The following is a 57,671-nucleotide window of genomic DNA, read 5'->3' on the forward strand; positions in this document are numbered from 1 at the left end:
GGCTGATCGTGGGTATGATGCCGCTTGGTTCAGGGACGGGCTGGAGGAAAAGGGGATCAGACCTTGCATTCCAGGCCGGAGATCCCGCACGACGCCCGTGAACTACGACAAACGCAAATACCGGCACCGCAATCGTATCGAGATCATGTTCGGCCGGCTCAAGGACTGCAGGCGCATCGCCACACGCTACAACAGATGCCCGACCGTCTTCTTCTCAGCCATCTGTCTCGCCGCTACCGTCTGTTCTGGCTATGAGTCCTGAGCCTAGCCTGCGGGGTGGCACCATGTGTTTCAGGGATCAGTCCTGACAAGCATCAAATAGCCGTATGCCAGGCCTAACCCGGCTGGGCGGCAGACCCTGCCAGAAGTCCCCCGTCGATATTGAATTCCGAACCGGTCACGTAGCATGCCTCGTCCGAGGCCAGCATCACGCAGAGCGACGCGACCTCATCGACCGTGCCGAAGCGCTTGAGCGGTGTATCCGCCACGAGAGCTGCCATGCGGGTTTCACGGTCGGGACCGTCGCCCAGCATGGCTTCCCACATTGGGGTGAGAATGGCGGCGGGGTGGATGGAATTGCACCGTATGGCCCAGTTTCTCTGGGCGGCGTAAAGAGCCACGGTCTTGGTATGATTGCGTATGGCTGCCTTCGAGGAGGCATAGGCCGCCGCTCCCGGTATGCCGACCAACCCTGAGCGGGAGGAGATATTGATGATCGATCCTGTCCCTCTCAGTCCCATACGGCGCAGGGCATAGCGACAGCCGAGAAACGTACCATCCAGATTTGTCTGATGAACGGCGCGCCAGTCAGCAAGGCTGGCATGTTCCGGGTCATGGGGGACAATGTCATTTTCAAACCCCGTAATCCCCGCATTATTCACCACGATGTCCGGGATCGCCCCCGATTTTTCATCCGCTGCCTCGAGCGCGAGCCACTCAGCCTCGTTGCGGACATCGAGCGGGACAAACCGGCAGGAAAGGATATCGGCCGCAGCTTGCCCTGTTTCATGGTCAAGATCGGACAAGAGCACCCTGCATCCTTCACGGATGAAGTGTCGTGCAATGGCAAGGCCGATACCCCGTGCCGCGCCCGTGATGAGAGCCGTTTTTCCGATTAGCCGGGTCATTTTACTGGTTCTTCTTTCCCAAGACGGTGATTCTGATCGTAGTCTCGCTTCGCGCCGATGGGCAGGGGGGAGAAACAGGATCGTGACAGCGCCAGAGAAAGGCACATTTTCAGTTGGTCTGGTTCGGGGTCTGCCTCGTGCAGATTTCAGCGAATGCCATGAGCGTATGATCGCGTCCGGGCCCCAGCGCTGTCTCGACGCCGTCGAACGCTTCCGCACCGAGGACGATGCTTTCATCCGAACCTGCCTGACCCTGCGCGATTTGCCTGGACGTCTGACAGGGGGGAAGAACGCTCACCGTTTTGGTATGGAGAGCTTCACTCCTCTCGGCCGTATCGACAATCACTGGGTAGGTTACGGCCTTGTCGGGCGTTTCTGGCAGGCCGGGTATGGGCTGGCATCGACTGAGCGCACGGCCAAGGCATTTTGGGAGGCCGATGGCAGGGCCTGCCGTCTGCTTCTGACGTTTGCGACACAGCCTGCGTCGGATGGGGTTACGCGGCTCGTGACCAGGACAGAAATCTCCTGTCCTGATCCGCGGGACCGGCGCAAGATGACGCTTTACTGGCTGCTGATACGGCCTGTCAGCGGCATAATAAGACGCCGCATCCTGCGCGCAGTGGAAATGGAATGCATGAGAGCGGATATTCAGAAGGCCTCATAGGCGACGTTAGCGGAAATAAAGTAAGTATAAAGTATCCTTGCGGTAGATTGACGATAAATTACCTGATCAGTGTCTCTGGACGGGGTAATGGGTCGTCGGGGTTCAGGGACGGTTAGTTAAATCACGTCTATATCTCTGACAGGTTTTGCCCATATAATAAGTTTATTCGAAAAATAAATAATTTATGCATCCCTATGCAATCGGTGCAACCCCTTGCGTTGTTGCGCAACATTTCTATATCAGGCCGCGTTGTGCGCCTGAGCTCCGTTTCATGAGGAATCGGCGCCAAGTCCAGAGCAAGTATTCGCAACTATCGCAGAGGTAAGATCTTGGCTATCAGCCGTTCAGCCTATCGCACGACCGTCACCAATGGATCGACCCGCTATGTGGGCGCTGGCCAGACTGCGACCGGTGATGTGGTCTATGGGCTCAATGGCGGTACGGATCATCCGGCCGTGGATCTGGCTTCGGGCGGCGTCATCTCGGCGGCGACGGCACTTTCGGGCGGAGTGATCGCCGCAGCGGCCAATGGGACGACCTATGGCGGGACGGCGTATGAGAGCGGATCCTTTGCCGCCCTGAACCAGGGTGTGGTCGTGAGCGCTACCGTGACCTCGCGCGCCGGGATCGCTGTGGGCAATTTGTCCGGCTATCAGGGTGATCCGGCGCGTGCAATCGCGCCCCATGTCATGAATGGCGGTCAGGCGATCGTCGGGGGTGGTTTTACGGTCAAGGGGCAGAGCTTTTCCGGATCGGGCGTGATCTCGGGCGGAACATTCGACGTGGGTTCGACAGAGCAGCTCGCCAGTGGCGGTACGGATAGCGGGAGCATCATCGGCGGTACACAGATCGTCTCGGCGGGGGGCGTCGCGTTGCGGAGCATCTTCAGCGCAGGCGTGCAGTTGATCTCCGGGGGGCTCGCCTCGAATTCCGTCGTCTCGGCTGGCGGCACTGTCGTCGCGGCGCGGGGCGGTACCGCGCTGACGGTCAGCGTTGGCGCCGGAGGCACGGCCCAGGCACTGGCAGGCGGGGTGATTGTCAATCAGGTCGTGATGGCCAATGCCGTGGCCATTACGGGGTCTGGCGGCGTCGTCAGCGGTGCCACAATCTCTTCCGGTGGGTCCGAGCAGGTGCAGTCTGGCGGCGTCGTCAGCGGTGCCACAATCTCTTCCGGTGGGTCCGAGCAGGTGCAGTCTGGCGGTGTCGTCAGTGGGGCAACGATCCTGTCGGGAGGAAGTCAAACCGTTCAGGGGGGAGGCAGCGTGCAGAATGCTGTCATCTCCGCTGGGGGGTCGATGATTGTTGCTTCCGGTGCGACGATCACCAATCTCGCTATCATTGGCGCCACAAGCTCTTCCGGCCCTGCCGGAACGCTTATCGTAACGCCGGGCGCGGTGCTGAACAATGTGAGCGTCGGCTGGCGCGGTCGTATCGATATCGAGGGACTCTCCTACAAGCCGGGCGGGCGGATCACCGTCAGCAATGGCATCCTGACCGTGACCCATACGGATGGAACAACCTGGTCAACGCCACTGACAGGCAGCTACAAGGCAGGCGATTTCCATCTTGAGGCCGATAGCGACGGCAGCACCAACCTGATTTATGACAGGTGCTTCCTTGCCGGGACGATGATCCGCACACCCTGTGGTGAAAAAGCGGTCGAAACGTTGCAGCCCGGTGACGAGCTCTGCGTCATGGGCGAGGATGGACCGGTCATTCGCAAAATCACCTGGGTCGGTTCCGCCGAGATCGTGGTCGATCCCTCGCGCAGCGATGATAGAGCGGGCTACCCTGTGCGGTTCCGGGCCAATGCGCTCGGGGCGGGGCTGCCCGATCGTGATCTGTTCATCACTCCTGAGCACTGCATCCATATTGGTGGCCGCCTCGTACCAGCACGCATGCTCGTGAATGGCGGCAGCATTGCCTATGATCGCAGCCAGTCGCGCTTCATGATCTATCATCTGCGCACCCAGGATCATGCGATCCTCTGGTCGAACAACATGGAAACCGAAACGCTGTTCGACACGCAGCGTCTGTCAGACGTGGACTTTGCCAGTGGCACTGCGATGGCTGAAACCTCGTGCGCCATGTCACGCGCTGCACCGCTCTGTGTCGAGCGTGCTTTCGTGGAGCCTCTCCACCGGATGCTGGCAGAGCAGGGGGGGGCGGTCGGTTCCGACCGACTCTCACCACCTGAGGAGCTGATACCCGATGGCGAAACCGATCTGCATCTGGTGGCTCCCGATGGGCAAATCATTCATCCGTCCCGTCGGACAGCGGATATGATGATCTTCCAGGTTCCGCCCCTGCTCGAAGAGGTGCGGCTCAGATCGCGCGCCGCCAGTCCCTCGCAGATTGAGGGGCCGTTCATCGATGATCGTCGCGATCTCGGTGTGCTGGTGGGCGACATCCATCTCTGGGACAGCGCCGCGACCCGTCGTATCGACGCACATCTGCAGGATGTCGCGCTTGAGGGCTGGCACGGTCTGGAAGACGGCTCCGTTCGCTGGACGGGGGGCAATGCCCTCCTGCCGCTTGGCGCGCGTGAGGGGGGGAATTATGCTGTTCTTGGCATTCGCCTCAGGGCAGCCGGCCCGCGTCGAAGCGCTGCCTGAGGCGCTGCCCGCGTGGCTGGCGGGCGAGGCGCGCAACTCGCTCCGTCGCTGATGCCCTGCCACGCTAGCGGAAAAGCTGCTCCTGACGATGCACGTCCCGGCGCAGGTCCCGGCCTGCTCTGAGTGCTGTGCCGCGCCGGATGTGGCGCGCCTGGGTCAACTGTAGAAGGTCCTGGGGGGGGGAGAGAGCGAGCTGGCGCCTGAGGATATGTGCCGTGACATAGGCGTCGGGACCGGCCCGATGGGCCGGGGAGGCCAGCTTTCTGTCGAGATCCAGGGCCAGCCAGTAACGCAAGATCTGATTCGTATGGCGCGGCGCTTCCGGCCAGAGCTTCTGACCGATACGCAGGGTGCAAAGCCAGGGAAGGCCACCAGTGATCTCGTCAGTCAGAAAATGGCGTTCGAAGGCGATGTGATGGGCGGCGAGCATGTCGGGGAGCGGAGCCCGTCTTACTTCTGCTTGCAGGATTTCAGGGTCTGCATGAGGCATGTCAGGACTGAAATCCTCGTCCATAAGATGATGTACCGCCTGGGTCTCGGGCGAGAGCGTCGCTCTGGGGCGGAAGAGCCGGGTATGGATGGGCTCGACGCGCCATTGATCATCCTGCAGGACCAGATCGACCGACCCGAATTCGATAACTTCGGAAGCAGCGGGGTGCGCGCCTGTCGTTTCGAGATCAATAACACGTAGACGCATGGAATCACTCAACTCTTTCTTCTGCTACAGAACCTGGCTTCATTTGAGACTGCTCACAGTGAATACCCCAAAGGTGAGGTAATATTTGTAATCGCCAGATGAGCAGGTGAACCAATCGGTGTGCGGCACGTTTCAGAACCATACGGAACACGCCTGGAGTCATGCCTCATTCTTTCATGACGTTGCCAGATTGAGGCCATGTTCCTTTGTTGTTTTGCAGGAAAGGAGAAGGTCATGAGCAATAATTCGACTTCCCCCCGGAGTGAAATCCTCACCGAGAACGAGGCCGCAAAGGTGTCGCCGCCCCCCCCTCGTGACGTGAAGACAGACCACCACGGTGAATTCCGCGTTCATGTCCAGCTTCTCGGCCAGGAATGGTCCCAGAAGCATTGATAATGGCCTCCCTGGCGGTCATGCCAGGAGAGAGCGCTATCACGTGGACATCAGCGCGAAACGCCCAGATCTGAGATCGTATGATCGGCGCGGTGCCACCAATACTCGCTGGGTGCTTTTGGCATGAGCGGCAAGCAGGCGTCAGGACCATCGCGCAGAATCACCGTGTTGGTGGGCGTCTCCTGCAATGTCAGGCTGGTGCAGCGTAACATGTCGCCATCCGCGATCAGAAAAGCCTCCAATTTGGCGTAGAGCAGCGCGGCCAACAGTTCGGTGGTGGGATCGCCCGGTGTGACGACCAGACGGTCGAGCCGATGAGGCTCATGATCGCGAAACCAGTCAAGAAGCGGGTCCGCAGCAGAAATCTGAAATGCGTGATCGAGGCGGGTATCCACGAATGCGTGCCAGCGCACCTTGGCCTCGGCGAAAGGGACTACCATATTGCGCCCGCCATCAAGGCGATGTGGAAGCCGCGCCTGCAAGGTGACAGTGACGAACTCGTTATGCCCATGAGGGATTGCGCAGCGTTCCGAGCTGCCATCGATCAGGCGATGACCCATACTGAAGCGGCGTGTGAAACTGAGTTCAGGTGCTGACATAGCTCGACCATCCCTTGGCGCGCAGATCGCAGGCAGGGCAGGCACCACACCCATAGCCCCACTCATGAAGATGTGTGCGGTCCCCCAGATAGCAGCTATGGCTCTCTCGATTGATGAGCTTCACGAGCGCACTGCCTCCAATCCGCTCTGCGAGTCTCCAGGTTTCAGCCTTGTCGAGCCACATCAGCGGGGTATGCAGGACGAGACGGGTTTCCATGCCCAGATTGAGCGCAACCTGCAACGCCTTGATCGTATCGTCCCGGCAATCGGGATAACCCGAATAATCGGTCTCGCACACGCCGGTCACGATGTGACGGGCATTACGGCGAACGGCGAGCGTGGCGGCAAAGCTCAGGAAGAGCAGATTACGGCCCGGAACGAAAGTGGAGGGTAGCCCGTTCTCGTTCATCTCGATGGCCGCTTCTCGGGTGAGCGCGGTGTCCGAGATCTGGCCCAGAACCGACAGATCGAGCGTATGGTCCTCGCCCAGACGGTCCTGCCAGTCAGGACGCGCCGAGATCATGGCGCGACGCAGGGTTTCTCGGCATTCGAGTTCGATCGCGTGTCGCTGCCCATAGGCGAAGCCCAGTGTTTCGACATGGGCATAGCGGTTCAGGGCCCAGGCCAGACAGGTTGCAGAGTCCTGACCGCCGGAAAACAGGACGATCGCCGTATCATCGGAGGGCATCAGGGGATCCCGATCAGCTTGTGGGTTTGCAGCGACAGGCGCCAGCGCGGATGCGACAGACAATAGGCGACCGCTTTCTCGGTATTGGCGATACGATCCGGCCCATCCATCGGTTGCAGCCAGAAATGATCAAAATCCCAGCTCTCAAACAGCGCCGGTGGCAGGGCTTCCTGCGGATAGACCAGTTTCAGTTCCTGACCGCGACACTGAATCAGCCTGCTCTGTGGCTTCGGGCTGACGCAGATCCAGTCGATTCCCTCCGGCACCGCGATCGTGCCGTTGCTCTCGATAGCGATCTCGAAACCTGCCTCATGCATGGCGGTTATCAGGGGAGGATCAATCTGTAACAGGGGCTCGCCCCCAGTGAAGACGACATAGCGTCCCGCAGCCTCACCAGCCTGCTCTTTCCAGCAGGCGAGCAGCCTTGCAGTCAGGGCGGCGGCATCGGCAAAGCGTCCCCCTCCAATGCCATCGGTCCCTACGAAATCGGTGTCGCAGAACTGGCAGGCCGCTCTGTGGCGGTCCTCCTCGCGCCCGGACCACAGGTTGCATCCGGCAAAGCGACAAAAGACGGAGGCGCGCCCGGCATGGGCACCCTCCCCCTGAAGTGTCGCGAAAATTTCCTTCACGGCGTAAGACATGCCTCGGATGTCGGCGAGCACTGCGCCCGATGCAAGCGAAAAATACCAAATTTTCGCGTCTCCGGTGCTCTACTGCGGCAATGTCGGCGTCTCCTTCGGTATTTCCGAGATATGCTGGACATACATCTCCCCTCTGGTGGTGACCCAGAGACGATGCTCTTTGAGGAAATCTGCGCCGAAGAGGGCGTAATCGAGGTCATCGCTACTGAGGATGAAGACTTCCGGATCGTAAATCGTGAAATCGCCCAAGGTCAGGGATTTGAAACGATGATGCCAGGCCGTGACCTTGTCACTGCCAATGGCCTTGAACTGCGTATCGGAACGATCCTGCGCGAGCATGGCATCCGTCACACCCAGCCTGCGTGCAAAACGCAGGGGCAGGATTGTCCGGGAGGCCCCTGTATCCAGTACTGCCTTGATCGGCTTGCTCCCATCGATGGAGATGGTCAGCCCAATTTTCATCGTGTCGAGATCGCTGGTAATCCCCACGCGATGAAGGGGGCCTTTCCAGAGCGGTGCAGGCAAGGGGCAGCGTCTCATGTCCAGAAGCTGCATCTCGTGATGGGGCATGTCCATCACGAGATCGCTGGCCAGGAGAATCTCTGCCCCCAGCAACCCGACAAGGGGGGGAAGCGGTGGACGGAGGGTGGCGAAGACAGAGGATGTGACCGCAAAACCGTGATTGGTATTCGTGGCCCCCCCTAAGCCGATATCGTCTACCTGCGTCACGTTCTGGAATTCAGTCCCTTTGGCACCCGTCACCCGGACATAGCCCGACGCGAGTGTGAGACCCAGCATGTCGATATAGCGGTCGCTCAATACGCTGTTGAAGGCGCCCGTATCGACCTCGAACAGGACAGGGTGGTGATTCAGGCTGGCCCTGACCACGGGAACGTTATGCAGGGAATAAAGAGGCATCCGGCCGATCGTGCCGATCTCGCACCCCTTATCGGGAGACGGGGTGTCGCAGCCGGCAATAAGACCGAGCGCGGCCATCGCGATCACCAGTAAGGCAGGTCGTCGAGGGCGCAGAATAGGGGACCGGGGCATAGTACACCTTCCTGTCTGTCAGCATGATTGCCGGATGATCGTCTGCCCGTGACAAAAAACGCCAAGCATATCAGACACGGAGGTACCAGCATGCGGGCAAATACACTGACCGGGCAAGGGCACGTCTTGCCCTTGGAGAAGGTTGCCGATACGCCCGTTGGCAGCATGGATTGCGCCCAGCAGGAGGAGAGACCCCGTGATTACCCGAATGAAATCTTCCTGGCTGTTGACCGGTTTGCTGGCTCTTGGATTGGCGGCGTCCTCTCCGGCCATGGCGAAGGCTTTCGATGTGACCATTCTGGGCGCGCATGGCGGGCTCGATGACGGAAATCTCAGTGCCTATCTCCTGCGCGAGGAGGGAGCGCAAACGGGCGTGCTCCTTGACGCTGGTACGGTTCTGAATGGCGTGGACAAAGCCGATCAGGCCCACGCTTTCGTGTCCATTGCCGGGGCGGGCACGCTAGGCTATGCCCGCTCGGGCCGAATCGTCCATCAGGTGATCCAGGGCTATCTGCTCAGCCATGCCCATCTCGACCATGTCGCTGGGCTCGTGGCCATCTCGCCGGATGATCCGGGTAAGCCGCTCTATGCCTTGCCTTCTGTGAACGCTGTCCTGCAGGAGGATCTGTTCAATCATCGTGTCTGGCCCAATCTGGGCGATCGCGGGGTCAAGCCGGCACTGGGGTTGCTCCATTATCATGATCTGATACCCGGCCAGTCCATGGCTCTGGCCCATACCGCTCTGAGTGTCGAGGCCTACCCCTTGAGCCATGGGGGCGTGGAATCGACGGCCTTCCTGCTCCATTCAGGCCAGGATGCTCTGCTCTATCTGGGTGATACCGGCCCTGACGCGCTCGAGGCAGGGCACAGGCTCGAAGCCCTGTGGTCGCATGTGGCGCCTCTCATCCGCACCCACAGGCTGCGCGGGATCATCATTGAATGCTCCTACGACAATTCCCGGCCCGATACGCAGCTCTATGGTCATCTGACACCACGCTGGCTATTGGCAGAACTTGTCGCATTGCGCGCCAGCGCCGGGGTGTCGATGCGCGGCTTTCCCATACTCGTCGCACATATCAAGCCGCGTCTGAGCGAGGGCAAGAGCGCTGAGGCGCTCATCGGGGAAGAGCTGCGCGCCGGTAATGACGAAGGGTATGCGTTCACCATTGCCCGACAGGGGGCTGTCTGGCGGCCCTGAGAGCCACTACTTCTCCGGGGGATCGAAGAGACTGGACCGTGATATCTTGTGCACCAGCAGAGCGGCAAAAAGCGGACCGATCGCGTAGCCTCCGGATACGAACACAAGCATGAAGTAATCGGCGCCGTTCATTTGTGCTTTCCAGCCTGCCGTCGGGGCGCGCACTCTACACGCAATGCCTGCGTCAAATCCATCGATCGGTCCGAGGATGTTTTTTGCGTGCTGAACGGTTCCCCTGAGCCGGGGGCTCTTGGAGGGGCGTGCTCGACAGGCTAGAGCTTTGGCCAAGATCAAGCGAAGAGCGAGAAGCAGGATGACAAGCCACGCCAGGAGAAGCAGCCGAGACGGGGTTCTCGATCTGTATCCACATGTGGGGATCGGGCGTTTCAAGGCCGCCCTGGCCGATCTCTCGGTCGGAATACGGCTCTTGCCACTCGCGCTTACCCTGGGCTGGCTCGACATCAAGATGCGCTACCGAGGCTCGATGCTCGGCCCGTTCTGGCTCACCATTTCCACGGCGGTCATGGTCGCTGCGCTCGGCGTTCTCTATGCCGAGCTTTTCAATATGGTGATCAAGGATTATCTGCCTTTTCTAGCCCTATCGCTGGTGCTCTGGGGATATATCTCGACCCTCATCGGCGAGAGCACCACGGTCTTTGCCAATGAGTCCCGTCTCATCCAGTCCGCCCGCATGCCGTTCAGCCTCTTTGCGCTTCAGGCAATCACCCGCAATCTGCTCGTCCTTGCGCATAATGCGGTGGTGGTGATCGCGGTTTTCGCCATCTTCCATGTCGTGCCGCATCATCTCTGGACGGTGCTGCCCGCCCTTGCGCTGTGGATCGTGGACAGCGTTGCGATCCTGCTCTGCCTCGGCCTGCTGGGCGCCCGGTTTCGCGATATTCCGCCTATCGTCATGTCCCTGCTTCAGGTGTTCTTCTTTGTCACGCCCATCATCTGGCGTCCCGAACTGGTTGGAACGCTGGCCGGATGGATGCTGATCAATCCGTTCTATCCGCTTCTGGCCATCGTCCGGGCGCCGTTGCTGGGCGAAATGCCCGCCCTGCTGATCTGGGAGGCGGCACTTGCTCATAGTGCAGTCCTCATCGTCTTCGCGATGCTTGTCTTTGCCCGTTTCCGCGCCCGTATCGCTTATTGGGTTTGATCATGACCAGAGTTTCCGTCGATCGCCTCTGTCTTCATTTTCCGGTCTATCACGCCGAGAATCGCACGCTCAAACGCTCCATGGCCAGGACGCTCGCGACACGTTCCAGCCATCGTGCGGGGAGCGCCCTTGTCGAGGATTCGCGTCATCGCGTCACCGTGGATGTGTTGCGTGATATCAGCTTTTCACTCGAGAGTGGCGAAAGGCTCGGACTGGTCGGGGGGAACGGTGCGGGCAAGACCACGCTGTTGCGCGCTCTGGCTGGTATATATGAGCCCGTATCAGGGCGTGTGCGCATACGGGGCTCGATTGGCACGCTGCTCGACACCCAGCTTGGGATGAACATGGAGTTGACGGGCATCGAGAATGTCCGCCTGCGTTGTCTGTTTCATGGGATGGGCAAGGCCGGTACGGCCCGTATTCTCGAAAATGTTGCCGAATTTGCCGAGCTTGGTGATTTCATTGCCATGCCAGTCAAGACTTATAGCAGCGGCATGCTCGTGCGACTGGCCTTCGGCCTCGCGACCGCAATCACGCCCGATGTGTTGCTGATGGATGAATGGTTCATGGCGGGCGATATCACCTTTCTCGCCAAGGCCAAGGCGCGTATCGAGGCTCTGGTGCAGGAATCGGATGCGCTGATCATGTCCTCACATCAGCCCGATATCATGCGCCGGTGGTGCACGCGCCTGATCTGGCTTGATAACGGCAGGATTCGTATGGATGGCCCTACCGATATCGTGCTCGACGCCTATCTGGCGGGGTGAGGGGCGCCACAAGGGAGCGCTCTTTCCCTCAAAGGAGAGCGCGCTTCCGGGAGGCCAGCAAAAAACGCCACCAGAGGTGACGACATGCGACGGTTATATTTTTCTCGGAATAAAATGGCGCGAGTGACGGGGCTCGAACCCGCGACCTCCGGCGTGACAGGCCGGCGCTCTAACCAACTGAGCTACACCCGCATGAAGCATTTTCTGCTTCAGCAACCGCTTCGGAGAAGGTCGTAACGTCCTCGTCTTCGGTGAAGGGGGAACTACCAGTCTCCCTCACCTTTGGCAACAGGGCGGTGCTGTTTTTTTTCATTTTTCTTGCCGGACTCCCTTCGCGCCCGCTCTTCCGCACGACGGGGCCCAGCTTGTAATTCAGGTGTGGGAGGGCTCCAGAAGCATATCGCGACAAGAAGCCGGGGCGTTGATCGGGTTACATCGGGCGACGAGCCCCTTGCCGAAGCCGACCGAGTAACCGTGCCATGGGGCAGGTTCGAAAGCCGGGTAATCCGTGCTGATCAGATGGGCGCCGGATTCGAACGCGACGTCCCGGCGATCAAGCGCATTCTGCCTTGCCTCGATCGTATTTGCATCGGCCCGTGTCCGTACCAGATAGCCGCGTTTCACCAGTGCCGGAATCGTGGTCGCAGCGGCCTTGTTGTCTACAGCATCGCTGCCATTTCCCTTGGCGCCGATAAAGCCCTCATTGACTTCCGTAAATCCACAATCCGGATCGCCCGGGCGGGCATTGGTAAACACGATTCGATTGCGCAGGGCAGGATGGCCCTTGACGTAGCGCGCCGTATCATGCGGCCGGTCGAACACGAACACGATCTTGCCTCGGGCCTGGGCGAGGCTGGGCCAGCCATGGCTGCGCACCCCGTCATCGAGAGTCGGAGCATTGCCACGCACATCGTCCGGTGTGATCAGCGCTGCGCGACCGAAGACGGCAACCAGTTCCGCATCGAGGCGGTCATAGGTGGCAGGTGTGAAGACTTCAGGCTTGGTAAAATCGATTTTTCCGCCACCAAACGGAATATCCTGCTTGGTCTCGAGATCGATGAAAACCGGTACATGGCCCGGATGCGCGTCGGACCATGCCTTGACCTGCTCCAGACAGGATCTGAGAGGCTGGCAGCTCGACCTCTGATCGATATCGACGATATGCATCACCTTGAAATCCGTACCCTGCATGGCTTCGGGAGCTGTGGGGTCGGCATCGGGGGTAAGACCTGCCTTACGCTCCCATTCCGGTCCCTTGGGGTGGGCGTAGCGCCCGCCCTGGGTGTCGGCGTAGATATCGATCTCGAGCTGGCGTACCCCGTGATCGAGCTGTGCCGTCAGCGTGTCATGGTGATAATCAAGCGCGATGGCTGCCTGGGGCGACAGCTTGGTGAGCCATTGCAGCGTTACCGGTGAGATGTCGCGCCGATAGGAGTTGTGTGTGCCGATCACCTGAATCTGGTTGAGATGCACGCTGTCATCCATGGCCGCATTCTGAGCACGCGCATGGGGCAGGGAAAGGAATATGAGTCCTGCCAGCGAGGTCATGGTGAACAGGCTTTGAAGTTTCATCGCGCAATCCTGAAAGGGCTTGAGTAATGGGCCGGATCAAAGAACATCCATCTGGAATTCACCAGACGAAATCCATGATTCATAAATAGTTCACCCGATTGAATTGAACGCGAAACAAATAATCCACGGATCAATCACAACCTGCGTCGCTGTGCCTGTGTAAAAGCGCGCGAACACCGCTCGACAGGGATGGTCCGCCTCTTATGGCTCGCTGAGAGTCAGAAAGCTTCGCGAAAGCCATCGCAGGGAATGCGGCGATGACGGAGTTGTTCAGTTGAAGCAATCGACGATAAGAAGCGGGCTTTCTCTTCTGATTCCTGCCCTCGCGCTTTTGGGGGAATTCCCGGCAGTGGCCGCCAGAAACGACCATATGGTTGCCCCGCGAAAATCCATCAGCGCCCCTGTGGCGCGTGAGAAACGTCTCGAGCGGATCAGTATTCGCGAGAAACGCAGGGTTATAGGCGGCGGGTTGATGAAGACCCAGACCAGCCCTCGGGCGACAAGCGAAGTGACGCAGGACTATATTGCCAGGCAGGCCCCAACGCTGAGCCCGACCAGCCTGATTGCAAGCCTGCCCGGCGTGCAGGCAGGGAATGAATCGCCGTTGAGCACCCAGTCTGAAACCCTGCATATCCGGGGACTGGACCAGACGCAGATCGGCTTCGTGTTCGAGGGTATTCCGGCCGCAGATGTCTTCAGCTACGCGCCCTGGAATGCGGCGATGGTCGATAACGAAAACCTCGCCTCGATCAGCGTGACGCAAGGTTCGGTCGATCTGACAGCGCCTCTTTATAATGCCGATGGTGCTCAGGTGAGCATGAAAGCGCTGCGCCCTTCCGACAAGGCAGGCGGCACGCTCTCTCTAGGGGGTGGTACGCATAGCCTGCAAAAGGAATTCCTGCGTCTTGATACGGGCGAAATCGGGCATAGTGATGTCCGGGCCTATGCTTCCTTCTCCCATTCCTCGGCCAATCTCTGGCGTGGCCCCGGCGATGTCGCGCGATATCATGTCGACGCCAATCTGGAAAAACGCTGGTCGAAGGGGAATGTGAGTGACGTGATTTTCGGCTATAATCAGGGCCGACAGACCATTTATCGCTATCCCAATCTCGCACAATGGCAACAATACGGAACGGGCTTCAATTACACGGCGCCCTACACGCCCGGCAGCTATACCTATTACAAGCTCAATGAGCGCTTCACCAACGTCGCCTTCGGCACGATCCGCAATGATTTTCGTCTTGGCGGTCACTGGTTCCTGCATGTCACCCTCTACGGGATCAGCCAGATGGGGCCGAATAATTACGGCATGGCGGTACCGACGGCCAATGGCTATATCGGCACACAGCGCTACGACTATCTGGATGGCTATCAGGGTCAGAACCGTACGCTTCTGGTGCAGAGCGTTCACCCCTGGGAGCAGCGCAGTTCGGGTGTGACTGCGTCTCTCGACTGGAAGACGCGACACAACACGCTCACCTTTTTTTACTTCTATTCCTACGCCGATCATCAAGAGCGTCAGGATCGCTTCGCGGTGGGTGATGATGGCTCGGTGACGTGGAAAGACCCGCTCACGGCGAATGGGCGTCTGCTCACGGGTTATGACATCAACCAGACGCAGCAGCTCAACGCACTCGGGTTTGACGACAAGCTCAGCTTCCTGGCTGATCGCCTGAATTTTGACGCTGGGTTCAAGGCCACCATGGTCTCACGCATGACCTCGCAGAATGTACCAGGAGCGTCTCCCTATAAGGTGTCCCCCAATAACTTCATTCCGACGCCGCAATTTCTGGCCAGTTATCAGATCACGCGCAAGGATCAACTCTATCTGAATGCGACGACATCCTATCGTCTGCCCGCTGGCTACTCCGCCTATGTTCCGGCCTTCGGCAATACGTCACCCAGCCCGACCACCATCCCACCCAATACTCTGCAGCCGGAATATTTCATAGGTGAGGAACTGGGCTATCGACATCATGCCCGCATTTCGGTTTCTGTCGCCGGTTTCCATTATAATCTGACCAATCACCAGATCAGCAGCCTGGCGTATCAGCCGGGGAGCACAATTCTGGTCAGTAGTCAGATTGCCGCAGGAGGTGAGGAAGCCTGGGGCATCCAGGCCGAACTGGCCACGCGTCCCTCGCATCATCTGAGCGTCTACTTGTCGGGCCAGTATCTGCGCACGCGGCTCGGCAATAATGTCAGTGCGGGGAACGATTATCTACCGACCAGGGGAAAATCGGCTCCCGGCGCGCCGAAATATACCGGAGCCATTGGCCTGACCTATGATGACAGTCTCTGGTTCGGCAATTTCAATCTGCGCTATCAGGACTCCCAGTCCTCTACACTCATGAATGACCAGAGCATTCCTGCTTTCGTCACAGCCGACCTCTCCATGGGGCGCAAACTGCCTGATCTCGGGACACGTGTTCATCCGCGCGCCATGCTGAACCTGATCAATCTGGGTGGGGCAAACTATCTTTCGGGTCTGGGCGGGTTCGGTATCAGCGCCCAACCACGCACGGGTATCTTCGGTAACAAGGTGGGGGCGTCCAGCCCGGTTTTTGTCGTCGGTTCGGCTTTCACGGCCATGGCGTCACTGGCTGCAGATTTCTGAGCGTGAGGCGGGCTTTGCTCCGCGCACTGCGAAAGGGATGTCGTTCCTGGGAAAACCTGTTCGCGGTCGCTCAAACGGGATGGTCCACGCACGAAGCTGTGTGCAGAGCGGCGGTGTTTTCGTTCTAATACAAAGGCCGTTTCAGGGGAGGGATCATGGATACGCGTCACGCCTATTGGGACCGGGTCTATACTGAAAAGCCGGAGACGGCGGTTAGCTGGTATGAGCTTTGTCCAGCTTCGTCTCTCGACCTCATTCTCCGCAATGCTCCTGCGAAGGGGAACGTGATCGATATCGGGGGTGGAGCCTCGTTCCTGCCCGACCATCTGTTTGAGGCCGGTTTTGACGAGGTCACGAGCCTCGATCTTTCCGCTGTGGCGCTTGCTCGTGTGGCCCGTCGTCTCGACCGCTTTCGGGACCGCCATCGCTGTATCGTGGCAGATGTCACGCAGTGGTCGCCCGACAAGCATTATGATGTCTGGCACGACCGCGCAGCTCTGCATTTTTTGACCGAGCCTGAAGACCAAAGGCGCTATGGCGCTGCCCTGCGGTCCGCGCTCGCGCCGGGCGGTATCGCCGTTATTGGCGGCTTCGCCCCGAACGGGCCTTCGCGCTGCTCAGGCCTGCCCGTAATCCAGCATGACAGCGCGTCCTTGTTGGACATGCTCGGCACAGAGTTCAAGTTGCTGGAATCCATCGAGCATCTACACGAAACCCCAGGGGGGTCGAAACGAATTTTTTGTTTTTCTGTTATTTCGAAATAAAGATATACAGAACGTCTATTATCCTCTGATTCGATCGCATATTTTTTCTATAAATCTGAATTTTAATACGGGTAAAATCGAGAAAATTTAGTTATTATGCAATATTTATAAATGTCATTTATATTTTTTTATAATCTCGCTAAGGGGCGCGATTGGCCTCAACTATAGGTGAGTTTTGTTTACTCAAGTTTCATCATCCGCACCACGGGACTGATCGCAACGGGCTAAGGCAGGCGTAGAGTGCGTAGCCGATGTTTGGCCAAAATCAGAAGATCTCGAACGATCGAGCTATAACTTCTGTCGTGGAGTCATTGGGATGACTACCTTGGGTCTTGCGAAAAGCCATGTTTTTTAAACAAGGTTTTAAGAATGGTGCGTCGCTGTTCGCCCTGCAGTGTGTCCGCATCTATGGCCCAGAATGAAAGATGAGGCATGTTTATCACAGGAATGCGTCGTCCGGCGATCGTGCACACTCCAGAATGAATTTTCCATGCGGCGTGATGCGCCTCGTAAAAGTTAAAAAAGTCTGCGTTGATGCCCCGTCGGAATGCGTTGCGGCTACCATGAGTCAGGATTATTCTTGGATGAATTGCCTGCACGAAGAGTTCATGGACGGGGCGGCATTGCGCGATGGCAAGTGTAAAATTCTCGTGCAAACGCAGATTGCGCGAACGGGTGAAGACCAGATTACTCGCAGCAACGCTGCGGACTTCCAGCCCCATCATTACGAAAAGCATTTGTATCCGGCGCTGTAATGGTGCCTCTCCAGGGCGCAAGGTTTTCGGGGGATCGCGCCATGATTGGTCCAGAAAAGCGTTCAAACCAGATCGGCTTGCCGCAAGTGAATGTCCCAAGGTTCCATCGGGGGTACTTTCGGGGCTACCTCCGGGATTGAGCCCGAGAAAATATACTGGGCCCGATTTTAGAGTTGTGACATCGCTATAAAGGACCGCGCCTGAGGCATCGAGTAGTGAGTTTTTCCCATGCGAGGCCTGAGAGGCCAGGTAGGCCTCAGCTTGATCGAGAACGGCGTGCGGTTGGAGATTGAACATCGGATGGTGATCCTGAAGCAGAGCCGTATCTTGGGATGCAAGGCGAGAAGAGGGCATGGACCTCGTTGCAGTCCGGCTTCACTATCCTGTCCTGGAGCAGTTTAGGCAATGCGAGGGGCATATCGAGAGATGGACATCGGGACTGACGATCTTTCCAGCGAGGAAACGCGGGCTCTTCTTGCCGTGCATCTGGCTGGCATGGCCGAGAGTTCGCCCGAGGCGTTCCGGTTCGCACTTGATCTGTCCGGTTTGATGGTACCCGAGGTGACGGTGTGGTCTGCACGCATCGACGGGCGGGTTGCAGCGATCGGCGCCCTGAAGATCTTCGGTGAGGGGGTGGGGGAGGTCAAATCCATGCGCACCCATCCCGATTTTCTCGGGCGGGGGGCAGGGGCAGCGATTCTCGCTACGATTATCGCCGCGGCCAGGGCGCACGGGCTGAGATGTCTGAGTCTTGAGACCGGTACGGCCCCCTCCTTCGCGGCCGCGATAAGGCTCTATCGCCGAAGCGGCTTCGAGAGCGGCCCGCCTTTCGGTCCCTATCAGGCGAGCCCCCACAACCAGTTCTTTCACCTGACACTCTGATACCGGGCACGAGGAACTGGCCGCTTTGGAGGAACGAGGGGTGACCCCTCGCGTGGCGTGTTATCGGCTGATCATGATCTCGATCAGATTCGCCTTGCCGCTCGCAATTCCCGCCTGAATGGCAGGCGCGATATCACCCGCGCGAGTCAGGCGCTGGGCGGGCAGGCCCATGGAGGTGGCGAGGGCCTGATAATCAATGATGGGGTTGACAATATCCATGGCGATGAAGCGGCCTGTCTGGGCGGCGGTATAATTCTGCTGGCCGCGCATGAAGTTTTTCAGGACATTATATTCGCAGTTATTCATGACCACGAAGGTAATGGGCAGATCTTCATGGGCTGCTGTCCAGAGCGCCTGGGGCGAATAGAGCGCTGCACCGTCGCCCACGAGGCAGACCACGGGTTCGCGCTTCAGTCCTAGCGCGCAGCCGACAGCGGCAGGCATGCCCCAGCCCAGCGCCCCACCGCGCAGAAAGGAATACTGGGCGGGATCGTTGCTCTCCAGAAAGCTGCGGACAAAGCCTGATGTCGCGATGGCTTCATCGACGATCGGCGTGTTCGGCCCAATGGCGCGCACTGCCTCGCGCGCGGCGAGGATCGGGGGAATGACGGCTTCGGAGAGGGCATCATCGGCGCGACGATGCAGTGTGGAGCGTTCCGTGGCGCGCTTCATAGCCGCGTCCCGACGCAAGCTCGCATAAGCGGCGCTTTGGGCGCTCGAGGCGTTTTCGATCAAAGGCTGAAGAGCCGTGAGGGAGGCTTTCAGATGGCCGCAGGTCGAGAGGGTGGTGGGGTAGGTGCGCCCGAGATCGTTCACATCGGAGGAAAGCTGATAGACGGTGCAGCCCTCGGGAATGGCCGAGCCTTCGGTGTAGAGAATGGTGATGAGCGATTTTCCGCCAATGGCGAAGATGGCGTCATAGTGAGAGAGTGCCTCTGCAATGCCGCGCGCCGTTGTGGGCAGATTGCCGCGCCAGAGCGGATGCGCCGTCGGAAAGGGCACGCGTGATGGCCAGGACGACCCATAGACGGGGGCGCCGAGTGTCTCTGCCAGCGCAGCCGTCTCGGCAGCGGCCCGACTGGCATGGATTTCGTCACCGGCGATCAGGGCGAGCCGACCGGGAGCGATGGCAGCGAGAGCGTTTGCGAGATCGGGCAGGGCGCCTGCGATGGCGTTACGGTCGATGCGCGAGGGGGCGCCGGCGCTGATCGTGCTCATCTTCTCCATCACGTCCATGGGCAGGGAGAGAAAGACGGGACCGGAGGGCGCCGCATCGGCATCGTGAAAGGCGCGGCGCACCAGCGTGGGAAGTTGCTCGGCCGACGCGACTTCCTTGCCCCATTTGACCGCGGGCTCGGCAATTTTCAGCAGATCGCCGAAAAGCAGCGGGTCGGTTACCGCATGGCGCAGATCCTGCTGGCCCGCCGTAACGACGAGGGGCGTCTGGGAGACATGCGCATTCAACAGATTCCCCATACCATGGCCGAGGCCACCGGCGGTATGGAGATTCAGGAAGCCCGGCTTGCCAGCGGCCTGTGCGTAGCCATCGGCCATGGCCACGGCGCTCGCTTCCTGCAGGGCGAGGATATAGCGGATATCCGGACGACGCAGCAGGCTGTCCATCAGCGGCAACTCGGTGGTTCCGGGATTGCCAAAGATATACTCGACCCCTTCACTGGCGAGAATTTCGAGCAGGATATCCGCACCGCTGCGGGCTTCGAGGGCGCTTGTTCTGGCAAAGCTAGCTGTCATGGTCTGGATCCTGTGGAGAGGCGTTTCGTTCGGGGAGCGCCTCAAGTCTGGAATGTCCCGCTGACCGCACGGTATCATGCTTAACGCTGATAAAAATTGCGTTTTCATGGAGATTAATCCCATGAATATGCATAAGTTATGCGCTAAAACCTGATAGGGTGAGATGCTGATGCTCGAAGATCTGGACGCGATCGACCGCCATTTGCTGCAGCTTCTGCAAAAGGATGCGTCGCGATCCACGGCGGAGCTGGCTGAGGCGGTCGGGCTGTCACAGGCACCATGCTGGCGGCGCATCCAGCGGCTCAAGGATGCCGGGATCTTGCAGAAACAGGTCTATCTGGTGGATCGGAGGAAGATCGGGCTGAATGCCCAGCTTTACGCGCTGGTGAAGCTGACGGCCCATGCGCGCGCCAATCTGGCGGCGTTCGAAGAGGCTATCCGTGAATTTCCCGAGGTACAGGATTGCTATGTGCTGTTGGGTTCGGTCGATTTCATCCTGCGTATCGTGACGCGCGATATCGAATCCTATGAACAGTTCTTCCTGAAAAGGCTGGCCCTGATCCCAGGCATTCAGGAGGTCAATTCCATGGTTGCGCTGTCGGAAATCAAGCATACGCTTGAACTCCCCATTGAGCGCCTTACCCCCAGCTAGCGGGATGCGGGGAGATCTATGTCCATCCGGTCGGTGGCCAGGCCAGAGCCCCGAGCAGCCGCACCGGCAGCGAGGCCGCAACGACAAACAGTGAAATGGTCGGCGCGCACAAGCCGGACAATGGATTGCTATGTCCGGGTCGAGTGGCCGAGAAATCGAGCTTGCCCTGCCCCGGGTCGGATAAGTCCGGGATTGTCCAATGGGCAATACCCTTGGATAGCGTGTGCAACAGACCCGCCGCCTGTTTGACGGTCTTTAGGTTGAGCCCTCAACCTCCCGGCGGTGCTGCTATAGGTGACCCTCGGACGGCTCCGATAAGAATCGCCACGGGCGCGTGGCTCGAACGGGATTCTCGCCGATCAGCAGGGCACCCATGAACCAAAAAATCGGGATCAAAGGGGCCAACGCCCCTTTGCGGGTTTCAGGGCAGAGCCCTGAACCTTTTTACCAGCAGCAAAATCCCCCATCCACCAGAAGATCGACCCCGGTGCAGAAGGACGCAGCGCGAGAAGAGAGGAAAATTGCCGGTCCGACCATCTCGCGCGGTGCAGCGATGCGGTTCATGGGGGTGTCGTTTTCGAAGACCTTCACACGCTCTGCCCATTCGGGGCGGGTATTCATGGGGGTGGCGGTATAGCCTGGGCTGATGGTGTTCACACGGATGCCGCGCGTGGCCCATTCCATGGCCAGGCTTTTGCTGAGATGGATGACGGCGGCCTTGGAGGCATTGTAATGGGCCTGCATCAACCCGCGATTGACGATCACGCCCGACATCGAAGCAATATTGACGATCGACCCGCGGCCATTGGCCAACATGGCGCGCCCTTCTGCCTGAGAGGAGAGGAAGACGCCGGTCGTGTTGATATCGAGCACGCGCTGCCACTGGTCGCGGTCCATTTCCTCGGCAGGGGCGGCATTGGCAATTCCTGCGGCGTTGACGGCAACCGAGAGCAGGCCGAGCTCGGACTGGGTTGCTGCGATAGCATCGGCCAGGCTGGTTTCGTCGGTGGCATCGCCGGTGCAGACCAGGGCGGCGCGCTTGAGGCCGCGAATACGGTCGGCGGTCTCATCAAGTCCCTTGCGTGAGCCGGGAAGGTCGAAACAGGCGACCGAGGCGCCAGCCTCGGCGAGGCCGATGGCAATCTGCTGGCCGATGCCGCTGCCTGCGCCGGTCACGAAGGCGATGTCGCCGGAGAGATCGAAAAGATCCATGGAGATATCCAGTCTGAGTGAGGGCGGCGATTTCGTGATCCGCCCTGTGAAAAAGGAAGATCAGGCCTTGGCGCGAGCGGCGTGACGGGCAAGAAGCGCTTCTGCACGGGCAACCACATTGTCAGTCGTGAAGCCAAAATGACGGAAGAGATCCTCGGCAGGGCCGGACTCGCCAAAGCCTGTCATGCCGATCACGTCGCCATCGAGCCCGACATAGCGCGCCCAGTAGAGGGTGCTGGCGGCTTCGATGGCGATACGGGCGCGCATGCCGTCGGGCAGAACGCTCTCACGATAGCCTGCATCCTGCGCATCGAAGGTTTCGGGTGAGGGCATGGAAACGACGCGTACGGCGATGTTGCGCGCACGCAGGGCCCGAGCGGAGTCGAGGGCCAGGGTCATTTCCGAGCCAGTGGCGATCAGGATCAGATCCGGTGTGCCCGCGCAGTCGGAGAGGATATAGCCACCGCGCCAGGCATCGCGCAGCTGCGAAGCAGTGCGTTCCTGCTGTTTGAGCGGCAGGCGCGACAGTGAGAAGGCGGTGGGGCCATCGAGACGTTCGAGCGCACTGACCCAGGCAATGGCGGTTTCCACTTGGTCGCAGGGACGCCAGGTGACCATGTTCGGGGTCTGACGCAGCGAGGCCAGTTGTTCCACAGGCTGGTGGGTAGGGCCGTCTTCGCCCAGTCCGATGGAGTCATGGGTGTAGACCAGCACCTGACGCTGCTTCATCAGCGCGGCCATACGCACGGCATTACGCGCATATTCCATGAACATCAGGAAGGTGGCGGTGTAGGGCATGAGACCGCCATGCAGCGCGATGCCGTTGGCCATGGCGACCATGCCGAATTCGCGCACACCGTAATCGACATAATTTCCGGCAGGGTCGAAGCAGACCGAGGAAGAGCCGGACCAGCGCGTCAGGCAACTCGGTGTGATATCGGCGCAGCCTCCAAACATCTCAGGTAGATGGGGGGCGAAAGCCTCGATGGCATTCTGCGAGGCCTTGCGGGACGCGATGTCTTTCGGTGCGGCCTGGAGTGCGGCGACGAAATCGCGAGAAAGCTTGTCCCAGCCCTGAGGAAAAGCCCTGTTCTGGCGACGGATAAATTCGGCGGCCAGCTCGGGATATTCGTCGCGATAACGCGTGAACAGATCATTCCAGGCAGATTCAGCCGCCGCGCCCGCCGGGCGGTGATCCCAGTCAAGGGCGATAGCCTCGGGGATCTCGAAGGCGGGTGCGGTCCAGTTCAGACGGGCCCGGATCTTCGCAATTTCATCGGCCGGGAGGACGCCACCATGCACTTTATGCGTGCCGGCATAACCCTCGGAGCAGCCCTGACCGATGGTGGTGCGACAGATGATCAGGCTCGGGCGTACAGTTTCGGCGCGGGCGGCATTCAGGGCGGTCAGCACGGCATCGGGGTCGTGACCGTCGATCTCACCGATCACCTGCCAGTTATACGCCTCGAAGCGCTTGCGCGTGTCATCCGTATAGACGCCCTCGATCGGCCCGTCATTGGTGACCATGTTGCGGTCATAGATGGTGATCAGCTTGCCGAGTCCGAGGGTGCCTGCCAGCGCGCAGGCCTCGTGGGAGATCCCTTCCATCAGGCAGCCCTCGCCGACATAGGCATAGGTGTGATGGTCGACGATGGGCAGCTTCGGGCGGTTGAACTGCGCGGCCAGAGTCTTTTCGGCCAGCGCCATGCCCACGGCGTTGGCGATACCCTGACCCAGCGGGCCGGTGGTGGTTTCGATACCGGGGGCATAGCCGAATTCAGGATGGCCGGGCGTTCTGGAATGGAGCTGGCGAAACTGTTTGATGTCTTCGATGCCAAGGTCGAACCCGCTCAGATGCAGCAGGGCATAGAGCAGCATCGAGCCGTGACCATTCGAATAGACGAAGCGATCGCGATTGGACCAGGCGGGATTGGCGGGGTTGTATCGCATGACGTCGCGCCACAGCACTTCGGAAATATCGGCCATGCCCATGGGCGTGCCGGGATGGCCCGACTGCGCCTTGAAAATGGCATCGATCGCCAGGATGCGAATGGCATTGGCGCGTTGCGTTCGTGTGCTTGTGGGAGATGCGATTTCGGGATGTGTGGTCATGAGGGGGAAGCCTCTCACTGTATCCGGCATGACGATGGAAAATGTTAGATTCGCCGGGTGAAATGATATGTATTAAACTCTGTTCATGATCGGGGTTTGGCAAAGTATGACAGTCACCTATTTTGTTAAAAAAGGCGAATATTTAACATGCCTCATTCATGGTAACTAACAGTGAGATACGATACAGAGAGAGCGTAGATAAATCATAATGATGTGATCATCATGAGGCGAATCAGTCCGTAATCCATAAGTCTATAAATCTCATGATTACCTATAGAGGAGATAGTTCCATTCAAGATTACGTCATGAACGGCTCTGGTATCCTCGTATGTTCCTAATATGTTCCTATATCAACCCATTAAAAAACGTTTATCATACCAAGGTTTTCAGGATGAACGTCTCATACGAACAAGAGCCTTGGTATCTATAACTCTTTTTTGTGATTTGCAGGGGCGCATCGAGCCGCGCAAAGGAGGACGGGCCAGGCACGCTGCAGGACAGCAAGAGGCCTTTTTGAGACGCAGGAGAAACACGATGGCAGGCGGGACATTCGTCGGAGGGGCACGGTCCGCAACCGACACTTTGCCAGACATTGAGCCACAGACGGCTTTCGGACGCTTCATCTCATGGGCAGGTATCCCGCCCATCATGATCTGGGGTTTTATCGGCACGCTGCTCTTCATGATCGGCGATGGCGTGGAAAGTGGTTATCTGTCGCCTTATCTCGTTTCGCTCGGGTTTCAGGAGCATGACGTTGCTGGTCTCTTCACCATCTATGGTCTGACGGCGGCAGTCTCTGCCTGGGCATCGGGTGCCCTGTCCGACATGTGGGGCAGCCGCAAGGTCATGCTCGTTGGTCTGGCTATCTGGATCGTTTTTCAGATCGGGTTTCTCGGCTTTGCCCTGCCGTCAAAATCCTGGACGTTGATCACGCTGTTCTATGGTCTGCGTGGCTTCGGTTATCCGCTCTTTGCCTTCGGCTTCCTCGTCTGGGTTGTGAACACGGCGCCCGTCCAGAAGCTCGGCTCGGCTGTCGGCTGGTTCTGGTTCTGCTTCACGGCCGGTCTGCCTACGTTGGGCACCACCATTGCCGGTGTTCTGCTGCCCATGATCGGTGGCTACGCCACGCTGTGGGTTGCGCTTACCTTCGTCGTCTTTGGCGGTGCTCTGGCCCTGCTCGGCATGAACCGCGTTCCCCGCGTCGAAACCGGAAACAAGGGAGCTATCAAGACCCTGTTCATGTCCCTGGCCATCGGGTGGCAGCGTCCCAAAGTTGGTATTGGCTGCATCGTGCGCGCCATCAACACCTCTGCCGAGTTCGGCTTCCTGGTGTTCATGCCGCTGTATTTCACCCACACGCTTGGCTTCACCATGGGGCAGTGGCTGGCCGTACTTCAGGCCATCTTCATCAGCAACATCTTCTTCAACCTGTTCCTCGGCATTGTGAGTGACAAGCTGAGCTGGCGTTACACGACCATGATCATGGGTGGCATTGGCTCGACCCTCAGCACCATGGCGCTTTATTTCGCCCCCACCATGCTGGGTCCTGATCACCTGTTCATCGTCATGATCGCCGGTGCTTTTTACGGCATGACCCTGGCAGGCTACGTGCCGCTGTCGGCCCTGATGCCCTATCTGGCTCCCGAGAACAAAGCCGCTGCCATGTCCCTGCTGAACCTCGGCGCTGGTGCCAGCGTCTGGATCGGCCCGGCCATCGTCTACATCTTCGAGCCCGCCTTCGGTGTGTTCGGTGTGATGGTTGTCTACTCCATCATCTACTTCATCAGTGCGATCCTGACCTACTTCCTGAAGCTCGACGCGGAGGTGGAAGCCCATCTCCACGCGACCCGTGCTTCGGCCAAGGGGTTCAGCCACTGAGCGACCAGCTTCCTTCTTGAGACAAGGAAGAGAAAGGCGGGGCGAAAAGCCCCGCTTTTTTTGTGCCTGTGCTCATCCGGCCAAACGTTGAACCGTTAATGGCCTTCGCGCAGGTCGTTAACGATTATCGGATAGGAGATTCGCGGGATTTTGAGGCGGCTCCTGACCGGGACCAAAAGGGCCTCCGTGACACAGAGTATCGCAACACACTGAAATACCTGCTTTTCTGTCGTGTAACTGACCGTGCAGCACTGTGACATTATTGCACAGCATCCGTCAAACTATGTAATAAATGTGTAACCAATCTTGCGGGGGTTAACGAAGGGCCGTTACGTCTTGGGAACGTTGCGATGCGCTCTATCGCAGATTAACCCATTTTGACGGAACGCCCTATGACGCCGCTCCCCAGAGAGACGCACGAAGCCGGTCGCCATGACCCGATCGTCGCCCCGTCAACCCGCCGCAAGCGATCCCTTGCCACGGGATTGATGAGTGCTACGGCCTGTATCGCCCTGTTGCATTTCGTCAGCGACGCACAGGCACAGACTGTATACGCGCCTGAAACATCAACAATCCCCGCCAATGCAGCCAAGGCGCCTGCCCGCAGCAAGGTGAAGGTCCCTGCCCAGAGCCGCTCGATGCGCGCCAAGGCTGTTTCGGCTCCCGTTGCGGATGCTCCTGCAGCCTCGCGCCCGGAAACCATCATGGTGACGGGCTCGCTGTTCCGCGATCCGAACACGAGCAGCGCCTCGCCGATCACCCACATCACCATGAAGGACATGCAGCAGCGCGGCATCAAGACCGTGACCGATGCGCTGCAGCTTCTGTCCTCCAACGGTGCAGGCAATCTGACCAATGCCTGGTCGGCGGGCGGTGGCTTTGCCGCTGGTGCCTCGGCCCCGTCGCTCCGCGGTCTCAGCACGGATTCGACCCTGGTCCTCATGGATGGTCAGCGTCTGTCCTATTATCCGCTGGCCGATGACGGCGAGCGCAACTTCGTTGACACCAACTGGATGCCGCAATCGATTATGCAGGGCGTGGACGTGCTGCAGGATGGCGGATCGGCAACCTATGGTGCCGACGCCGTTGCTGGTGTGGTCAACATGATCACCCGCAAGGAAATCAAGGGTTTCGAAGGCAATGCCGAAGGTGGCCTGACGCAGCGCGGCGATGCCGGGCATCAGCGCCTGTACGCGACATGGGGTCATGGTGACCTGCATCGTGACGGCTACAACTTCTACATCAACTCGGAATATCAACAGGACGACCCGCTCTATTACCGTCAGCTCAATGCGCCATATAATAATGGTGACCTGACAGGGATCGGTGGCAGCAACGGGAACGATAACATCGTCTCGGGTGGCGCGATCACCAATTTTGCGCCGTCGACCGTAGCGCTCGTGCGTCCGGTAACAGGAACCGGCACCAATACGGCGCCCTGGTCGCTTCTGAACCAGCAGGCGGGCTGCCGTGGCCTCGATGGTCTGGTCACAGGAACTGTTGGCGGAAGCACTGGCATAAGCCAGGCCTGCTCGTGGAATACACAGAAATACGCCCAGGTCGCGCCTGATCTGCGTCGCGTCAGTGCCACGGCGCACTTCACGGCCAATGTCACCGAGCGTTCACAGCTGACAGCTATGTTCACCTGGTCCCAGGCGCGTTCCATCATCACCGGTACGCCCTACTCGACCTATGGCGGCACGTCCTACAGCCAGGCGAAGCTGGCGACGGCGCAGAATACCTATCTGCCCGTTTATCTGGCTGATGGCTCGCTGAACCCCAACAACCCTTATGCTGCATTGGGTGAGCAGGCTCAGGTCAATTATCGCTTTGGCGATCTGATCCCGACCACCATGGATACGAGCCAGAACTTCCGTGGTTCGGTGCGCTATAATGGCTGGCATCCGTCGCGCTGGGGTTCGGACTGGAATTACGACGTCAACTTCGTTGGCATGAACACGCTGCTGAACCAGACGATCACGGGCGTGCCGACCATCTCCGGCATCCAGAACGCAATCACCAGCGGCAGCTACAATTTCGTCGATCCGTCGCAGAATTCGCAATCGGTGCTGAACTCCATCGCGCCGCGTAATGTCATCAATGCGCGCACACAGGAATATTCAGGCGAAGCCACGCTCAGCAAGGGTCTGTTCCACCTGCCGGGTGGTATGGCCAAGCTCGCCATCGGCGGCAACATCCGTTACGAAGCCTTGAACGATCCGAACGCCAACCCGCTCGATACGGCCAATCCGGCCAACCAGTACACCAGCTATATCAACCCGGTGAACGCTCAGGGCAGTCGTTGGGTCGAGTCAGGTTTTTTCCAGGCTGAGGCGCCGATCGTTAAAATGCTGAGCGCCGATGCCTCGGGCCGTTACGATCATTATTCAGAAGGCTTCAGCCATTTCTCGCCGAAATTCGGTGTGCAGTTCAAGCCGACCGAAAAGCTGACCCTGCGTGGCACGTTCCAGAAGGGCTTCCGCGTTCCCAGCTTTGCTGAAACAGGCGGGTCGAATGTGGGCTACACCACCTACACGCCCAACAATGCCAATTTCATCAGCCAGCATCTGAACGCCAACGGTACGCCCAATAACTACGCCCAGAACTACTACATCGGTTCGAATACGGCTGGTAACCCGAACCTGCGCCCGGAAACCTCGACCAATTTCTCGGGTGGTCCGATCTTCCGCCCGACCCGTTGGCTGACCCTGATGGCGGATTATTACTATATCCGCAAAAACCACTATATTGCGCCCAACCCCGTTGGCACCACCAACGTGGCGAACGCCTATCTCGCAGGTGAAACCCTGCCGACGGGTGTGACGGTTACGCCGGATATTGCCGACCCGCAGAACCCCACCGGTCAGCTGCGCCCCGGCATCATCAATCTGGGCTATGTCAACACGAACAAGCTCGTGACTGACGGTTTTGACCTGTCCTTCGAAGCCAACACGCAGCTTCCCGGCGTGTTTCGTGAAGTCCATTGGTACAGCAAGGGTACGGCGACCTTCGTTCGTCGCATGAACCTGACCAATCCGGATGGCTCGGTCTATCGCTTTGCCGGAACGCTCGGGCCGTATGGTGCGGTTTCGGCCTCGGGAACGCCCCGTTGGCGCGCCAACTGGTCCAATACGCTGGCATGGCGCAAGCTGGCTGTGACGCCGACGGTTTACTACACCAGCGGCTATCGCACGACGGCTGAAGACCAGACCGGATCTGGCACGGCAGGGAATTGCGCGGATGCGCTCCAGTCGAGCAGCTTCGTTCCGCTGGGCCAGTGCAAGGTCAAGGGCTTCTGGGATGTCGACCTGACGGTGAACTACCAGTTCAATCGCCGTTGGAGCGCCTATGCCAACGTCTACAACCTGCTCGGCTTCAAATCGCCTTACGATTTCGGCACCTATGGCGGTTACCTGTACAACTCTTCCTGGACCCAGAACGGTGTCGTTCTGCGCTCCTTCCAGTTCGGCGTGAAGGTCGTTCTCTGATCTTTCCAAACGTCTGACAGGAAAAACCCTCCGGGCCTTGCGGTCCGGAGGGTTTTTTACGTTATGGGCCACTCTCAGGCTTTGAGCGCCTTCCAGACGGTCAGGATATGAGCCATGGGAAGCGTCCCATGGTATGTGCTTTCGGACGGGCGCCTCGTGACGGCGACCAACCTCGGAAAGGTTTCCCCATGCCCGGCAAAGGGCGCGTTCGCCGGCTCAGTCCCTGTAGTCAGGCTGTTCGCGGTCCAGCTTGCGGCGCAGGGCTTTCCAGATCATCTGACCCTGATCAGGGTCGGACTCGAATTGCTTGCGTGCACGCAGTACCTCGGCCTCGCTCGGGCAGTGCAGCCTTGCGCCGGTCGATTGCGCGGCCAGTTGCACACGGCAGGCCTGTTCCAGATAATACATGCGATAGAAGGCCTGAGCCACGGTGCTGCCAATGGTCAGCAGGCCGTGATTCTGCAGGATCAGCCCCATATGGTCGCCCAGATCGCGCACCAGACGCTCGCGCTCACTCAGATTGTCGTCTGCCGCAATGCCCTCATAGGGGTGAAACCCGATGCGCCCGTAGAACTCCATATTGATCTGGTTCAGGGGCAGGATGCCCTCTTCCTGCGCGGCAATGGCCATGCCCGCCAGAGTATGGCTATGCATCACGCAGTCCGCCTCGGGATGGGCGCGATGTACGGCGGAATGAATCACGAAGCCAGCGGGATTGACCGGCCAGCTCGTCTCCTGCTGGGGGTGCCCTTCTGAATCTACCACCACGAGCGAGCTTGCCGTGATCTCCTCGAAAAGCAGACCATAAGGATTGACCAGAAAACGATGCCCCTCTCCGGGCAGACGCACGGAGAGATGGGTGTAGACCATGTCGGTCAGGCCGAACTGCGCGTAGAGCCGATAGGCGGCAGCCAGTTCCTCGCGCAGTTCCTTCTCGGTCCGCGTGGTCATGCGGTCACTCCCGTCTTGCTGAAATGCCCGAACGTGTTCGTGCGTCGCGTTCCCTCGGGCAAGCTGATTTCGCCGCGCTCGCGTTTGGCGATGAGATAGGAATAGGTCTGCATGGCCTGCGCCCACATGTGATCGCCGATCTTCACCGCCTCATAGGCCGTGTCGCCCTTCTCGAAAGCGGGGAGGGGGCGGATTTCGTGATGATAATCGCAGGCATAGAAAAGCGGGAAGGAATAGCGTTCCTCCTTCACGCTCCGGACCCTATGGGCGGTGGCGACAAAGGCGCCCGCCGTCATCATTTCGAGCATATCGCCGATATTGACCACGAAACTCCCCGGAATGGGCGGCGCGTCGATCCACTCACCCTTGCCATTCAGCACCTCCAGACCCGGCTGGTCGGCCAGCAGAATGGTAAAGCACTCATAATCCGTATGCGCACCAATGCCCGGAGCGTCATGGGCCTCGCCATCGAAGGGATAATGGATCATGCGCAGTTTTGAGGGAGGGAACTGCGCCACATCGTCGAAACTATGTTCATCAAGCCCCAGCGCGAGGGCGAAACCACGAAACAACACACGCCCCAGCTCGAAAACGGCCTTGTAATAGGCGCTTGCCCGTTCGCGGAACAGCGGGATTTCGGGCCAGTCATTCGGACCGAGAAGCGGCGTTCCGGACTGGACCAGAGGGTGATCGGCAGGAACCTCGAAGCCGATATCGAAGGCTTCCTTATGGTCGGGTCGGGATTTGTTGTAGATTTCCTCCCCTTCCGGAACGAAGCCCTTATGAGAGGCGGAACTCCCGATATAGCGCTTCATTTTCTCCTCCAGAGGCTGGGAGAAGAAATCCTTCGCGGCCTGGCGCAGATCGGCGATCAGTTCGGGTGCAACGCGATGACCGGCAATATAGAAGAACCCGATCTTGCTGGCCGCTTCGTGCAGCGCCGCCGCCACTTTCTGACGATCGGTCTTGTCTGCCGAATACAGCCCGGCAATATCGATCACCGGAATGGACGTGAACGTCTCTTCTGTCATGTCAGGACTCTCCTGCTGAAGCGGGGAAGCACCCCGCGAAGGATCTGACCTGATCCTGCCTGAGCCAGTCATTCATGGCGTGGCGGTCGGCAAGGGGCAGATCGGTGAAGGGCAAGGTATGGGTGTAGCCATCGGGGCCACATTCCGGTGTCAGCGTCGTTACAGCGTAGCCGCGAGCGCGCTGTGACACCCAGATCCGGCGCCAGAAATCGCGGTGAAAATCGAGTGCGGCGCGATTTTCAGGTGCCGCGGGATGCGAAACCTGCGGTCCCTGATCATAGCCCACGCGCGCCTGAACGTGATGCACGCGCGTGATGAAAGCGCTGAAATCATCGCAGGGGTCATCGAGCAGTCTTTCGCAGCCCACCACCCAATGGCTGATATCGGCGGTAAACAGCGCCTCGGGTATCTGCGCGAGAACATCGAGCGTCATCCAGGGCGTGGCGCAGAGCCGGGCACGATGGGTCTCGAAGCTGAGCGTCAGCCCGTGCTTTTGCCCCAGGTGCAAGGCACGACCGATGAATTCGGCCTGAAGCGCAGCATTCCAGCGATCATTGCCGCCCAGCACGTTCACGAAGCGGGGGGAGAGGAGCGCGGCGCGCCCAAGAGCCTCATCCAGATCGGCCAGATGGTCGTCCAGCGTCGCGCTCTGGCGGGGGATGACCCCGCCGCCGGTCAGGGCAATGGCGATATAGGGGCATTCTGCGTCGCGCAGTGCCATGCGACGGGCTGAGAGGTTTTCCGGTTCCGGGATACGCGCCTCGATACCGTCATAGCCTCGACGATGGGCGTCGGCGATGACGGTATCCCAGGGGCGGAGATCGCCCCAGAGTGTCAGGAAGCTGTCGAGGCGCATCGGCGTGTCGTCTCCCGTCATGCTCGTGTCGGATCAGAAATTATAGCGCAGATCGCAGCCGATCCAGCGCGGCGTCTGAAGGAACTGCACGCGTGAATTATCCGACCCGGTGAAGGAATAGGTGTTGCCGTGGTTGTTGAGCATGTTGTCGACATAGACGGCAGCCGTCCATTTGCCGGTTTTCGGCCCCACTTCCATCCGCATCCCGAAAGAGCTGATCTTGTCGGTCACGCCATTGGGGTCGCCCAGAGCCACAAGCATATTGTCCTTCCAGGTATAGCTGGTCTGGAGCGTCATACGATAGGCGCGGGGCAGGTCGATGCCATAACGTGCCACGGCATTCCAGGAGAAGCGCGGGGCAAAAGGCAGCACCGAATGAGCGGTAACGGAGGAGAGCAGCGGCAGACCGCCAATATCATTCACCGCATTGGTCGCCTGCGCATCGAGATAGGCAAAGGAGCCGCGCAGATCGAGATTGGGGATCAGATCATGCAGCGTGCTCGACAATTCACCGCCACGGGTACGGGCTCGGGGGATGGGCCCGAGGCTGAGCGAGGTGATGTTCATGGGCATTTCGGCCACGAACAGCGTCTGACGGTTGTGATATTCGTAGTCGAACAGCGCGCCTTCGATCTGCACATGGTTGTGCAGCAGGCTTGTCTTGGCGCCGACTTCGTAAGCGATCATGTTTTCAGGACGCACATAATCAAGCGCCTGAGGGGCAGAGACAGGGGCCGCAAAATAGGCGCCCGCCTTGTAGCCGTTTGAAATGGTGGCATAGACCTGTGTGCCGGGCATGATGGTGTAGCGCAGCCCCACGCGCCCTGTCAGACGGGCATAGGAATGGGTGGTGTCGAGGCGTGAGAGATAGGCACCCTTGCTCGTCAGCGCGCCAGCATCGTCGATCGTGCCGCCATTGAAGCCACGATCATCCCAGGAGAAACGGCCCGAGGCGATGAAATCGAGGTTCCGCAGCACATTGGTGACCGTGTTGATATAGAGCCCGGTCGAGACATTCTGCTGCACGAAGCGATCCGTCAGATTGCCGTTGGGCACGCCGAGCAGAAAGGAGCGGTAACTCGTATAGGCCCCGTTGATCTTGTCCCAGGATTCGTAGACGCCCACCGTCAGGTGGAAGCGCTTTGCCAGATCCATCCTGAGATGCATGTCATGGGACTGGGCGAGGGACGTGTCGTTCCAGTGATAATCACCGACATTGATTGATTCACCATCGTAATTATCATAATCGCTGCGACGGAAGGCGTCGAACGCAGTGGTCGAGACGAACTGCCCCCAGTTGAAATCATGCGTGTAATTGATCGAGACACCGCCGCCATTCTCGTTGCGGCCCACACGGTTCGTGCCCACATTGACCGCGTTATAGGCGGCGTTCGGCCCCACACCCACCGTTCCGGTCGGAAAGCCGTTGACCGCATCGCCATCCGTATCCTGCGGCGACATCGAAATACCCTTGTCGCGCGTGTAGTGGATATTCAGCAGCAGGCTGGAACGGTCATCGATCAGAAAGCGCGTGAGATTGCGCAAGCCCAGCTGATCCTGCGAGCCATAGCGCTTGTTCGTGTGGATATCGCGCTGCCAGCCATCGCCATTGATATAGGAAAAGGCGGTGCGGTTCTGGATACGGTCGGTAATCGGCACATTGATCGCTGCGCTCGCCGTGTTGGTACCATAGCTGCTATAGCCCCAATCCACATAGCCGCCGAATTTGCCATCAGGCTTGACCGTCTCGACCGCAATGTTCCCACCTGTTGAACTGCGCCCGTAATCGAATCCCTGCGGCCCCTTCTCGACGGCGACGGACTGGGTGTCGAACATTTGCCCCGTATAGAACACGGGATAGGGGGCAAAGACGCCGTCCTGATAGATGCCGATACCGCCCATGTTATTGCCGGTATAATCGTCGAGCCCGATCCCGCGGATCGAGAAGACAGGCGTGCTGCCCGAAGTGGCATTCACGCCGGTAAGGCCCGGCGTATAGGCCGCAATATCCTTGGGGCTGGTGATGTGCAGTTCCTGCAACTCGCGGCCACTCAGCACATTGACCGTCGCAGCCGTGGTCAGGAAGCGCTGCGCCCGCGAGCCCGTGACCTGAATGGCCTCCGGGTCGGAGTGAGGCGCAGCCCGGTGCCGGGGACGGGCGCCGCGCTGCGGCGCATGAGCGGCTCGGGACGATGCAGCGCGGTGAGCGGCATTGTTCTGCGTCGTGACACTTGGCGTGGTGGCCGCATGGGCCACACCGCCCATACAGGGCGCGTTCAACCCCGAGCCAACCAGTACGATTCCGGCGGAGAGCGAAAGCGCCGTGCTGGTCAGGCGGCGAAATCCTTTGGGCAGGCGCGTCATCATGAAAAGGACTCCCGTCAGTGGCTTCCCTGTCATTGAAGAGGCGAAACGACATCATGGTCGATTGAAAAAAACCAAACCTCACTTTGTCATATCGTTACCCTTTCGGCTGAGTATTTGTAATTTGACGCAAGGCACGCCCCCGGCCTGCAAGGCACGCCCCGTGCCTCTCGTCCCGCTCAGCTGTGATGGATCATCTGGTCCAGAAACTGGCGCGCACGCGCGCTCTGCGGCGCGGTAAAGAATTCCTCGGGGGGTGAGGCTTCGAGCACGACGCCCTTGTCCATAAAGACGACGCGATCAGCGATGTGACGGGCAAAGCCCATTTCATGGGTGACACAGATGGTGGTGATCCGGCGCTCGGCCAGACTGTCGATGATCCCGATCACGCCCTTGATGGCCTCAGGATCCAGAGCAGCGGTGGGCTCGTCGAAGAGGATGATATCGGGGGCCATGCACAAGGCGCGCGCAATCGCGACGCGCTGCTGCTGTCCGCCTGAAAGCTGGATCGGGTATTTATCGGCCTGTTCACCGATACCGACCTGATCCAGATAGGCACGCGCGAGGCTTTCGGTCGCATCGCGATGGGCCTTGCGCACCAGACGCGGGGCCAGAATGCAGTTTTCCAGCACGGTCAGATGCGGGAACAGATTGTAGTTCTGGAACACCATGCCCACCGCCCCGCGCAGCAAAGGCAGGCTGGTCTTGTCGTCAATCACCTCGCCATCGATCATCAGCACACCGCTATCATGCGGCTCAATCCGGTTGAGCGTGCGGATGAAGGTCGATTTTCCCGAGCCCGAAGGGCCGAGCACGACGATCTTCTCCCCATGGGCAATATCGAGGCTGATTCGGTCCAGAGCCAGAAACTCGCCGTAGAATTTGCTGAGCTTGCGCAGGCTGAGCGCGCATTCCGGATCGGGGGGCAGATTATGCAGCATGGCGCGACGCCTCCGTTCCGTTCGATAGGCTCTCGATACGCGGCCCGGCTTTCCTGCCGGAACCGGCGCGACTGGCCCAGACGAAACGGGTCTCGATGCGTTTTTGCAGATGCAGAAACGCGAAGACCATGGCCAGATAATAGACCAGTGCCGCAGCGTAATACTCGGTGAATTCGAAGCTGCGCGCCACCTGGACCTGCGTGATGAAAAGCAGTTCCTGCAAGGAGATGACCGAGGCGAGCGAGGTTGTCTTGAGCAGGGAGATGAACTCGTTGATGGTGGGCGGCAGGGCCACGCGCAATGCCTGCGGGAATATCACGTGGCGGTAGATTTGCGACGGACTCATGCCCAGAGCCTGCCCGCCCGCCAGCTGACCCGGATCGATGGCGCTCAATGCGGCACGGTTGATCTCGACCTGATAGGCCGATTCATTGATCGAAAGGCAGATCCAGGTGGCCAGGAACGGCGAGAACCAGCCTTCACGAAATATGGGAAAGAACTGCGGCAATGCATTCCAGATGAACAGCAATTGCAGCAGGGTCGGCGCGCCCCGGAATACGGCGACATAGGCGCGCAGAAAAGGATGCCAGAGGGAGCGCGGTGCGTTGAGCTTGAGCGCGATGGGAATGGAAATCACGATGGCGGCGGCATGGGAGGCCAACGCAATGACCAGTGTCATCACGGCGCCTTTGAGAAAGGCCATGGAAAACAGCGCCGAAAAAAAGGTGGTGGTGTTAAAGCGCGGCCTTTCGCTCGTCACGCCGAGGGCGGCGCGCGCGGCGCTGCCCACATTCCATTTCTTCTCGAGGGCCGTGATTTTGCCCTGTCTCTTCAGCGTGTCGATGGCAGCGGCCAGAAGCGCCTTGTCCTGACCGGAGCGGCGCAGATAGAGCGCGAACTCGGAATAGCCCGGCAGGCTGGGGCTGAAGATCACGTGCAGTTTCCCGCCAAGCTGGGCCTGACGATAGAAAAGCTCGACATCCTGACTGAGGAAATTCTGCGAGCGCCCGACAAGCACCTGCTGCACCACCTGATCCTCGCTCGGATATTGCTGCAGGGCGATGGGGGGCTCGCCGCGCGCGACCAGGGTCTGGTTGATCTCCTCGATACGGGCCGCGTAGCTGGTCCCGGATTCGACGGCGAGGCTCTGGCCAGCCAGAGCCTCGAAGCTCGTGACTGGCGCAATCTGGCTTGGGGCCACGATCACGGGCGAGGTGTCGAGATAGGCAACGGCATCAAAAAGACGTTCGCGTGCCGCCTGCTTCAGCACCCCGCTGATGACCAGACTGCACCGCCCGGCGGCCAGACTGGGGAACAGCCCCGTGAAATCCATGGTCTTGAAGGTGACTTGCACATGCCACAGCGCACCGAGCTCCCTGGCCAGTGCGATATCGAACCCGTCAATCGCCGAGAGATCCGCCCCGTTGACAAAGGTCATGGGCGGCAGGGTCGGATTGGTGCAGACACTCAAGGTGTTGTTTTCGATGAAGGAAGGGCGCTCCTGCGCCCGGACGGAGGCACTCGACAAAAGGGCTGCGAGGCAGAGGAACAGGCAAGGCAGGAGCCGCATCAGCATGTCTCTTCGAGAATGGAGCGGAATGTTTCGGCCATGAGACCGTTTTCCGGCGTGGGGCGTATCAGGAAATAGAAATGATTGACCAGATGCAGGTCATTGAAACGGATATGACGCAACCGGTCCTGCTGGACCATCTGGGTGACGAACAGCTCCGGCAGGAACCCGACATACATGCCTGACAGGATCAGCAGCGCACGAGAATCGATGTTCTCGGCTTTCGCGGCAAAATTCATGGCGGGGCGCAATTCGTCCCAGCGCGGGGAAGAGGCGGCATCGCTCACGCTGATCATGCGCGCCTGAGCGAGCGCGTCGACATCGATGGCTTCTTCGGGCATGTCGAAAAGAGGGTGGCGCGAGCCGCAATAGAGATTGGACCGCTCGCTGAACAGGGCGGTCGCTTCCATTTCCGGCTGCTGATGGGGGTAGAGCGTGATCCCTGCGGTTGCCGTGCCGTTGCGAACGGCGAACTCGACATCGCGTGTCGAGGCGGAGCGCACATCCAGTTCGACCGCCGGATAACGGCTCGTAAAGATCTGTATGGCGCGCAGAAGCGCCGTCTCCCCATGGAACTGGATGTTATCGGGCAGATACAGGCAGAAGCGGCCCGACAAGGTGCCGCTCACGTCATTGATCCGCTGCTGGAACAGATCGAGATCGTTGAACAGGCGCGCGGTGGCATCCAGCACGCCTTCGCCTTCTCTGGTAAGGGCAAAGCCCGCTCTCCCCCGATGGCAAAGGACCATGCTCAGGCGGTTTTCCAGCGCGGCGATATCGATGCTGATGGAGGATTTGCTCTTGCCCAGTGCCAGCTCGGCCGCGGCAAACCCGCCATGCTGCGCCACGCAGGCAAAGACCCTAAGCAGCCGCAGATCGACTTCCGCGATACGGCCCTGAAACCCGCTGGCACGGGGCAGGCGTCGGGGCTGGTTGGGCATACGCGCACGGGACAAAGGCAGGAATCCTGATTCAGACAGCATGATATGATATCCCCCCTGTCATCGTGATCAACCTGCCCTTTTCGATTGCCCATCCTGTGGGATGACGGTTTCCTCGAGCAGTATGGCGGGGTTTGTCGCGTCTTTTAATTTATGAAACGCCAAACCAAACTCCATCTCATTATGATTGAGCAATGGCGTGCAGCCCCCTAGCGTTCCTCCTGCCCGTTCGAGGCCTTTCATTCCTGCCTGATAGATCAAGGGGAGCCGCGCATGACCGCCAATCGCTGGTTTGTCGATAGTGAAACCGGAACGCTGACGGATGTGCTGCTGTGCCCACCCGATTTCTACAGCTGGAACCCAAGTAACGATATCGCCATACGCAGCCTCGCCAGTGGCGCGCGCCCCGACCCGGCAAGGCTGCGCGCGCAATTCGATGGCCTTGTGGCCGTGCTGCAGGAGGCGGGGGTTCATTGCCACTTCCTGACGCCGAAGGAAGGGCAGATCTATCAGGTCTATACCCGCGATTCCTCCCAGACCACGCCCTGGGGCACGGTGGTCACGCGCCTGATGCGCCCCGAGCGCCAGCCCGAAAGCGAGGGGATCGAGGAATTTTACGGCGAGGATGAAATCATTGGTCGCTGCACCCAAGGCTATGTCGAAGGCGGAGATATCCATATCATCCGCCCGGGTCTGGTCGTGGTCGGTGTGAGCGGGGGACGCACCGATGTAACAGGCGCGCAGGAATTCCTGAAGCCGTTCGAGGCGGCGGGATGGACCTGCCGCATGATCCATTTCCCCGAGCATTTCCTGCATCTCGATGTCATCTTCACCATGGTGTCCGCTGGGCTGGCCATTGGCGTGACCGACGTGCTGGAGGATGAGGACCTGGCCTGGTTCGAGGCGCAGGGCATCCGGATCCTGCCGGTAAGCTACAAGGAAGCCATGCGGGACATGGCCTGCAACGTGCTGGCTCTGGGCGACGGCCGCGTGGTCAGCCCCCGTCATTCGCGCCGGGTCAACGCGCTGCTGCGAGATCATGGGCTGACGGTTTATGAGCCCGAACTCGACCAGTTTTCCCAGGGGGGCGGCAGCATTCATTGCATGACGATGCCGCTCAGACGTGCCAGTCTGGCCTGATCCGCCGCAAGGTCTTCGGGCCGGAAACCCGGTGCGATTCCGGGAACAGGAGAGACAGATCATGGCCCCAAGGCTGATAATCAGTGCGGATGGACCCGAGGCTTATGCGGGGTGGCGCGATTCCTTTGCGCAGCATGCTCCGGAAATCGACATCCTCTCCTGGTTCGATGCCCAGACCCCGCGAGAGGAGGCGCAGTATGCGCTGGTCTGGGAAGCCGATGATCATGATCTGCGGGCCATGCATCACATGCGGGGCATCCTCTGCACGGGCGCTGGCGTGAACCATCTGGTGAGCAGTCCGGATTTTCCCCACCATGTGCCTCTGGTGCGTATGGGGGGCGGCGATACCGGAGCGCTCATGGCCGATTACGTGCTCTGGGCCTGCATGACCCTTCTGCGCGATGCACGCACTTGGGCATTGCAGCAGGAGCGTCATGTCTGGGCGCGCAACCTGGTCTCGCGCACCTCTGCCAGCACGCATGTGACGGTGCTGGGCTATGGGCAGATCGGCTCGGTCGTAGCGCAGAGACTGGCGCGGGCAGGGTTCCGGGTTACGGCCTGGCGTCGCGCTTCGGGTGAGACCCGCGATGGCGAGGTTCGGCTCCTCGGCGGTGAGGAGGGGTTTGCTTCTGCCCTGGCTGGCACCGATCTGCTGGTCAATCTGCTGCCAAGCACGCCCCAGACCCGCCAGATCCTGAACCACGGGAGCCTGTCGCTGCTCAAGCGCGGAGCAGGGCTCATCAATGTCGGGCGCGGCGATCATCTGGTCGAGGCCGATCTGCTGGCTCTGCTGGAGGCGGGACATCTTGCCGGGGCCGTGCTCGATGTCGTTGCGCAGGAGCCGCTCTCACCGGTCTCGCCTCTTTGGGATCATCCTGCTATCACGCTCACGCCCCATGTCGCCTCCGAAGCGTCGCGCGAGGCGCAGGTGCGCTATCTGGCCCAGAGTATCGCCCAGCTTGAACGCGGCGAAATGCCTGCGCTTCTTTTCGACCATCAGCGCGGTTACTGAAACCCTGCGCCTCGCCCTCACGGCCTGTTTTGCAGGGGGAAAAGCCCGGATGTGATAAGCCATCTCGCCGAACAGGAGGGGGGGAGATCATGCGTAAACTGGTCATCAACAGGGCCTGCGATACGGCGCGTCTAAGCGCATTCCTGGCCAGCAATGCGCATATTGCGTCGATCGAGCGCGTGGAGGGTACGGAGGGCGCAAGCGTTCCGCTGGCGAGTCTCGTTGAACGCGGCATGGCCGATCCGGGGCTGGTCTATACGCCGGGCGCCATCGGGGCGGCCCTGTCTCATCTTGGCCTGTGGAGCCGGGCGGTACAGCAGGGCGAGCCCTTGATGATTTTCGAAGATGACGCCTTGCTCTGCCAGAATTTCGAGACAGAGAGCACCAGGCTGATCGCGACCTTGCCCCCGGACTGGGACATCGCGCTGCTGGGCTATAATTTCAACGCGCCCATCACGCTGGATGCGCTTCCTGGCGTCACCCGAAGCGTCGTGACGCTTGATGAAAAGCGCATGCAGAAAAACGCTGCTTTCTTCCCTCTACAGGACCGCCACGCGAGTTTCTTCCGGCTGCTGCAGGGGTTCGGGCTTTGCGCCTACGCCATTTCACCCAAAGGCGCGCGCCGTCTTCTGGAATGCTGCCTGCCATTACGCGCACAGGAATATCAGCAACTCGGTCTGGACCGTATGGTGCGCAATGTCGGCATAGACGTCGTAACATCCTATTATTTCAGCCAGATCGACGCTTATGGTGCTTTTCCGCCACTCGCCATTTCGCCGAATGAGAGCGGGACTTCAACAACGAAGAAACGTCTGTAAGAAGCCACAGTTTAGCTTCGGAATCTGAATGCTCCCCTCAGCGGGGCGCATGAAATATCGTTGAGGCCAAGTTTCTTAACTATTAGGAAATACTCTGATTCCTAGTCAGTTCCAGAGAGGCATTCTGCGCTCGGACTGGTGATGCGATGATGAAAAATATCAAGATACTCGGAAAGCTGACACTCTCATTCTCCGTCATTGTCGCGGTAGTGGTCGTTTTCTCCTTCATGGCGTTCCGCTCTCTCTCCGCAATACAGAAGGCGGATCGGGAAAATGATCAGGCTCAGCAAACAATCACAGGGCTGAATGATCTTCTCGACATACTCGTTGAAAGTCAGAATGCCATGCGCGGGTACGTCGCGAGCGCCAATGGTCAGTTTATCGGGCGTATCAGCGGGTATCAGGCTGAGATCGGTCCGCTGATGGCGCGGCTTGCCAGAGACCTGCCGCCCGACCTGATCGAGCGGGATTACCGCCCGCTTGCCGCCTCGATCGACAGTTTCACGAGCCAGTTGACAGCGACGGTTCGCGCAATGTCCGACTCCGCTCAAATTCCTCAGGTGCGTGTGAATGTTGCCAACACCGCGAGACTTACCGCGATACGCCGCTATGTAGGGGATCTGATCAAGGCAGAGCGCAACACGGTGGCACAGCGGAGTGCCGCGGCAGCTCACGCCTATAAAACCGGAGTGCTAACACTGTTATTGGGCGGGGCGCTCACAACCCTCATTGCAATCCTCATGGGGGTTGGTCTTATGCGTGCGCTGGCATCGCCTGTTGTCAGAATGACCGGTGTCATGAAGGCGCTCGCGACCGGGGATCAGTCGATTTCGGTGCCGGGTGCTGAACGTGGGGATGAGATCGGAACGATGGCCAAAGCCCTGGAGGTTTTCAGGCGTGCCGTTATCCAGAAGGCTGAACTCGAGGCGGAGGCCGAGAGAGCGAGGCGTGCTCAGGAGGCCGAACGACAGGAGCGTCAAGCAGAAGCTGAGAAATCCGCGAGGCAGTTGAGAGAGGCGACAGATAGTCTGGCAGCAGGGTTGGCGCGCATGGCGACCGGGGATCTTTCTGTTCAGATCGACCATCGTTTTTCTGAGCAACTCGAACCCTTGCGCGCCGATTTTAACCGCTCTGTCCAGCAATTGTCCCAGGTTCTTGCCACGGTTTCCGGCTCGGCAGTCAGTATTGGCAATTCGACCGAAGAATTGGCGACAGCCTCCGACAATCTTTCGCGTCGCACCGAGCAGCAGGCGGCCTCGCTCGAGGAGACGGCGGCCGCCCTCGTCAAGATTACGCAGCGCGTCCATGAAACCACTGAGGAAACCCGGAACGCTCATCAGGTGATCGCGGCATCGAAGGCGGATGCCGAGCACGCCGAATCTGTGGTCTCGCGCGCCATGGAGGCCATGGGCAGAATAGACGGATCGTCCAAATCCATCGCTCATATCGTGACGATCATCAGCGATATCGCCTTCCAGACCAATATTCTGGCACTCAATGCGGGTGTCGAAGCTGCGCGGGCTGGCGAGACCGGTCGTGGCTTTGCCGTTGTCGCAGATGAGGTGCGCAATCTTGCGCATCGATCAGCCGAGGCAGTGAAAGAGATATCACTCCTGATTGCGAGTTCGACCGGTCAGGTCCAGGCCGGTGTTTCCTCCGTGCGGGAAACCGGCGATGCGCTTCAGAGGCTACTTGCACAGTTCAGCAAGACGAGCACGCTGGTGGCGAATATTGCCGATGCTGCCCGTGACCAGGCGACCAGTATTGGTGAACTGGATATTGCCATGCGCAGTATGGAACAGGTCACGCAGCATAATGCAGCCATTGCAGAGCAAAGCGCGGCTGCAAGTCGAAACCTCGCTTCCATGGCGGGCGGCTTGACAAGTCTTGTTCGGGAATTTGAACTGGCTGCCTGAGCGCTTTCATGCGCCGCAGATATGGGGCGTATCGGGAAATAGGGGGGGCTCTAGCCCCGTCTTTCTGCAATGGCGGCGGCCAGGGTCGAGACGAGCACCATCGAGGCGGCATTGGATCGGAAGCCCTGAAAATCCGCCTCATGCACTTCGAGCCACAGCCCCGATTGCGGGATGACAGGGCTCGCTGCGTTGTCCGTCATGCTGATAACTGGCACGTGGCGCGCTTCAAGCGCCTGAAACAGTTCGATCGTCCTGGGGGCATAGGCGGTATAGCTGAGCACGAGTGCGGCATCCTGCGCCCCGGCATGGCCGAAGCTCTCCTCCTCCATTCCGGTTTCCAGGCCGATGATCTGATGGTGTATATCGAGCTTTGCCAGAAGGTAGGACAGGTACCGTATGACCGGCATGGAGCGGCGTAGCCCCAGCAGATAGAGGCATTGCGCCTGGGCCAGTGTCGTGACCGCCGCTTCCAGCCTATCGGGTAGAAGATGCGCCTGCAGGGCTCGCAGGGAGTCGAGGGCCGCCTCGTAGAAGCCGTTGAAAATGACCGATGCTTCGAGTGGCTCCCCATCGACACGATGCAGCGCGTTGACCCGGTCGCGATAGGCGACATTGCGTACACGCAGCCTGTCTCTAAACACCGCCTGCATGTCCGAAAAACCCGCAAACCCAAGCGTGCGGGCGAAACGCACCACCGTCGAAGGCTGCACCCCGGCCTGTCCGGCCAAAGAGCTCACGGTGCCAAGCGCCACCTCATCGGGCGAAGCCGTCACGAAATCGGCAAGCTGGACCAGACGCTTGGGCAAATCGGCGTAGCAGCCGCGCAGACGCTGATGGAACGCATCGAAATCGGATTGGGTAGGCGAAGCGTCTTCAGGGAACTCGGTCAAGGTGGCGCAATCCAGAAAGGGAATGAATATTCCATATCAAAGCGAGGCGCCTCCGCGAAGGGCCCCGAACCGCAAGGGCGGGTCACCCGGAGCTTAATCACATCCCCGTGGGAAATTAAAGAATATTAGGGAATGTACGTTCTATGACGTGACCAAGAACAGAATGTATGTTCTTATCATAGGCAACGTAACATGCTGCAGGAGTCGGGGATGCGCGGACAGGATCTCGATATCATCGCAATAGGGCGTTCTTCGGTCGATCTGTACGGACAGCAGATTGGCGGCCGTCTGGAAGACATGGCGAGTTTCAGCAAGGCCGTGGGCGGATGCCCCGCCAATATTGCCATCGGCACCTCACGCCTCGGTCTGAAATCCGGGATCATCACCCGGGTGGGTCACGAGCATTTCGGCCGCTTCATCACCGAGCAGTTGCAGCGTGAAGGGGTTTGTACCGATGGCGTGCGCGTCGATCCCGATCGGTTTACGGCGCTGGCCATTCTGGGCGTACGTGACCGGGAGAATTTCCCGCTCCTGTTCTATCGCACCGATTGCGCCGATGCGGCTCTCGATGAGGATGATATCGATCCGGCGCTGATTGCGCGCACCAAAGCGGTCGTCGTAACCGGCACGCATTTTTCGCGCCCTGCCTCGGCCAGGGCACAGCGCAAGGCGATGGATCTCGTGCACGAACATGGCGGCAAGGTCGTGTTCGATGTGGATTATCGACCCAATCTCTGGGGGCTTGCCGGTATCGGGGACGGGGAATCACGCTATGTGAAATCCGAGAATGTCACCCGTCATCTCATGACGATCCTGCCTCATTGCGACCTGATCGTGGGTACGGAAGAAGAGCTGCATATTGCAGGCGGTAGCGAGGACACGCTTGAGGCCATTCGCGCCATACGGGCCGTGTCCGATGGGACCATCGTGTGCAAACGCGGCCCTATGGGCTGCGTCGTGTTCGAAGGGCCTATTCCGCAATCCCTGGAAGACGGTATTTCTGGCCCCGGTTTTCCGGTCGAGGTTTATAACACGCTGGGCGCAGGGGATGCTTTCATGTCCGGCTTCCTGCGTGGCTGGGTGCGCGGCGAGAAGATTGTCGAATGCTGCCGCTTCGCCAATGCCTGCGGTGCTTTTGCAGTGTCGCGTCTTCTCTGCTCGTCGGAAATCCCGACCTGGGAAGAGCTGAGCTATTTCCTGGAAAAGGGCAGCACCCATCGTGCCCTGCGCCGTGACGAGGCCATCAACCATCTTCACTGGGTCACGACGCGTCGCGCGCAGACCACGCCCATCATGGCGCTCGCTTGCGATCACCGTCTCCAGCTCGAGGAAATCGCGACAGCCGCCGGCGCTTCTTTCGACCGTATCCCGAAATTCAAGACGCTGGCAGTTGCGGCCGCAAAATCCGTGGCGCAGGGTCGGCCCGGCTTTGGGGTGTTCATGGACGGGCGCTACGGTCAGGACGCTTTGTTCGAAGCGTCTCATGCCGGGCTCTGGACCGCCCGCCCAATCGAGAAAACAGGGTCGCGCCCGCTCGATTTCGAATGTGGCGGCTCGATTGGGGCGCATCTGGTGGAATGGCCCGGCGAGCAGGTCATTAAATGCCTGTGCTTCTACCATCCCGATGACTCCGAAGAACTCAAGCAGCGTCAGGAACGTGAACTGATCCGCGCGCAGGATGCCTGCCGCAAGCTCGGCAAGGAAATCCTGATCGAGATCATCGCGGGCAAGAACGGCACCCTGACCTCGGAGACCGTCTCGTCCATTCTCTCGCGTCTCTACGATGTTGGGCTGCGTCCCGATTGGTGGAAGCTCGAGGGCCAGCGGGACCCCAAGGCCTGGGAAAAGATCGGCGCCGTCATTGAGGCGCGTGATCCGCATTGCCGTGGGGTCGTGATTTTGGGGCTCGATGCCCCGGCCGAGGAACTGATGGACGCCTTCAAGGCCTCGGCAGCCACGCCCTGGGTCAAGGGCTTCGCCATTGGCCGCACGATCTTCGCTCAGCCCGCACGGGACTGGCTGGCCGGCAAGACCAGTGACGACCAGGCCGTGGCCGAGATGGCCCGTCGGTTCCAAGCTTTCGTGAATGCCTGGGAGTCCCGCGATCAGGCGGTGCTTTCCGGGGCCAGCGCGTGACGTCAGGGAAAGAGTACACGGATATGAAAACCATTCGTCTGACCATGAGCCAGGCTCTCATACGGGCCATGATCGCGCAGAAGACCGAGATCGATGGGCGTATCGAGCCCTACTTCGCGGGGGTCTGGGCCATTTTTGGCCATGGCAATGTGGCCGGGATCGGCGAGGCCCTGCACGGTGCACGCGATGCTCTGCCAACCCTGCGCGGGCATAATGAGCAGGGCATGGTTCATGCGGCGACGGCCTTTGCCAAGGCGTCGCGCCGCCGTCAGGCGATGGCCTGTACGAGTTCGATCGGCCCGGGCGCGCTGAACATGGTGACGGGCGCTGCGGTTGCGCATGTCAACCGCCTGCCGGTTCTGCTTCTGCCGGGTGATGTGTTCGCCAATCGTATCCCTGACCCGGTGCTGCAACAGGTCGAGGATTTTGGTGATGGCACCGTGAGTGCAAGCGATGCGTTCCGCTCGGTCTCTCGTTATTTCGACCGCATCACCCGTCCGGAACAGATCATTCCAGCCTTCCAGCGCGCTATGGCAGTTCTGACCGACCCGGCCGAATGCGGTCCGGTTACGTTGTCGCTGTGCCAGGACGTGCAGGCCGAGGCCTTTGATTATCCCGAGAGCTTCTTCGCCGAGCGTATCCACCGTGTTCGTCGCCCAGGTGCCGATGAACGTGAGCTGGAAGAGGCGATTGCCCTCATCAGCCAGTCGCGCAAGCCGCTGGTCATTGCCGGAGGCGGGGTGCTCTATGCCGGGATCGAAAAGCAGCTTGCGGCTTTCTGCGCGGCCAAGGGTATCCCTGTTGGCGAGACGCAGGCGGGGCGCTCTTCCCTGCCGACCTCCAACAGCCTGAATATGGGCGGGATAGGCGTCAGTGGCAGCTCGGCGGCCAATGAGATGGCTGCGGACGCGGATCTCGTGATTGCGGTGGGCACGCGCCTGGCCGATTTCACGACCGGGTCCTGGGGGCTGTTCTCCAATCCTGACATGAAAATTGTCTCGCTTAACGTGCAGCCTTTCGATGCAACCAAGCATCAGGCCCTCGCCGTGGTGGGCGACGCAGGCAAGTCCCTTTCAGCGCTCGAAGCCGGTCTGACAGGCTGGAGGGCCGAGAGCAGCTGGACCGGCAAGGCCGAACGCGCCTATCGCCAGTGGATGGAGATTTCAGCCCGTTATCAGGCATTGCCTGATGCCAGCCAGACGGGTTTGCCGACCGATGCACAGGTTATCGGGGCCGTACAGCGCACAGGGCGGCCCACCGATACGGTGGTCTGTGCGGCGGGCGGTCTGCCTGCCGAACTCCAGAAGCACTGGCAGGCTGAGCAGCCCGGCGGCTACCATATGGAATACGGCTTTTCCTGCATGGGGTATGAGCTCGCAGGCGCGTTGGGCGTGAAGATGGCCTGCCCCGATCGCGAGGTGATCGTGATGCTGGGCGACGGGTCCTGGCTCATGCTCAATACCGAGATCGCCACCTCGGTATTGCTCGACCAGAAGCTGATCGTCGTGCTCCTCGATAACCACGGCTATGGCTGCATCAACCGCTTGCAGCAGGAATGCGGTGGCGCGCCGTTTAATAATCTCTGGGAAGATTGCCGTCAGGTTCGTCCCTTCAAGATCGATTTCGTCCAACTGGCCCATGGCCTGGGCGCGCATGCCGAAAAAGTCCCTGATTTGCCTTCGCTGACGGCTGCGGTGGAGCGTGCGCGCTCTTCCGATCGTACCACGGTGATCGTGATCGACACCGACCCGGCCCCCACGACGACCGATGGGGGCGCCTGGTGGGATGTGGCCGTGCCGGAAATATCGGAGCGCGCGCAGGTCACGAAGGCACGCGAGGGCTATGAGCGCAAGCGTGGCACGCAGCGCATCGGCAACTAGAACAATCTGGCGAATTCCCCTGTTTCAGGAGGCAGAAATGACCATCAAGATCGGCGCCAACCCCATCATCTGGTCGAATGACGACATGCAGTCGGTGGGGGCGACCACCACGCTCGAAATGTGTCTCGACCAGGCCCGGAAGGCCGGCATCCAGGGCATGGAACTGGGGCATAAATTCCCCCAGACCGTGTCCGGGATGAAGGCCGCGCTCGAACCGTTCGGTATGGAATTCATCTCTGGCTGGTGGTCCACCGAACTGCTCACCCGCAGCGCAGATGACGAAATCGCCGCGCTCAAGCCGCGCCTCGAATTGCTCAAGGGCATGGGCTGCAAGGTCTGCATCGCCGCCGAAACCTCCAATGCCATTCATGGCCAGATCGACACGCCCCTCTCGGCACGTCCCTACCTTCAGCCCGGGGAATGGGCCGAATTCGCAAGGCGCATGACGGTGGTGGCCAGTTTCCTGGCCGATCATGGCATCGACCTCGTTTACCACCATCACATGGGCACGGTCGTGCAGTCGCGTGAGGACATTGCGCGTTTCATGGATCTGACAGGTCCCTCGGTGAAGCTGCTGCTCGATACCGGCCATGCCCTCTGGGGCGGCTCGGACCCTGCCGAACTGGCACGCTCCTATCGTGAGCGTATCGGGCATGTTCATGGCAAGGATATCCGTCCGTTCAAGCGCGCCCAGGCCGATGTGTACGACTGGAGCTTCCTGCGCAGCGTGCTGTCGGGCGTTTTCACCGTGCCTGGCGATGGCTGCATCGATTATGCCCGGGTAATGCGCGAATTGCCGGATTACGCAGGCTGGATCGTGCTGGAAGCCGAGCAGGACCCCGAACTCGCCAATCCGCTCGTCTATGCCCGTATGGGTCGCAATTATCTGATGGATACGCTGATTGCGACCGGCCATATCAAAGGGGCTGCGTCATGAGTTCAAAGCTTCTGGTTCATTCGCATCAGCGCGATGACTCAAAACGCACCGTCTCCGTCACGCCGGAGAGCGCCGGTTGGGGCTATATCGGTTTCAATGTGCGCGCACTCGAGGCAGGAGAACACGTATCTGATCGTACCGGGCCGAATGAGGTCTGCCTTGTGCTTGTCAGTGGCAAGGCACGCATCATCGGCGCCGGAGAGGATTTCGGCGTGCTGGGCGAGCGCATGGACCCCTTCAGCGGCGCGCCCTGGTCGGTCTATCTGCCCTCCGGTGCAGAGTGGCGTGTCGAGGCCGAGACCGCGGTGGAACTCGCCGTTTGCGCGTCACCTGCCAAAGGAAAATACCCAGCCCGCGTGATCCGTCCCGAGGACGTAGGGGAGCTGACGCGCGGCACGGGTACGAACCAGCGCTTTGTGCGCAATATCCTGCCTGATACGGCAGAGGCCGAAACGCTTCTGGTGGTCGAAGTGATTACCCCCGGCGGCCACTGGTCCAGCTATCCGCCGCATAAGCACGATACAGATGATTTTCCGAACGAGACCTATCTGGAAGAGACTTATTACCATCGCCTGAAACGCGGCAGCGGGTTCGCGCTTCAACGCGTCTACACCAAGGATGGGTCGCTCGATGAGGCCATGGCCGTGGCCGATCGCGACGTGGTTCTGGTGCCCAAGGGCTATCATCCGGTCGGCGCGCCACACGGGTTCGATCTTTATTATCTCAACGTCATGGCGGGTCCGCGCCGGGCATGGAAATTCTCCATGGATCCCGACCAGGCCCATCTTCCCTACTGATCCGGAAAAGCGGAGTGCGCTGACATGACCCTCAAGATTGGTGTTATCGGCACGGGTGCCATTGGTGAAGACCATATTCGCCGCTGTATGCAGGCCCTCTCGGGCGCGCAGATCGTGGCCGTGACCGATGTGAATCTGGATCGCGCCCGGCAAGTGGCCGATCAATACGCACCCGGTGCCAAGGTACCCGAAGATGGGGAGGCTCTGATCGCTCTCCCCGAGGTTGAGGCGGTGATCGTCACCTCCTGGGGTGGTACGCATGCACGCTATGTGCTCGAGGCGATCAGACACGGCAAATATGTTTTTTGTGAAAAGCCGCTGGCGACGACAGCCGCAGATTGTCTGAAGATCGTCGAGGCCGAGGCCGCCCATGGCAAGCGTCTCGTTCAGGTCGGGTTCATGCGCCCTTATGATGCAGGGTATCGTGCCCTCAAGGCCCTGATCGACAGGGGTGAGATCGGCGAAGTGCTGATGATTCATGCCGCCCATCGCAACCAGCGCGTGGGGGCCAATTACAAGACCGATATGGGTATCACCGATACGCTGGTGCACGAGCTCGATGTATTCCGCTGGATGCTGGGCGATGACTATGTCAGCGCGCAGGTCATTTTCCCACGGCGCAGCGGTATGGCCATGGAGCATATGCGCGATCCGCAGATCGTGCTGCTCGAGACGAAAAAAGGCATACGTATCGATGTCGAAATATTCGTGAACTGTCAGTACGGCTATGACATCAAATGCGCAGTGGTCGGTGAACTGGGCGAGGCAAGCCTGCCCATGCCGCCCGCCGTTGAATTGCGCAAATCTGCCGCGCTTTCTACTGAAATCATGACGGACTGGAAGGAGCGTTTCATCGCAGCCTATGACGTCGAACTGCAGGATTTCATCAATGGCGTGAAGGCAGGCAAGCTCAACGGCGCAACATCCTGGGACGGTTATTGCGCTTCGGTGGCCGCCGATGCCTGCGTGAAGGCGCAGGAAAGCGGTCGGATCGAGCCGATTGAAATGTCGGCCCGTCCGGCCCTCTACACGGTCTGACCTTTCCGGAAAAAGGAGAGTCAGACCCGAAAACGAGCCGGACGGATCTGCCGCGTCAAACAGGAAGCGGCCCGCTTGCAGCACAGGGCGCACAGGATCCGACAAGAGCTCATCTCAACCCGTTCAATGAATATCCCGCCCGGCGATGAAGCGCCGGAGAAGGAGAATCTTCGATGAGAAGAGTAAAAGACGTGGTCATGGTGTCTTCGGAGCGCCATGATGTGGGCTATGTGCTGCGTATCTGCGCCATCGCTGCCCTGGGCGGTATCCTTTTCGGTTACGATACCTCGGTGATCTCGGGGGCGATTTCCCCCCTGCAGGAGTATTTTCACCTTTCTCCCGCACAGACTGGCTGGGCGGTGTCCAACGTTGTCATCGGCTGCATGGTCGGTGCGATGATCTCGGGTACAATGGCCGATCGTCTGGGTCGGCGCATGACCCTTTTCATCTGCGCCCTTCTGTTCAGCCTGCAATCCGTGGGAACGGCGCTCGCGACTGATTTCACATGGTTCGTGGTCTATCGCATGCTGGGCGGTATCGCTGTGGGCGTCGCCTCGGCAGTCTCCCCCATGTACATGTCTGAGGTTTCGCCCAAGGACATGCGTGGCCGTGCGCTCAGCATGGAACAGTTCGCGATCGTGTTTGGTCAGGTCGTGGTATTCATCGTCAATTACCTGATCGCGCGCTCTGCCACGCCGGAATGGCTGCTCGACATGGGGTGGCGCTGGATGTTCGGCTCGGAAATCGTGCCCTGTATCCTGTTCTGCGCCACGATCTTCTTCATTCCGGAATCACCGCGCTGGCATGTGCTCAAGGGTCGGCATGACGAGGCGCTCAAGACGCTTACCCGTATTTCCAACGAGCATCACGCCCGTAACCTTCACGCCGAAATCAAGCAGTCCCTGGGCGCAGTCGCGCAATCCTCGCTTGGCTTCACCAAGGTTCTAGGCGACGCGCGTGCACGCTGGATCATTTTCGTGGGGGCCAGCATCGCCGCCCTTCAGCAGGTCACGGGCATCAACGTCATGATGTACTACGCCCCGATGGTGCTGAAATCGACCAGCGGCAGTCTCCAGGCCGCCCTGTTCCAGACAATCTGGATCGGTTTCGCCCTGCTGGCCGGCTGCGTCATCGGCGCGTGGATCGTTGATCGTCATGGTCGCAAGCCACTCATGCTCTGGGGCTCGATTGGCATGGTGCTCGGTCTGCTTGTGGTGTCCTGGGGGCTTTACACCCAGTCCACCGGGCTCATGGCGCTCTCGGGCATGCTCGTCTTCATGCTCATGTTCGGCCTTTCCTGGGGGCCTGTATGCTGGATCCTGATTTCCGAGATCTTCCCCAATCGCTTCCGTGCCGTCGGCATCAGTCTGGCCGTGACATCGCAATGGGGCATGAATTTCGTGGTTAGCCAGTTCTTCCCGATGCTGAGCGAGAATAAATATCTCTCCGAGCAGTTCCATGGCGCCTTCTCGATGTGGCTGTTCGCGATCCTGGGCCTGTTCGCCCTGTGGTTCGTGATGAAGTTTGTGCCCGAAACCAAGGGCGTTGCGCTGGAAAAGATCGAGGACACGATGATCAATCATCGCACGCTCTCTGCGGCATCCTCTTCGGTCGCCAGCAATTCGACCCGTCACGTCTGAGCAGGAGAACAGGATCATGCGCAAATCTCTTCGCGTCGGTCTGATCGGCACCGGTTTCATGGGCAAGGCACATGCCTTGTCCTATCAGGCCGCCGGCAGTGTCTTCGATGATATCTCCAGACCCGTTCTGCATGCGGTGGCCGATATCGACGGCGCCCGGGCCGAGCAGTTCAGGAATCAGTTCGGCTTTCAGAAAGCCATGACGGAATGGCGGGACCTGGTTGCGGACCCGGAGATCGATATCGTCTCGATTACCACACCGACCCTGTTCCATAAGGAAATGGCGCTTGCCGCCATCGCCGCAGGCAAGCATGTGCATTGTGAAAAGCCGCTGGCCGTCAGCGCCGCCGATGCACAGGAAATGATGCTTGCTGCCGAGAAGGCGGGGGTGCGAACCGCCAGTGGGTTCAATTACCTCAAGAACCCTCTGCTCAAATATGCGCGCGAGATGATTGCTTCGGGGGAATTGGGCGAAATCACCGATTTCAACGGGATCCACGCCGAGGGTTTCATGGCCGATCCCGAAACACCCTGGTCGTGGCGCTGTGACCCGGCGGGCGGGCAGGGGGCGATAGCAGATGTGGGCAGCCATATCATCGCCATCGCACGCTTTCTGCTCGGGCCGGTTTCGCAGGTTTTCGCCCAGCTCGACACGCCCATCAAGACGCGACCGGTCAGGCAGGGGGCCGCCGAGCGCAAGGAGGTGGGGGTGGATGACATTGCCCGCATGATCGTGTCGTTCGAGCGCGGATGCTCGGGAACGTTGCAGGCCAACTGGCTTGCGACGGGTCGCAACATGCAACTCGCCTTTCAGATCTCCGGCAGCAAGGGAACGCTTGCCTTCAGTCAGGAGCGCATGAACGAACTGCATTACTACAAGGTTGGCGAGAACTCCCGTAGCAACGGGTTCCGGGTCATCGAGTCCGGTCCGCAACATGCACCTTACGGCGCCTTCTGCGTTGCGGGTGGCCATCATCTGGGCTTCAACGATCTCAAGACGATCGAAATGGCAGAGTTCATCCGCGCCATCGATCAGAACCGCGCGGCAAGCCCGGATTTCCGTGAAGCCTGGGAAGTGCAGCGCCTGATCGATGCGGCCGTGATGTCCCATAAGGACCGCAGCTGGCTCACGCTCTGAGCGACGTCTCACCCCCGTGCATGGCACGGGGGCATGAATTCTGAAAACAGGGAAACACAATGCCGCTTCTGCATTTCCATGTCGTCGAAGGGCGCAGCGAGAGCGATATCAAGGCCATGCTCGATGCAGCGCATGAAGCCATGCTCGAAACCTTTGAGGTCCCCCGAGGGGATCGCTATCAGATCGTCTCGGAGCACAAGAAGACCCATCTGATCGTCGAGGATACCGGGCTGGATATACCGAGAACCGAGAAGGTATTACTTCTGCAGATGTTCACACGTCCGCGTGGCGATCAGAAGAACGCCGAATTCTACAAGAATTTGACCGATCGTTTGCAGGCGAGCTGTGCTATGCAGCCTTCTGACGTCATGGTCTCGGTTGTAGAGAATAACGACGCGCACTGGTCGTTCGGTCATGGACGGGCGCAGTTTCTGACGGGCGAGCTCTAGACCGTCATTCTCACGGGAGAAGAACGTCCATGTTGCCCGATGCCTACTCCAGGACCGAGCCAGAAAGCGTAGAAACAGGAGCGTGCCCCTTTCCCCTGGCCGTCTGTGCCGAGATGCAGTTTCTTGATCTGCCTTTCATCGAGCGGGTGAAGCATATCTCCCGGGAAGGCTTCATGGTCGAGATATGGGACTGGACGCGGCAGGATCTCAAACGACTTGCCGCAACGGGTGCCGTGTTTTCTTCGATGACGGGCTATGTACGGGGTACGCTCGCCGATCGCGATGGTGCGGCCGAGCTGTTGCGTACGGCCACGCAATCCATTCATGCTGCAAAGGAACTGGGCGTACCCAGGCTCAACCTGCATGGCACAGGGCTCGATCCAGACGGATTGCCGGTTCTGCCCTGCGCGGCAGGTCCCGATGGCGCAATGTGGATGACCGCGCGGGATACGCTCTGTCGTCTGGCGGAACTGGGCGCGCGGCACGGGGTGATGTTCGTTCTGGAAAATCTCAACGCCCAGATTGACCACCCCGGCGTCCCCTTCGGGCGGGCAGAAGACTGTCTTGCGCTGGTCAGAAGCGTCGATCATCCCTCGCTGAGACTGATGCTCGATTTGTATCATGCGCAGATAGGAGAAGGGAATCTGATCGCTTTCATCGAGGGGGCTCTGCCCTATATCGGTGAGATTCAGGTTGCGGATGTGCCCGGCCGATGCGAGCCTGGAACAGGTGAGATCCACTATCCGGCGATTGCGCGTGCATTATTACGTCTCGATTATCACGGTGTGATCGGTCTGGAGTCCTGGGCAGAAGGCGGCGAGAGCGAACGGGCCCTGACGCGCTTCGCGACGGCTTTCAGTCTCGCTGCCTGAGTCCTCACCCACGAGGAAAGCCGCGGGCGAAATCGTGCGGGGGTATCGGCAAATCATCATTGAAGACGGATAAGGCGCAGTCCTTCCCGTGCCTTAAGACGCGATGGACGGTCTCGCCCCTTGACGCAGCTTCCTGTAGCGGAGCGTGATTCCCTCTTCAACTTCATGTTATTTCGAGCCAAGATGGCGGCCGGTTCATGCGGCGGCCACGTATCAGCTGCGGGATAGGATGTCTCCTCCGCGCTGCGCCGAGATGTCCTGTCCGTCATATGCAGGTGGAAATGACGATCTCGGCTTTGACGAATGTGATGATGCATGATGCAGGTTTGCCTGAATGAGCAGTCAGGCGCAGAGCTATGCCCATGCGACCGATGAGGTGCTGATGCGCTGGTCGGGCGAGGGCGATCAGGAGGCCTTCAGTCACATCGTCTCCCGGCATAGTCAGCACGTGGTGCGCATTGCCGCGCGCATCGTCGGCAGTGTGGAGGCCGCAGAGGAAATCTCGCAGGAGATCTTTATCAAGATCTGGAAGAGTGCGGCGCAGTATGAGAGCGCGCGTTCCCGGTTCTCCACCTGGCTCTACCGGGTGGTGATGAACAGTTGCATCGATTTTACCCGCAAGCGCAAGTTCGATCCGCTCCCCGACTCCTTCGATGTGATCGACGAGTCAGAGAATCCTGAGGAAGAGGCAGCGCGCAAGGAATGGGAAAATATGCTGGCGGTAGCCGTGGATCGGTTTCCCGTGCAACAAAGAGAGGCGATAACCCTCGTCTATGGCGAGGACCATACGGGTACCGAAGCTGCACGCCTGATGGGCATCTCAAGGAAAAGGGTCGAGCGTCTGCTGAGTTCTGGGCGTTCACGGCTTCGAAAAGAGATGTTAGGAATGAGATCTAAATGGAACCCCAGGTCTTCATGATGGATATTAAGCGCTTCACATCTCTGGCCCAGTCCTATGGAGGCGCTCTCGAGCGCTGGCCGGAAGAGGAGCGCGCCTCCGCGCGAGCCCTGAGTGAGATCAGTTCGCAGGCGCGCGATATCCTTGCGCAGGAGCGGATGCTCGATAGCGACATCGCACAGGCTCTGGCACTGCGTCAGAATGAGGCGGCCCTAACGGATGCGGCGCAGAGGGTGAGGCACTCGGTCATGGCGCAGATACAGGCTTCATCTGTGCAGGCTTCATTCATGCCCAGGGGGCAGGCCTCATCTGGTGAGACCCGATTATGGGTGCGGTTTGTCGCAGCAATTGAGGCCATGGCGGAGCGTCTTGAATGGCGCCCGGCGGCTGTCGGGTTGTGTATGTTGTCCTGCCTTGGGGGCGTATGGCTCGGTCTGGCCGCGCCGGACCACGCTCTGGATAGCGCCACCATGGCGGTTCTGAATACGGCGCTTGGTGGGGTCGGTCTGTGAGGGCAGCAAGGCGAAGCTCCGGGATCACGCGTGGCGTGCTTCTCGCCTCGATCATGCTCAATCTGTTTTTTCTCTCGTTTCTGGGAATCCGTTATGCCCAGAACCGCTCCCCTGTCTGTATCGACCGGCGCATCACGATCAATGGCCTGATCGCCAGCCTTCCGCGCGAGGATCAGAAGAAATTCGCCCAGGTGCTCCAGCAGGACAAACCCCGTTATTGGGACCAGTTGCTCGCTATCGGTGTCAAACGTGCCGCACTCGACAAGGCGGTGCTGGCGCCCGAGTTCGCTCTGGACAGGGTTCAGGCTGATTTTCGGGACTGGCAGGTCTCATGGAACGATTTCATGACGGTTTTCGGCATGACCCTGATTGACGCTACCGCCCGCATTTCTCCTCAGGGGCGTCAGGCCCTCATACAGGCCTTCCCCAACCATCCTCACTGCAACTGAGACCACGCGAGGGGATGCCGATTGCAAGGACGCGCCGCGTCCGCGCCAGCGCAATCCCGTTTGGACGAGGCTGTTTTTCCGCCGCCAGATCGGGAAGAAACCTGAAAACCGCTCTCAGGCCATGGAACAGGCCCGGATGTTCTGCGTTGAATACTTGATCCTGTTAAGAAACGTTAACAATTGCGCTGTCTTCTGCAAGCAATAATGACTGAGAGATGATTTTCATTCTCAACTGTTGATAGGTTTCCTCAGTGTATCAAAGGGATTTTCAGAATATCCCGATAAGTCAAGAACGGAACCGACTCCGGTGCTGGCGTTTATGATGTCAGTCATCCTTGTTGGAGAATTCTGATGTCTGATGCGCACATCAAACCCGCGACAACCGATTCAGGCGCACCCGTCGCCAGCACCGATTATTCACTCAGTGTCGGGGCCGATGGCCCGATTGTCCTGCACGACCACTACCTCATCGAGCAGATGGCAACCTTCAATCGTGAGATGATCCCCGATCGTCAGCCCCATGCCAAGGGTGGTGGCGCGTTCGGTCATTTCGAGGTCACTCATGACGTCAGCGCCTATACCAAGGCAAAATTTCTGCAAAAAGGCCAGAAGACGGAGACAGTCGTTCGTTTCTCCACGGTGGCCGGTGAGTCGGGCAGTCCGGACACATGGCGCGACCCGCGTGGCTTCTCGGTGAAGTTCTATACCGAGGAAGGCAATTTCGACATGGTGGGCAATAACACGCCCGTCTTCTTCGTCCGCGACCCGATGAAGTTCCAGCACTTCATCCATTCCCAGAAGCGCCGTGCCGATAACGGTCTGCGCGACAACGACATGCAGTGGGATTTCTGGACGCTCAGCCCGGAATCCGCCCATCAGGTCACCTGGCTCATGGGCGATCGCGGTATTCCCGCGAGCTGGCGTCACATGGACGGGTTCTCGAGCCATACCTATCTCTGGGTCAATGAGGCGGGTGAGCGTTTCTGGGTCAAGTATCACTTCAAGACCGATCAGGGCATCAAGTGCCTGACGCAGGATCAGGCTGACAAGCTGGCTGGCAGCGATGCGGATTATCACCGTCGCGATCTGTACGAGGCAATCAAGCGCGGTGAAAACCCGAGCTGGACGCTCAAGATGCAGATCATGCCCTATGAGGATGCCAAGACCTATCACATCAATCCGTTTGATCTGACCAAGGTCTGGCCGCAGG

General features: G+C 59.5%; 49 protein-coding genes, 1 tRNA gene and 1 pseudogene (1 of these 51 running past the window's edge). 30 read left to right on the forward strand and 21 right to left on the reverse strand.

The window, feature by feature from the left end; all coding sequences use genetic code 11:
- Positions 1 to 255: pseudogene (locus tag C0V97_RS14395) on the forward strand (transposase); the annotation flags it as partial.
- A gap of 80 nt (positions 256 to 335) precedes the next feature.
- On the opposite strand, the gene C0V97_RS14400 reads toward C0V97_RS14395, so the two are convergent.
- Complete coding sequence (locus C0V97_RS14400) at positions 336 to 1,127, reverse strand: SDR family NAD(P)-dependent oxidoreductase (RefSeq protein ID WP_127103274.1); 792 nt, start codon at positions 1,125 to 1,127, stop codon at positions 336 to 338.
- Positions 1,128 to 1,209: 82 nt separating this feature from the next.
- Between C0V97_RS14400 and C0V97_RS14405 the strand changes: the two genes are divergently transcribed.
- Both C0V97_RS14405 and C0V97_RS14410 read left to right on the forward strand, forming a co-directional pair.
- On the forward strand, positions 1,210 to 1,791 hold the full coding sequence (locus tag C0V97_RS14405) for a hypothetical protein (protein ID WP_127103275.1): 582 nt from the start codon (positions 1,210 to 1,212) through the stop codon (positions 1,789 to 1,791).
- A gap of 329 nt (positions 1,792 to 2,120) precedes the next feature.
- Positions 2,121 to 4,406, forward strand: coding sequence for a Hint domain-containing protein (locus C0V97_RS14410; RefSeq protein WP_127103276.1), 2,286 nt, complete (start codon positions 2,121 to 2,123; stop codon positions 4,404 to 4,406).
- Positions 4,407 to 4,470: 64 nt separating this feature from the next.
- Here C0V97_RS14410 and C0V97_RS14415 read toward each other — a convergent pair whose 3' ends face one another.
- Positions 4,471 to 5,103 carry a 3'-5' exonuclease gene (locus C0V97_RS14415; RefSeq protein ID WP_127103277.1) on the reverse strand — a complete coding sequence of 211 codons (633 nt, stop codon included), beginning with the start codon at positions 5,101 to 5,103 and terminating at the stop codon, positions 4,471 to 4,473.
- Between the two features lie 234 nt (positions 5,104 to 5,337).
- Here C0V97_RS14415 and C0V97_RS18420 point away from each other — a divergent pair, with 234 nt between their 5' ends.
- Positions 5,338 to 5,496, forward strand: coding sequence for a hypothetical protein (locus C0V97_RS18420; protein ID WP_158625437.1), 159 nt, complete (start codon positions 5,338 to 5,340; stop codon positions 5,494 to 5,496).
- Between the two features lie 50 nt (positions 5,497 to 5,546).
- Here C0V97_RS18420 and C0V97_RS14420 read toward each other — a convergent pair whose 3' ends face one another.
- The 4 genes from C0V97_RS14420 to C0V97_RS14435 all read right to left on the reverse strand — a co-directional run bounded on the left by C0V97_RS14420 (position 5,547) and on the right by C0V97_RS14435 (position 8,474).
- Positions 5,547 to 6,095, reverse strand: coding sequence for a 6-carboxytetrahydropterin synthase (locus tag C0V97_RS14420; protein ID WP_127103278.1), 549 nt, complete (start codon positions 6,093 to 6,095; stop codon positions 5,547 to 5,549).
- Positions 6,082 to 6,783, reverse strand: a complete 702-nt coding sequence (gene queC / locus C0V97_RS14425; protein WP_127103279.1) for a 7-cyano-7-deazaguanine synthase QueC — start codon at positions 6,781 to 6,783, stop codon at positions 6,082 to 6,084. The genes C0V97_RS14420 and queC overlap by 14 nt, the downstream gene beginning before the upstream one ends.
- The gene (gene queE / locus C0V97_RS14430) at positions 6,783 to 7,424 is read right to left on the reverse strand and encodes a 7-carboxy-7-deazaguanine synthase (RefSeq protein ID WP_127103280.1); all 642 of its coding nucleotides are present in this window, start codon (positions 7,422 to 7,424) and stop codon (positions 6,783 to 6,785) included. The genes queC and queE overlap by 1 nt, the downstream gene beginning before the upstream one ends.
- A 69-nt stretch (positions 7,425 to 7,493) precedes the next feature.
- Positions 7,494 to 8,474, reverse strand: coding sequence for an aspartyl protease family protein (locus tag C0V97_RS14435; protein ID WP_127103281.1), 981 nt, complete (start codon positions 8,472 to 8,474; stop codon positions 7,494 to 7,496).
- Positions 8,475 to 8,682: 208 nt separating this feature from the next.
- On the opposite strand from C0V97_RS14435, the gene C0V97_RS14440 reads away from it, so the two are divergent.
- Complete coding sequence (locus tag C0V97_RS14440; protein ID WP_127103282.1) at positions 8,683 to 9,672, forward strand: MBL fold metallo-hydrolase; 990 nt, start codon at positions 8,683 to 8,685, stop codon at positions 9,670 to 9,672.
- 6 nt (positions 9,673 to 9,678) lie between these two features.
- On the opposite strand, the gene C0V97_RS18830 is transcribed toward C0V97_RS14440, so the two are convergent.
- A complete protein-coding gene (locus C0V97_RS18830) occupies positions 9,679 to 9,804 on the reverse strand; it encodes a hypothetical protein (RefSeq protein WP_255424187.1) in 126 nt (41 codons plus the stop codon).
- A gap of 181 nt (positions 9,805 to 9,985) precedes the next feature.
- Between C0V97_RS18830 and C0V97_RS14445 the strand changes: the two genes are divergently transcribed.
- Both C0V97_RS14445 and C0V97_RS14450 read left to right on the forward strand, forming a co-directional pair.
- The gene (locus C0V97_RS14445; protein WP_127103283.1) at positions 9,986 to 10,834 is read left to right on the forward strand and encodes an ABC transporter permease; all 849 of its coding nucleotides are present in this window, start codon (positions 9,986 to 9,988) and stop codon (positions 10,832 to 10,834) included.
- Positions 10,835 to 10,836: 2 nt separating this feature from the next.
- Positions 10,837 to 11,601 (forward strand): ABC transporter ATP-binding protein, encoded by a 765-nt coding sequence (locus tag C0V97_RS14450; protein WP_127103284.1) that lies wholly within the window; start codon positions 10,837 to 10,839, stop codon positions 11,599 to 11,601.
- A 115-nt stretch (positions 11,602 to 11,716) separates the two neighbouring features.
- Here the strand turns inward: C0V97_RS14450 and C0V97_RS14455 are convergent.
- Both C0V97_RS14455 and C0V97_RS14460 read right to left on the reverse strand, forming a co-directional pair.
- Positions 11,717 to 11,793, reverse strand: a tRNA-Asp gene (locus tag C0V97_RS14455).
- Between the two features lie 180 nt (positions 11,794 to 11,973).
- Positions 11,974 to 13,173 carry a phosphatidylinositol-specific phospholipase C1-like protein gene (locus C0V97_RS14460; RefSeq protein WP_127103285.1) on the reverse strand — a complete coding sequence of 400 codons (1,200 nt, stop codon included), beginning with the start codon at positions 13,171 to 13,173 and terminating at the stop codon, positions 11,974 to 11,976.
- Between the two features lie 274 nt (positions 13,174 to 13,447).
- Here C0V97_RS14460 and C0V97_RS14465 point away from each other — a divergent pair, with 274 nt between their 5' ends.
- Positions 13,448 to 15,790, forward strand: coding sequence for a TonB-dependent receptor (locus tag C0V97_RS14465; protein WP_233582194.1), 2,343 nt, complete (start codon positions 13,448 to 13,450; stop codon positions 15,788 to 15,790).
- Positions 15,791 to 15,945: 155 nt separating this feature from the next.
- The gene (locus C0V97_RS14470; RefSeq protein WP_127103286.1) at positions 15,946 to 16,554 is read left to right on the forward strand and encodes a trans-aconitate 2-methyltransferase; all 609 of its coding nucleotides are present in this window, start codon (positions 15,946 to 15,948) and stop codon (positions 16,552 to 16,554) included.
- Positions 16,555 to 16,874: 320 nt separating this feature from the next.
- On the opposite strand, the gene C0V97_RS14475 is transcribed toward C0V97_RS14470, so the two are convergent.
- Complete coding sequence (locus tag C0V97_RS14475) at positions 16,875 to 17,606, reverse strand: hypothetical protein (protein WP_127103287.1); 732 nt, start codon at positions 17,604 to 17,606, stop codon at positions 16,875 to 16,877.
- Positions 17,607 to 17,735: 129 nt separating this feature from the next.
- Here C0V97_RS14475 and C0V97_RS14480 point away from each other — a divergent pair, with 129 nt between their 5' ends.
- Positions 17,736 to 18,191, forward strand: coding sequence for a GNAT family N-acetyltransferase (locus C0V97_RS14480; RefSeq protein WP_127103288.1), 456 nt, complete (start codon positions 17,736 to 17,738; stop codon positions 18,189 to 18,191).
- A 60-nt stretch (positions 18,192 to 18,251) separates the two neighbouring features.
- Here C0V97_RS14480 and C0V97_RS14485 read toward each other — a convergent pair whose 3' ends face one another.
- Positions 18,252 to 19,943, reverse strand: a complete 1,692-nt coding sequence (locus C0V97_RS14485) for a thiamine pyrophosphate-binding protein (RefSeq protein ID WP_127103289.1) — start codon at positions 19,941 to 19,943, stop codon at positions 18,252 to 18,254.
- A gap of 169 nt (positions 19,944 to 20,112) precedes the next feature.
- Here C0V97_RS14485 and C0V97_RS14490 point away from each other — a divergent pair, with 169 nt between their 5' ends.
- A complete protein-coding gene (locus C0V97_RS14490) occupies positions 20,113 to 20,595 on the forward strand; it encodes an Lrp/AsnC family transcriptional regulator (RefSeq protein ID WP_127103322.1) in 483 nt (160 codons plus the stop codon).
- Positions 20,596 to 21,039: 444 nt separating this feature from the next.
- Here the strand turns inward: C0V97_RS14490 and C0V97_RS14495 are convergent, their stop codons facing one another.
- Both C0V97_RS14495 and tkt read right to left on the reverse strand, forming a co-directional pair.
- Positions 21,040 to 21,807 (reverse strand): SDR family oxidoreductase, encoded by a 768-nt coding sequence (locus C0V97_RS14495; RefSeq protein ID WP_127103290.1) that lies wholly within the window; start codon positions 21,805 to 21,807, stop codon positions 21,040 to 21,042.
- Between the two features lie 60 nt (positions 21,808 to 21,867).
- Positions 21,868 to 23,919: a transketolase gene (tkt, locus tag C0V97_RS14500; protein WP_127103291.1), complete on the reverse strand. Its 2,052-nt coding sequence runs from the start codon at positions 23,917 to 23,919 to the stop codon at positions 21,868 to 21,870.
- Between the two features lie 534 nt (positions 23,920 to 24,453).
- Between tkt and C0V97_RS14505 the strand changes: the two genes are divergently transcribed.
- Positions 24,454 to 25,797, forward strand: a complete 1,344-nt coding sequence (locus tag C0V97_RS14505) for an MFS transporter (protein ID WP_127103292.1) — start codon at positions 24,454 to 24,456, stop codon at positions 25,795 to 25,797.
- A 392-nt stretch (positions 25,798 to 26,189) separates the two neighbouring features.
- Positions 26,190 to 29,285, forward strand: coding sequence for a TonB-dependent siderophore receptor (locus C0V97_RS14510; protein ID WP_233582196.1), 3,096 nt, complete (start codon positions 26,190 to 26,192; stop codon positions 29,283 to 29,285).
- A gap of 216 nt (positions 29,286 to 29,501) precedes the next feature.
- Here C0V97_RS14510 and C0V97_RS14515 read toward each other — a convergent pair whose 3' ends face one another.
- The 7 genes from C0V97_RS14515 to C0V97_RS14545 form a co-directional block, all read right to left on the reverse strand.
- The gene (locus C0V97_RS14515; protein WP_127103293.1) at positions 29,502 to 30,236 is read right to left on the reverse strand and encodes a class II aldolase/adducin family protein; all 735 of its coding nucleotides are present in this window, start codon (positions 30,234 to 30,236) and stop codon (positions 29,502 to 29,504) included.
- The gene (locus C0V97_RS14520; protein WP_127103294.1) at positions 30,233 to 31,267 is read right to left on the reverse strand and encodes an isopenicillin N synthase family oxygenase; all 1,035 of its coding nucleotides are present in this window, start codon (positions 31,265 to 31,267) and stop codon (positions 30,233 to 30,235) included. The genes C0V97_RS14515 and C0V97_RS14520 overlap by 4 nt, the downstream gene beginning before the upstream one ends.
- A 1-nt stretch (position 31,268) precedes the next feature.
- A complete protein-coding gene (locus C0V97_RS14525; protein WP_233582197.1) occupies positions 31,269 to 32,144 on the reverse strand; it encodes a sugar phosphate isomerase/epimerase in 876 nt (291 codons plus the stop codon).
- Positions 32,145 to 32,156: 12 nt separating this feature from the next.
- Entirely contained in the window at positions 32,157 to 34,388 is a 2,232-nt protein-coding gene (locus C0V97_RS14530) for a TonB-dependent receptor (RefSeq protein WP_127103325.1), read from the reverse strand.
- A 278-nt stretch (positions 34,389 to 34,666) separates the two neighbouring features.
- Positions 34,667 to 35,428, reverse strand: coding sequence for an amino acid ABC transporter ATP-binding protein (locus tag C0V97_RS14535; RefSeq protein ID WP_127103295.1), 762 nt, complete (start codon positions 35,426 to 35,428; stop codon positions 34,667 to 34,669).
- Positions 35,418 to 36,998: an ABC transporter substrate-binding protein/permease gene (locus C0V97_RS14540; protein ID WP_127103296.1), complete on the reverse strand. Its 1,581-nt coding sequence runs from the start codon at positions 36,996 to 36,998 to the stop codon at positions 35,418 to 35,420. Before C0V97_RS14540 ends, C0V97_RS14535 begins: the two co-directional genes overlap by 11 nt.
- Positions 36,998 to 37,939 carry a LysR family transcriptional regulator gene (locus tag C0V97_RS14545; protein WP_127103326.1) on the reverse strand — a complete coding sequence of 314 codons (942 nt, stop codon included), beginning with the start codon at positions 37,937 to 37,939 and terminating at the stop codon, positions 36,998 to 37,000. The genes C0V97_RS14540 and C0V97_RS14545 overlap by 1 nt, the downstream gene beginning before the upstream one ends.
- A gap of 273 nt (positions 37,940 to 38,212) precedes the next feature.
- On the opposite strand from C0V97_RS14545, the gene C0V97_RS14550 reads away from it, so the two are divergent.
- The 4 genes from C0V97_RS14550 to C0V97_RS14565 all read left to right on the forward strand — a co-directional run bounded on the left by C0V97_RS14550 (position 38,213) and on the right by C0V97_RS14565 (position 42,825).
- Positions 38,213 to 39,079 (forward strand): dimethylarginine dimethylaminohydrolase family protein, encoded by an 867-nt coding sequence (locus tag C0V97_RS14550; protein WP_127103297.1) that lies wholly within the window; start codon positions 38,213 to 38,215, stop codon positions 39,077 to 39,079.
- A 61-nt stretch (positions 39,080 to 39,140) separates the two neighbouring features.
- Positions 39,141 to 40,091: a glyoxylate/hydroxypyruvate reductase A gene (locus tag C0V97_RS14555; RefSeq protein WP_127103298.1), complete on the forward strand. Its 951-nt coding sequence runs from the start codon at positions 39,141 to 39,143 to the stop codon at positions 40,089 to 40,091.
- 89 nt (positions 40,092 to 40,180) lie between these two features.
- On the forward strand, positions 40,181 to 40,909 hold the full coding sequence (locus C0V97_RS14560) for a glycosyltransferase family 25 protein (protein ID WP_127103299.1): 729 nt from the start codon (positions 40,181 to 40,183) through the stop codon (positions 40,907 to 40,909).
- A 146-nt stretch (positions 40,910 to 41,055) separates the two neighbouring features.
- Positions 41,056 to 42,825 carry a methyl-accepting chemotaxis protein gene (locus C0V97_RS14565; protein ID WP_127103300.1) on the forward strand — a complete coding sequence of 590 codons (1,770 nt, stop codon included), beginning with the start codon at positions 41,056 to 41,058 and terminating at the stop codon, positions 42,823 to 42,825.
- Positions 42,826 to 42,875: 50 nt separating this feature from the next.
- On the opposite strand, the gene C0V97_RS14570 is transcribed toward C0V97_RS14565, so the two are convergent.
- Complete coding sequence (locus tag C0V97_RS14570; protein ID WP_127103301.1) at positions 42,876 to 43,715, reverse strand: MurR/RpiR family transcriptional regulator; 840 nt, start codon at positions 43,713 to 43,715, stop codon at positions 42,876 to 42,878.
- A 210-nt stretch (positions 43,716 to 43,925) separates the two neighbouring features.
- Between C0V97_RS14570 and iolC the strand changes: the two genes are divergently transcribed.
- From iolC to C0V97_RS14635, 13 genes are all read left to right on the forward strand, one after another.
- The gene (iolC, locus tag C0V97_RS14575; protein ID WP_127103302.1) at positions 43,926 to 45,851 is read left to right on the forward strand and encodes a 5-dehydro-2-deoxygluconokinase; all 1,926 of its coding nucleotides are present in this window, start codon (positions 43,926 to 43,928) and stop codon (positions 45,849 to 45,851) included.
- 23 nt (positions 45,852 to 45,874) lie between these two features.
- A complete protein-coding gene (gene iolD, locus C0V97_RS14580; protein ID WP_127103303.1) occupies positions 45,875 to 47,731 on the forward strand; it encodes a 3D-(3,5/4)-trihydroxycyclohexane-1,2-dione acylhydrolase (decyclizing) in 1,857 nt (618 codons plus the stop codon).
- 37 nt (positions 47,732 to 47,768) lie between these two features.
- Positions 47,769 to 48,668 (forward strand): myo-inosose-2 dehydratase, encoded by a 900-nt coding sequence (iolE, locus tag C0V97_RS14585; protein ID WP_127103304.1) that lies wholly within the window; start codon positions 47,769 to 47,771, stop codon positions 48,666 to 48,668.
- Complete coding sequence (gene iolB / locus C0V97_RS14590; protein WP_127103305.1) at positions 48,665 to 49,465, forward strand: 5-deoxy-glucuronate isomerase; 801 nt, start codon at positions 48,665 to 48,667, stop codon at positions 49,463 to 49,465. Before iolE ends, iolB begins: the two co-directional genes overlap by 4 nt.
- A 24-nt stretch (positions 49,466 to 49,489) precedes the next feature.
- Positions 49,490 to 50,503 (forward strand): Gfo/Idh/MocA family protein, encoded by a 1,014-nt coding sequence (locus C0V97_RS14595; RefSeq protein ID WP_127103306.1) that lies wholly within the window; start codon positions 49,490 to 49,492, stop codon positions 50,501 to 50,503.
- 173 nt (positions 50,504 to 50,676) lie between these two features.
- Positions 50,677 to 52,143, forward strand: a complete 1,467-nt coding sequence (locus C0V97_RS14600) for a sugar porter family MFS transporter (protein WP_233582200.1) — start codon at positions 50,677 to 50,679, stop codon at positions 52,141 to 52,143.
- Positions 52,144 to 52,159: 16 nt separating this feature from the next.
- On the forward strand, positions 52,160 to 53,281 hold the full coding sequence (locus C0V97_RS14605) for a Gfo/Idh/MocA family protein (RefSeq protein WP_127103307.1): 1,122 nt from the start codon (positions 52,160 to 52,162) through the stop codon (positions 53,279 to 53,281).
- Between the two features lie 59 nt (positions 53,282 to 53,340).
- Positions 53,341 to 53,730, forward strand: coding sequence for a tautomerase family protein (locus tag C0V97_RS14610; protein ID WP_127103308.1), 390 nt, complete (start codon positions 53,341 to 53,343; stop codon positions 53,728 to 53,730).
- A 29-nt stretch (positions 53,731 to 53,759) separates the two neighbouring features.
- Positions 53,760 to 54,602 (forward strand): TIM barrel protein, encoded by an 843-nt coding sequence (locus C0V97_RS14615; RefSeq protein WP_127103309.1) that lies wholly within the window; start codon positions 53,760 to 53,762, stop codon positions 54,600 to 54,602.
- A gap of 334 nt (positions 54,603 to 54,936) precedes the next feature.
- Positions 54,937 to 55,521 (forward strand): sigma-70 family RNA polymerase sigma factor, encoded by a 585-nt coding sequence (locus tag C0V97_RS14620; protein WP_127103310.1) that lies wholly within the window; start codon positions 54,937 to 54,939, stop codon positions 55,519 to 55,521.
- Positions 55,518 to 56,012: a hypothetical protein gene (locus tag C0V97_RS14625; RefSeq protein WP_127103311.1), complete on the forward strand. Its 495-nt coding sequence runs from the start codon at positions 55,518 to 55,520 to the stop codon at positions 56,010 to 56,012. Before C0V97_RS14620 ends, C0V97_RS14625 begins: the two co-directional genes overlap by 4 nt.
- A 35-nt stretch (positions 56,013 to 56,047) precedes the next feature.
- Complete coding sequence (locus tag C0V97_RS14630; RefSeq protein ID WP_127103312.1) at positions 56,048 to 56,461, forward strand: periplasmic heavy metal sensor; 414 nt, start codon at positions 56,048 to 56,050, stop codon at positions 56,459 to 56,461.
- A 351-nt stretch (positions 56,462 to 56,812) separates the two neighbouring features.
- On the forward strand, positions 56,813 to 57,671 hold the 5' portion of the coding sequence (locus C0V97_RS14635) for a catalase (protein WP_127103313.1). It continues 602 nt past the right edge of the window; 859 of the gene's 1,461 nt are visible here — the first part of the coding sequence; its start codon is at positions 56,813 to 56,815; the stop codon falls past the right edge of the window.

The organism is Asaia sp. W19 (assembly GCF_003994335.1).
GTDB lineage: Bacteria > Pseudomonadota > Alphaproteobacteria > Acetobacterales > Acetobacteraceae > Asaia.

Excerpts from the sequence above, each read along its gene's own strand:
- C0V97_RS14400 (WP_127103274.1), bottom strand. The coding sequence starts at position 1,127 with ATGACCCGGCTAATCGGAAAAACGGCTCTCATCACGGGCGCGGCACGG.
- C0V97_RS14415 (WP_127103277.1), bottom strand. The coding sequence starts at position 5,103 with ATGCGTCTACGTGTTATTGATCTCGAAACGACAGGCGCGCACCCCGCT.
- C0V97_RS18420 (WP_158625437.1), top strand. The coding sequence starts at position 5,338 with ATGAGCAATAATTCGACTTCCCCCCGGAGTGAAATCCTCACCGAGAAC.
- C0V97_RS14420 (WP_127103278.1), bottom strand. The coding sequence starts at position 6,095 with ATGTCAGCACCTGAACTCAGTTTCACACGCCGCTTCAGTATGGGTCAT.
- queC (WP_127103279.1), bottom strand. The coding sequence starts at position 6,783 with ATGCCCTCCGATGATACGGCGATCGTCCTGTTTTCCGGCGGTCAGGAC.
- queE (WP_127103280.1), bottom strand. The coding sequence starts at position 7,424 with ATGTCTTACGCCGTGAAGGAAATTTTCGCGACACTTCAGGGGGAGGGT.
- C0V97_RS14435 (WP_127103281.1), bottom strand. The coding sequence starts at position 8,474 with ATGCCCCGGTCCCCTATTCTGCGCCCTCGACGACCTGCCTTACTGGTG.
- C0V97_RS14440 (WP_127103282.1), top strand. The coding sequence starts at position 8,683 with ATGAAATCTTCCTGGCTGTTGACCGGTTTGCTGGCTCTTGGATTGGCG.
- C0V97_RS18830 (WP_255424187.1), bottom strand. The coding sequence starts at position 9,804 with ATGAACGGCGCCGATTACTTCATGCTTGTGTTCGTATCCGGAGGCTAC.
- C0V97_RS14445 (WP_127103283.1), top strand. The coding sequence starts at position 9,986 with ATGACAAGCCACGCCAGGAGAAGCAGCCGAGACGGGGTTCTCGATCTG.
- C0V97_RS14450 (WP_127103284.1), top strand. The coding sequence starts at position 10,837 with ATGACCAGAGTTTCCGTCGATCGCCTCTGTCTTCATTTTCCGGTCTAT.
- C0V97_RS14460 (WP_127103285.1), bottom strand. The coding sequence starts at position 13,173 with ATGAAACTTCAAAGCCTGTTCACCATGACCTCGCTGGCAGGACTCATA.
- C0V97_RS14470 (WP_127103286.1), top strand. The coding sequence starts at position 15,946 with ATGGATACGCGTCACGCCTATTGGGACCGGGTCTATACTGAAAAGCCG.
- C0V97_RS14475 (WP_127103287.1), bottom strand. The coding sequence starts at position 17,606 with ATGTTCAATCTCCAACCGCACGCCGTTCTCGATCAAGCTGAGGCCTAC.
- C0V97_RS14480 (WP_127103288.1), top strand. The coding sequence starts at position 17,736 with ATGGACATCGGGACTGACGATCTTTCCAGCGAGGAAACGCGGGCTCTT.
- C0V97_RS14485 (WP_127103289.1), bottom strand. The coding sequence starts at position 19,943 with ATGACAGCTAGCTTTGCCAGAACAAGCGCCCTCGAAGCCCGCAGCGGT.
- C0V97_RS14490 (WP_127103322.1), top strand. The coding sequence starts at position 20,113 with ATGCTCGAAGATCTGGACGCGATCGACCGCCATTTGCTGCAGCTTCTG.
- C0V97_RS14495 (WP_127103290.1), bottom strand. The coding sequence starts at position 21,807 with ATGGATCTTTTCGATCTCTCCGGCGACATCGCCTTCGTGACCGGCGCA.
- tkt (WP_127103291.1), bottom strand. The coding sequence starts at position 23,919 with ATGACCACACATCCCGAAATCGCATCTCCCACAAGCACACGAACGCAA.
- C0V97_RS14505 (WP_127103292.1), top strand. The coding sequence starts at position 24,454 with ATGGCAGGCGGGACATTCGTCGGAGGGGCACGGTCCGCAACCGACACT.
- C0V97_RS14510 (WP_233582196.1), top strand. The coding sequence starts at position 26,190 with ATGACGCCGCTCCCCAGAGAGACGCACGAAGCCGGTCGCCATGACCCG.
- C0V97_RS14515 (WP_127103293.1), bottom strand. The coding sequence starts at position 30,236 with ATGACCACGCGGACCGAGAAGGAACTGCGCGAGGAACTGGCTGCCGCC.
- C0V97_RS14520 (WP_127103294.1), bottom strand. The coding sequence starts at position 31,267 with ATGACAGAAGAGACGTTCACGTCCATTCCGGTGATCGATATTGCCGGG.
- C0V97_RS14525 (WP_233582197.1), bottom strand. The coding sequence starts at position 32,144 with ATGACGGGAGACGACACGCCGATGCGCCTCGACAGCTTCCTGACACTC.
- C0V97_RS14530 (WP_127103325.1), bottom strand. The coding sequence starts at position 34,388 with ATGGGCGGTGTGGCCCATGCGGCCACCACGCCAAGTGTCACGACGCAG.
- C0V97_RS14535 (WP_127103295.1), bottom strand. The coding sequence starts at position 35,428 with ATGCTGCATAATCTGCCCCCCGATCCGGAATGCGCGCTCAGCCTGCGC.
- C0V97_RS14540 (WP_127103296.1), bottom strand. The coding sequence starts at position 36,998 with ATGCGGCTCCTGCCTTGCCTGTTCCTCTGCCTCGCAGCCCTTTTGTCG.
- C0V97_RS14545 (WP_127103326.1), bottom strand. The coding sequence starts at position 37,939 with ATGCCCAACCAGCCCCGACGCCTGCCCCGTGCCAGCGGGTTTCAGGGC.
- C0V97_RS14550 (WP_127103297.1), top strand. The coding sequence starts at position 38,213 with ATGACCGCCAATCGCTGGTTTGTCGATAGTGAAACCGGAACGCTGACG.
- C0V97_RS14555 (WP_127103298.1), top strand. The coding sequence starts at position 39,141 with ATGGCCCCAAGGCTGATAATCAGTGCGGATGGACCCGAGGCTTATGCG.
- C0V97_RS14560 (WP_127103299.1), top strand. The coding sequence starts at position 40,181 with ATGCGTAAACTGGTCATCAACAGGGCCTGCGATACGGCGCGTCTAAGC.
- C0V97_RS14565 (WP_127103300.1), top strand. The coding sequence starts at position 41,056 with ATGATGAAAAATATCAAGATACTCGGAAAGCTGACACTCTCATTCTCC.
- iolC (WP_127103302.1), top strand. The coding sequence starts at position 43,926 with ATGCGCGGACAGGATCTCGATATCATCGCAATAGGGCGTTCTTCGGTC.
- iolD (WP_127103303.1), top strand. The coding sequence starts at position 45,875 with ATGAAAACCATTCGTCTGACCATGAGCCAGGCTCTCATACGGGCCATG.
- iolE (WP_127103304.1), top strand. The coding sequence starts at position 47,769 with ATGACCATCAAGATCGGCGCCAACCCCATCATCTGGTCGAATGACGAC.
- iolB (WP_127103305.1), top strand. The coding sequence starts at position 48,665 with ATGAGTTCAAAGCTTCTGGTTCATTCGCATCAGCGCGATGACTCAAAA.
- C0V97_RS14595 (WP_127103306.1), top strand. The coding sequence starts at position 49,490 with ATGACCCTCAAGATTGGTGTTATCGGCACGGGTGCCATTGGTGAAGAC.
- C0V97_RS14600 (WP_233582200.1), top strand. The coding sequence starts at position 50,677 with ATGAGAAGAGTAAAAGACGTGGTCATGGTGTCTTCGGAGCGCCATGAT.
- C0V97_RS14605 (WP_127103307.1), top strand. The coding sequence starts at position 52,160 with ATGCGCAAATCTCTTCGCGTCGGTCTGATCGGCACCGGTTTCATGGGC.
- C0V97_RS14610 (WP_127103308.1), top strand. The coding sequence starts at position 53,341 with ATGCCGCTTCTGCATTTCCATGTCGTCGAAGGGCGCAGCGAGAGCGAT.
- C0V97_RS14615 (WP_127103309.1), top strand. The coding sequence starts at position 53,760 with ATGTTGCCCGATGCCTACTCCAGGACCGAGCCAGAAAGCGTAGAAACA.
- C0V97_RS14620 (WP_127103310.1), top strand. The coding sequence starts at position 54,937 with ATGAGCAGTCAGGCGCAGAGCTATGCCCATGCGACCGATGAGGTGCTG.
- C0V97_RS14625 (WP_127103311.1), top strand. The coding sequence starts at position 55,518 with ATGATGGATATTAAGCGCTTCACATCTCTGGCCCAGTCCTATGGAGGC.